At 60.7% G+C, this 57115-nt stretch carries 53 protein-coding genes (2 of these 53 only partly in view); 38 read left to right on the forward strand and 15 right to left on the reverse strand.

Going from position 1 to position 57115, the window contains the following annotated elements; genetic code table 11:
* The 3 genes from QM647_RS17520 to QM647_RS17530 form a co-directional block, all read left to right on the forward strand.
* Positions 1-449, forward strand: the 3' portion of a protein-coding gene (locus QM647_RS17520; protein ID WP_414996842.1) for a GNAT family N-acetyltransferase. The gene continues 79 nt to the left of window position 1, outside the view; 449 of the gene's 528 nt are visible here — the last part of the coding sequence; its start codon lies off the left edge, out of view; it ends in the stop codon at positions 447-449.
* The gene (locus tag QM647_RS17525) at positions 446-1063 is read left to right on the forward strand and encodes a pseudouridine synthase (RefSeq protein WP_414996843.1); all 618 of its coding nucleotides are present in this window, start codon (positions 446-448) and stop codon (positions 1061-1063) included. Before QM647_RS17520 ends, QM647_RS17525 begins: the two co-directional genes overlap by 4 nt.
* A gap of 73 nt (positions 1064-1136) precedes the next feature.
* Positions 1137-3182, forward strand: a complete 2046-nt coding sequence (locus tag QM647_RS17530) for a glycoside hydrolase family 2 TIM barrel-domain containing protein (RefSeq protein WP_414996844.1) — start codon at positions 1137-1139, stop codon at positions 3180-3182.
* 3 nt (positions 3183-3185) lie between these two features.
* Here the strand turns inward: QM647_RS17530 and QM647_RS17535 are convergent, their stop codons facing one another.
* The 4 genes from QM647_RS17535 to QM647_RS17550 form a co-directional block, all read right to left on the reverse strand.
* Positions 3186-4862, reverse strand: coding sequence for an alkaline phosphatase D family protein (locus tag QM647_RS17535; RefSeq protein WP_414996845.1), 1677 nt, complete (start codon positions 4860-4862; stop codon positions 3186-3188).
* 90 nt (positions 4863-4952) lie between these two features.
* Positions 4953-8099 (reverse strand): family 78 glycoside hydrolase catalytic domain, encoded by a 3147-nt coding sequence (locus QM647_RS17540; RefSeq protein ID WP_414996846.1) that lies wholly within the window; start codon positions 8097-8099, stop codon positions 4953-4955.
* A 73-nt stretch (positions 8100-8172) separates the two neighbouring features.
* Positions 8173-8523, reverse strand: coding sequence for an L-rhamnose mutarotase (locus tag QM647_RS17545; protein WP_414996847.1), 351 nt, complete (start codon positions 8521-8523; stop codon positions 8173-8175).
* Positions 8520-9542 carry a LacI family DNA-binding transcriptional regulator gene (locus tag QM647_RS17550; protein ID WP_414996848.1) on the reverse strand — a complete coding sequence of 341 codons (1023 nt, stop codon included), beginning with the start codon at positions 9540-9542 and terminating at the stop codon, positions 8520-8522. The genes QM647_RS17545 and QM647_RS17550 overlap by 4 nt, the downstream gene beginning before the upstream one ends.
* Positions 9543-9839: 297 nt before the next feature.
* On the opposite strand from QM647_RS17550, the gene QM647_RS17555 reads away from it, so the two are divergent.
* From QM647_RS17555 to QM647_RS17620, 14 genes are all read left to right on the forward strand, one after another.
* Complete coding sequence (locus QM647_RS17555) at positions 9840-11015, forward strand: aldose 1-epimerase family protein (protein WP_414996849.1); 1176 nt, start codon at positions 9840-9842, stop codon at positions 11013-11015.
* Position 11016: 1 nt separating this feature from the next.
* On the forward strand, positions 11017-11763 hold the full coding sequence (locus QM647_RS17560) for an SDR family NAD(P)-dependent oxidoreductase (RefSeq protein ID WP_414996850.1): 747 nt from the start codon (positions 11017-11019) through the stop codon (positions 11761-11763).
* A gap of 27 nt (positions 11764-11790) precedes the next feature.
* A complete protein-coding gene (locus tag QM647_RS17565; protein ID WP_414996851.1) occupies positions 11791-12984 on the forward strand; it encodes a CaiB/BaiF CoA transferase family protein in 1194 nt (397 codons plus the stop codon).
* Positions 12977-14068, forward strand: a complete 1092-nt coding sequence (locus QM647_RS17570) for a carbohydrate ABC transporter substrate-binding protein (protein ID WP_414996852.1) — start codon at positions 12977-12979, stop codon at positions 14066-14068. Before QM647_RS17565 ends, QM647_RS17570 begins: the two co-directional genes overlap by 8 nt.
* Positions 14069-14073: 5 nt before the next feature.
* Positions 14074-14844: an enoyl-CoA hydratase/isomerase family protein gene (locus QM647_RS17575; RefSeq protein ID WP_414996853.1), complete on the forward strand. Its 771-nt coding sequence runs from the start codon at positions 14074-14076 to the stop codon at positions 14842-14844.
* 135 nt (positions 14845-14979) lie between these two features.
* Complete coding sequence (locus tag QM647_RS17580) at positions 14980-15951, forward strand: 2-hydroxyacid dehydrogenase (RefSeq protein ID WP_414996854.1); 972 nt, start codon at positions 14980-14982, stop codon at positions 15949-15951.
* Between the two features lie 139 nt (positions 15952-16090).
* Positions 16091-16726, forward strand: coding sequence for a kinase (locus tag QM647_RS17585; protein ID WP_414996855.1), 636 nt, complete (start codon positions 16091-16093; stop codon positions 16724-16726).
* Entirely contained in the window at positions 16723-17853 is a 1131-nt protein-coding gene (lldD, locus tag QM647_RS17590; RefSeq protein WP_414996856.1) for an FMN-dependent L-lactate dehydrogenase LldD, read from the forward strand. The genes QM647_RS17585 and lldD overlap by 4 nt, the downstream gene beginning before the upstream one ends.
* A gap of 50 nt (positions 17854-17903) precedes the next feature.
* Positions 17904-18257 carry an Hpt domain-containing protein gene (locus tag QM647_RS17595; protein ID WP_414996857.1) on the forward strand — a complete coding sequence of 118 codons (354 nt, stop codon included), beginning with the start codon at positions 17904-17906 and terminating at the stop codon, positions 18255-18257.
* Positions 18258-18335: 78 nt separating this feature from the next.
* Positions 18336-18665, forward strand: a complete 330-nt coding sequence (locus QM647_RS17600) for a 2Fe-2S iron-sulfur cluster-binding protein (RefSeq protein ID WP_414996858.1) — start codon at positions 18336-18338, stop codon at positions 18663-18665.
* Between the two features lie 48 nt (positions 18666-18713).
* Complete coding sequence (locus QM647_RS17605; protein WP_414996859.1) at positions 18714-19739, forward strand: hypothetical protein; 1026 nt, start codon at positions 18714-18716, stop codon at positions 19737-19739.
* Positions 19726-20178 carry an NUDIX domain-containing protein gene (locus QM647_RS17610; protein ID WP_414996860.1) on the forward strand — a complete coding sequence of 151 codons (453 nt, stop codon included), beginning with the start codon at positions 19726-19728 and terminating at the stop codon, positions 20176-20178. Before QM647_RS17605 ends, QM647_RS17610 begins: the two co-directional genes overlap by 14 nt.
* Positions 20179-20278: 100 nt before the next feature.
* Positions 20279-21277 carry a YeiH family protein gene (locus QM647_RS17615; protein WP_414996861.1) on the forward strand — a complete coding sequence of 333 codons (999 nt, stop codon included), beginning with the start codon at positions 20279-20281 and terminating at the stop codon, positions 21275-21277.
* A gap of 8 nt (positions 21278-21285) precedes the next feature.
* Positions 21286-22158, forward strand: a complete 873-nt coding sequence (locus QM647_RS17620; protein WP_414996862.1) for a LysR substrate-binding domain-containing protein — start codon at positions 21286-21288, stop codon at positions 22156-22158.
* Here the strand turns inward: QM647_RS17620 and QM647_RS17625 are convergent.
* Together QM647_RS17625 and QM647_RS17630 are read right to left on the reverse strand one after the other, a co-directional pair.
* Positions 22155-22670 (reverse strand): GNAT family N-acetyltransferase, encoded by a 516-nt coding sequence (locus QM647_RS17625; protein ID WP_414996863.1) that lies wholly within the window; start codon positions 22668-22670, stop codon positions 22155-22157. The two genes, QM647_RS17620 and QM647_RS17625, sit on opposite strands and share 4 nt — an antisense overlap.
* 37 nt (positions 22671-22707) lie before the next feature.
* A complete protein-coding gene (locus QM647_RS17630) occupies positions 22708-23568 on the reverse strand; it encodes an SDR family oxidoreductase (RefSeq protein WP_414996864.1) in 861 nt (286 codons plus the stop codon).
* 100 nt (positions 23569-23668) lie between these two features.
* Here QM647_RS17630 and QM647_RS17635 point away from each other — a divergent pair, with 100 nt between their 5' ends.
* From QM647_RS17635 to QM647_RS17645, 3 genes are all read left to right on the forward strand, one after another.
* Positions 23669-24097, forward strand: a complete 429-nt coding sequence (locus QM647_RS17635) for a winged helix-turn-helix transcriptional regulator (protein ID WP_414996865.1) — start codon at positions 23669-23671, stop codon at positions 24095-24097.
* Between the two features lie 174 nt (positions 24098-24271).
* Complete coding sequence (locus QM647_RS17640) at positions 24272-26638, forward strand: membrane-bound PQQ-dependent dehydrogenase, glucose/quinate/shikimate family (protein WP_414996866.1); 2367 nt, start codon at positions 24272-24274, stop codon at positions 26636-26638.
* Positions 26639-26848: 210 nt separating this feature from the next.
* Positions 26849-28528, forward strand: coding sequence for a pilus assembly protein TadG-related protein (locus tag QM647_RS17645; protein WP_414996867.1), 1680 nt, complete (start codon positions 26849-26851; stop codon positions 28526-28528).
* A gap of 42 nt (positions 28529-28570) precedes the next feature.
* Here the strand turns inward: QM647_RS17645 and QM647_RS17650 are convergent, their stop codons facing one another.
* The 4 genes from QM647_RS17650 to dgoD all read right to left on the reverse strand — a co-directional run bounded on the left by QM647_RS17650 (position 28571) and on the right by dgoD (position 32527).
* Positions 28571-29209, reverse strand: coding sequence for a 2-dehydro-3-deoxy-6-phosphogalactonate aldolase (locus QM647_RS17650; RefSeq protein WP_414996868.1), 639 nt, complete (start codon positions 29207-29209; stop codon positions 28571-28573).
* Positions 29206-30123 (reverse strand): 2-dehydro-3-deoxygalactonokinase, encoded by a 918-nt coding sequence (locus QM647_RS17655; protein WP_414996869.1) that lies wholly within the window; start codon positions 30121-30123, stop codon positions 29206-29208. The genes QM647_RS17650 and QM647_RS17655 overlap by 4 nt, the downstream gene beginning before the upstream one ends.
* A 118-nt stretch (positions 30124-30241) precedes the next feature.
* Positions 30242-31102 (reverse strand): SMP-30/gluconolactonase/LRE family protein, encoded by an 861-nt coding sequence (locus QM647_RS17660; protein ID WP_414996870.1) that lies wholly within the window; start codon positions 31100-31102, stop codon positions 30242-30244.
* A gap of 243 nt (positions 31103-31345) precedes the next feature.
* Entirely contained in the window at positions 31346-32527 is a 1182-nt protein-coding gene (dgoD, locus tag QM647_RS17665; protein WP_414996871.1) for a galactonate dehydratase, read from the reverse strand.
* Positions 32528-32731: 204 nt separating this feature from the next.
* On the opposite strand from dgoD, the gene QM647_RS17670 reads away from it, so the two are divergent.
* The 3 genes from QM647_RS17670 to metC all read left to right on the forward strand — a co-directional run bounded on the left by QM647_RS17670 (position 32732) and on the right by metC (position 37510).
* Positions 32732-33949 (forward strand): acetyl-CoA C-acetyltransferase, encoded by a 1218-nt coding sequence (locus QM647_RS17670; RefSeq protein ID WP_414996872.1) that lies wholly within the window; start codon positions 32732-32734, stop codon positions 33947-33949.
* Positions 33950-33970: 21 nt separating this feature from the next.
* Positions 33971-36190: a 3-hydroxyacyl-CoA dehydrogenase NAD-binding domain-containing protein gene (locus QM647_RS17675; RefSeq protein ID WP_414996873.1), complete on the forward strand. Its 2220-nt coding sequence runs from the start codon at positions 33971-33973 to the stop codon at positions 36188-36190.
* Between the two features lie 141 nt (positions 36191-36331).
* Positions 36332-37510 (forward strand): cystathionine beta-lyase, encoded by a 1179-nt coding sequence (metC, locus tag QM647_RS17680; RefSeq protein WP_414996874.1) that lies wholly within the window; start codon positions 36332-36334, stop codon positions 37508-37510.
* Here metC and QM647_RS17685 read toward each other — a convergent pair.
* Together QM647_RS17685 and QM647_RS17690 are read right to left on the reverse strand one after the other, a co-directional pair.
* Entirely contained in the window at positions 37507-39294 is a 1788-nt protein-coding gene (locus QM647_RS17685) for a DUF885 domain-containing protein (protein WP_414996875.1), read from the reverse strand. The genes metC and QM647_RS17685 overlap by 4 nt on opposite strands.
* A 126-nt stretch (positions 39295-39420) precedes the next feature.
* A complete protein-coding gene (locus QM647_RS17690) occupies positions 39421-40377 on the reverse strand; it encodes an NAD(P)H-dependent flavin oxidoreductase (RefSeq protein ID WP_414996876.1) in 957 nt (318 codons plus the stop codon).
* 87 nt (positions 40378-40464) lie between these two features.
* Between QM647_RS17690 and queF the strand changes: the two genes are divergently transcribed.
* Both queF and QM647_RS17700 read left to right on the forward strand, forming a co-directional pair.
* Positions 40465-40926, forward strand: a complete 462-nt coding sequence (gene queF / locus QM647_RS17695) for a preQ(1) synthase (RefSeq protein WP_414996877.1) — start codon at positions 40465-40467, stop codon at positions 40924-40926.
* A 6-nt stretch (positions 40927-40932) separates the two neighbouring features.
* Complete coding sequence (locus QM647_RS17700; protein WP_414996878.1) at positions 40933-41385, forward strand: hypothetical protein; 453 nt, start codon at positions 40933-40935, stop codon at positions 41383-41385.
* On the opposite strand, the gene QM647_RS17705 is transcribed toward QM647_RS17700, so the two are convergent.
* A complete protein-coding gene (locus QM647_RS17705) occupies positions 41382-42002 on the reverse strand; it encodes a nitroreductase (RefSeq protein ID WP_414996879.1) in 621 nt (206 codons plus the stop codon). The two genes, QM647_RS17700 and QM647_RS17705, sit on opposite strands and share 4 nt — an antisense overlap.
* A 49-nt stretch (positions 42003-42051) precedes the next feature.
* On the opposite strand from QM647_RS17705, the gene QM647_RS17710 reads away from it, so the two are divergent.
* From QM647_RS17710 to QM647_RS17720, 3 genes are all read left to right on the forward strand, one after another.
* Positions 42052-42684: an NUDIX domain-containing protein gene (locus tag QM647_RS17710; protein WP_414996880.1), complete on the forward strand. Its 633-nt coding sequence runs from the start codon at positions 42052-42054 to the stop codon at positions 42682-42684.
* A 21-nt stretch (positions 42685-42705) separates the two neighbouring features.
* The gene (gene cysE / locus QM647_RS17715; protein ID WP_414996881.1) at positions 42706-43533 is read left to right on the forward strand and encodes a serine O-acetyltransferase; all 828 of its coding nucleotides are present in this window, start codon (positions 42706-42708) and stop codon (positions 43531-43533) included.
* Positions 43534-43733: 200 nt separating this feature from the next.
* Positions 43734-43934 carry a DUF3126 family protein gene (locus QM647_RS17720; protein ID WP_414996882.1) on the forward strand — a complete coding sequence of 67 codons (201 nt, stop codon included), beginning with the start codon at positions 43734-43736 and terminating at the stop codon, positions 43932-43934.
* Between the two features lie 56 nt (positions 43935-43990).
* Here QM647_RS17720 and QM647_RS17725 read toward each other — a convergent pair whose 3' ends face one another.
* Entirely contained in the window at positions 43991-44560 is a 570-nt protein-coding gene (locus QM647_RS17725) for a hypothetical protein (RefSeq protein WP_414996883.1), read from the reverse strand.
* A gap of 146 nt (positions 44561-44706) precedes the next feature.
* On the opposite strand from QM647_RS17725, the gene QM647_RS17730 reads away from it, so the two are divergent.
* Entirely contained in the window at positions 44707-44985 is a 279-nt protein-coding gene (locus tag QM647_RS17730; RefSeq protein ID WP_414996884.1) for a hypothetical protein, read from the forward strand.
* Here the strand turns inward: QM647_RS17730 and QM647_RS17735 are convergent.
* Positions 44982-46286 (reverse strand): aspartate aminotransferase family protein, encoded by a 1305-nt coding sequence (locus QM647_RS17735; protein WP_414996885.1) that lies wholly within the window; start codon positions 46284-46286, stop codon positions 44982-44984. The genes QM647_RS17730 and QM647_RS17735 overlap by 4 nt on opposite strands.
* A 150-nt stretch (positions 46287-46436) precedes the next feature.
* Between QM647_RS17735 and QM647_RS17740 the strand changes: the two genes are divergently transcribed.
* The 9 genes from QM647_RS17740 to QM647_RS17780 form a co-directional block, all read left to right on the forward strand.
* Positions 46437-47162, forward strand: coding sequence for a GntR family transcriptional regulator (locus QM647_RS17740; protein ID WP_414996886.1), 726 nt, complete (start codon positions 46437-46439; stop codon positions 47160-47162).
* Positions 47163-47313: 151 nt separating this feature from the next.
* Entirely contained in the window at positions 47314-48831 is a 1518-nt protein-coding gene (locus tag QM647_RS17745) for an aldehyde dehydrogenase (protein WP_414996887.1), read from the forward strand.
* 3 nt (positions 48832-48834) lie between these two features.
* Complete coding sequence (locus QM647_RS17750; protein WP_414996888.1) at positions 48835-50286, forward strand: NAD-dependent succinate-semialdehyde dehydrogenase; 1452 nt, start codon at positions 48835-48837, stop codon at positions 50284-50286.
* Positions 50283-51617: an aspartate aminotransferase family protein gene (locus QM647_RS17755; protein WP_414996889.1), complete on the forward strand. Its 1335-nt coding sequence runs from the start codon at positions 50283-50285 to the stop codon at positions 51615-51617. Before QM647_RS17750 ends, QM647_RS17755 begins: the two co-directional genes overlap by 4 nt.
* Complete coding sequence (locus QM647_RS17760; protein WP_414996890.1) at positions 51614-53056, forward strand: glutamine synthetase family protein; 1443 nt, start codon at positions 51614-51616, stop codon at positions 53054-53056. The genes QM647_RS17755 and QM647_RS17760 overlap by 4 nt, the downstream gene beginning before the upstream one ends.
* 238 nt (positions 53057-53294) lie before the next feature.
* A complete protein-coding gene (locus tag QM647_RS17765; RefSeq protein WP_414996891.1) occupies positions 53295-54410 on the forward strand; it encodes an ABC transporter substrate-binding protein in 1116 nt (371 codons plus the stop codon).
* A 58-nt stretch (positions 54411-54468) separates the two neighbouring features.
* Entirely contained in the window at positions 54469-55365 is an 897-nt protein-coding gene (locus QM647_RS17770; protein WP_414996892.1) for an ABC transporter permease, read from the forward strand.
* On the forward strand, positions 55365-56237 hold the full coding sequence (locus QM647_RS17775; RefSeq protein WP_414996893.1) for an ABC transporter permease: 873 nt from the start codon (positions 55365-55367) through the stop codon (positions 56235-56237). Before QM647_RS17770 ends, QM647_RS17775 begins: the two co-directional genes overlap by 1 nt.
* 8 nt (positions 56238-56245) lie before the next feature.
* On the forward strand, positions 56246-57115 hold the 5' portion of the coding sequence (locus QM647_RS17780) for an ABC transporter ATP-binding protein (protein WP_414996894.1). The gene runs 258 nt beyond the window's last position; only the first 870 of its 1128 coding nucleotides appear in the window; its start codon is at positions 56246-56248; the stop codon falls past the right edge of the window.

A 57115-nucleotide genomic window follows, 5' to 3' on the forward strand; every position in this document is an offset into this window, starting at 1 on the left:
GCGATTACAGTCTGGCCCAGCGTGAGGCGGCGCTCGGCACGGTCTTTGGCGTCGATACGCAATTGATCACCGATCAGACCTATTTGGTGATCGAAACCGAAGGCGAGATCGTCGCCTGTGGCGGCTGGAGTTTCCGCAAGACGCTTTATGGCGCCGATGCCCTGGCGGGGCGGGAGGATAACCGGCTTGATCCGGCGACGGACGCTGCCCGCATCCGGGCCTTTTTCGTCAAGCCTGGCTGGACGCGACGCGGCCTGGGCGGGCAGGTGCTGCACGCTTGCGAGGCCGCTGCCACGGCCGCCGGTTTCCGGCGCTTTGAACTGGGGGCGACCCTGACCGGCATTCCGCTTTATCGGGCCTATGGTTATACGCAGATCGAGACCGCCGAAGCCCAGATGGCCGGTGGCCTGAGCCTGGAAATTGTGCGCATGGGCAAGGCTGCCGGGTGACGGATATTCACTATATAGACGATCATATGCTGGTGGCGGAAAAGCCCGCCGGCCTTCTGAGCGTGCCAGGCCGCCTGCCGGAAAACAAGGATTGCCTGATCACGCGGTTGCAGGCCGATTATCCTGACGCCCTGACCGTGCACCGGCTGGATATGGCCACGTCCGGCCTGATGGTCTTCGCGCGCGGGGCCGAGGCGCATCGCACCCTGTCGAAAGCTTTCGCCGATCGCCATGTCTCGAAGTGCTATATTGCCGTGGTGGCGGGCGCTCTGGAGGGTGAGGGTGAGGTCGATTTGCCGCTCATCACCGACTGGCCCAACCGGCCGCGCCAGATGATTGATCATGAGATCGGCAAGCCTTCGCTAACACGCTGGCGTGCGCTGGAAAGCGGACAGGGGACCACACGGGTCGAACTGGAGCCGGTCACCGGCCGGTCGCACCAGTTGCGCGTGCATATGATGGCGATTGGCCATCCGATACTGGGAGACGTCTTTTATGCCCCGCCGGAAATCGAGTGTTTAAGCCCGCGTCTGCTGCTTCACGCCGAGCGCTTAAGTTTGCCGCATCCGGTTACGGGAGACAGGATGGATTTTCATTCAGAGGCGCCCTTTTAAATTCATCATACGAATTTCCTTGTCATGATACCGGTGTCAGAATAGGGTGGCGGCATAAACAGGAAACGCCATCATGAAACATCTTGCCCGCCTGATTTGGGTGTTCGCCGCCCTTTTCGCCTTACCGGCCATGGCCCGTGAGCAGATGTCTCTCAATGACAACTGGCTGTTCATGAAGGGCGATGTACCGGCAGCACAGGGCATCGATTTTCAGGCGACGGGCTGGCAAACCGTTACTCTGCCGCATACCTTCAATGCCGATGATGCCAACCAGGGCGGGGATAAATCCCGCGGAGAACTGGAGGGCGTCTATTATCGCGGACCGGGCTGGTACCGCCGACAGCTCGACATCACGCCCGTGGCGGGCCAGCGTTATGTTCTGCAATTCGACGGCGCGGCGCTTATCACGGATGTCTGGGTCAATGGACGGAATGTCGGGCATCACGAAGGCGGTTATGCGGCCTTCCGTTTCGATATCACCGAGGCGCTGAAAGCCGGCAATAACCTGATCGCGGTGCGGGTCGATAATAGTCGTGTGCCCCAGGTGGCGCCGCTCACGGGAGATTTTAACGTCTTTGGCGGGCTCTATCGCAATGTATCCCTGATCACCACCGGCGGGGTTCATATCGATCTGATGGATCATGGCGGGCCGGGTGTGTATGTAACCACTAAATCGATCAGCGCGGCAAAGGCCGATATCGGTGCGCGCATCCTGCTGAAAAATGACAGCGAACAGCTGGCGAAGACGACCGTCAGGACGCGTATTCTCGACGAAAACGGCCGGGCCGTGGCGTCCGGTTCGCAAGGCGTCTCACTAGCCGCTGGACAGGCCTTGCCGATTGAGCAGGCGCTCATCGTCAACCGTCCGCATTTGTGGAATGGTCGCAAGGACGCTTATCTCTATTCGGTAATGGTAGAGGCGGGAAATGATCGGATAAGCGTGCCACTGGGTATCCGGACTGTGGCGATCGATGCCGATAAGGGTTTCCTGCTCAATGGCCAGCCCTATCGCATCTACGGCGCCAATATGCAGCAGCCGGGCCGCAAGGACAAAGGCACGGCGGTCAGCGATGCCGATATAGATGAGGACATGCAGATCCTGGACGATATGGGTGTTACGGCCCTGCGTCTGGCCCATATGCAGCATCCGCAGCGCGTCTATGACGATGCCGACCGCATGGGCATGTTGCTGACCACCGAAGTGCCGCTGGTCGATGAGATCAGCGCCGGTCAGGCCTTTCAGGACAACGCCGTTCAGCAGATGCGCGAACTGATCGCGCAGAACTACAACCATCCGTCTGTGGCCTTGTGGGGGCTGGGCAATGAGATCCGCCACACCGATCCGGACCCCAATCTCGTCCTGGCCGCCTTGCAGAGCACGGCCAAGACCATGGACCCGACACGGCCCACGGTTTACGCCCATTGCTGCCTGGCCGACGACGATCCGGTGGCCGGGCACAGTGATGTCATTTCCTACAACCGCTATTTCGGCTGGTATGGAGACACCTTCGCCGACATGGGCAAGTGGGCCGATGCGCTGCACGCGAAATACCCAAAACGCATTTTTGGCGTATCGGAATATGGCGCCGGCGCCAGTATCCTTCAGCAGGAAGACGCACCCAAGGCCGTGGTGCCGCAGGCCTTCTGGCATCCGGAGCAATATCAGGCGCTTTATCATGAAGGCAATTGGCGCGAACTGAAGGCGCGGCCTTATCTGTGGTCGGACTTCATCTGGGTGGCGTTCGATTTTCCGTCCTTCCGCCGCAATGAAGGCGACCGTCCGGCGATCAATGACAAGGGACTGGTGACCGAAGACCGCCAGACGAAGAAGGATGCCTATTACTGGTATCAGGCCAACTGGTCGGACAAGGGCATGGTCCATATCACCAGCCCGCGCGATATCCGCAAGCGCATCCGCCATGTGAAGGTGAAAGTCTATTCCAATCAGGCCGAGGTCAGGCTGTCACTGAATGGCCAGCCGATTGGCGCGCAGCCGGCGGGCGATCACGTCGCCATCTGGGAGATTGACCTGAAGGACGGTGACAATGTCGTTGAGGCCTTCGCCGGCAAGGACCTGCATGATCGCGTGGTGTGGAATTACGAAGGGCCCAAACCGTAAAGTCTATGCCTTGAGCCAGAGCGGGCCGGCTTCCACCCTGGCCGAGAATTTCCGCTGAGGGAAGCAGGTGAACTGGCGCGAGGTAATGGTATTGACCGACATCCATTCGCCGACCATCTCGTCCGGCGTCAGGGTCAGGCGAACGAAACCGTTATAGGCGTCTTCGGCGGCCAGAACTTCACTGTTCTGGTCCGCCAGGGTTTCGGCCAGCTTCAGGTCGGGCAGCCAGGAATCGAGCCAGCGCGTCGGGCTGGTGATGGCGGTGACGCCCAGTTCGACAGCCACGGGCTGGCCAACACCGTCACAAAGCTGGTTGGCCCAGGCGCAATGACTGTCGCCGGAAACCACCACGGTCCGCGCGCCGGCGGTCTTGATCATGGCGTAGAGACGTTCGCGCTCGGCCGGATAACCGTCCCAGGCGTCGAGATTGAACGGTAGGGGATCGGCGCTATCGAAGAGGGCCACGAAGGTATCTAGCTGTTTGCGCACGCCTTCCGGCGACATGCCGCGCAGGCCCTTGACCGTATCCGGCCCCAGGCGTTTGACGATATCCGGGCCATTGACCCGCGCCATGACGACCTGATTGCCCAGCACCTGCCAGGTCACGCCATCACGCACCGACTGACTGAGGGTGTTCTGCAACCACTGCCGCTGATCGGCGCCCAGCAGTTCGCGCGCCGGATCATTCAGCCTGGCGCGGAAAGCGGCCTTGTCCGGCTTGCCGTCACTGAAGGTCAGGTCCTCGGCATAATCGAGCTGCTTGCTACGCGCCAGCAGCCGGCTTTCCAGCATGACCAGTTCGGCTAGCTTGCCGAAGCGGAAACTGCGATAAATGGCTTCGCGCAACTTGCCGGGCTCAGCGTCGCGGATCGGCATCCATTCGCTGTAGGCCTTGAGCGCCGCCGCCTTGCGCACGCCCCAGTCGCCTTCGTCCGGCTGGTGGTTTTCCGCACCGTCGCGCCAGGGGTTGTTGCAGATCTCGTGATCGTCAAAGACGCAGATCCAGGGCGCACGGGCATGGGCGGCCTGAAGGTCTGCATCGCGCTTGTACTGCGCATGACGCATCCGGTAGTCCGCCAGGGAAACGATCTCGTGCGCCGGTTCGGGGATACGCATCAGCATACGGCCATTGCCCATGCCGTAATCGGTCAGGCCCGCGCCATATTCGTAGATGTAGTCGCCAAGATGGACCACGGCATCGACGCGGGGCAGGTCGGCGATGGCGCGATAGGCGTTGAAATAGCCGTTCGGATGCAGGGAGCAGGAGGCCACTGCCAGCACCACCTTGTCCGTTTCCAGCGGCAGGGTGCGGGTGCGGCCTACGGGCGAAGCGATCGGGCCAGCCAGGAAGCGATAGACATAATCGGTATCCGGCGTCAGGCCGCGTATATCGACCTTGACCGTATAGTCGCGGCCGGCATCGGTATAGGTCTTGCCCTGGGCGATCAGTGTGGTGAAGCTATCGTCGTGCGCCACCTGCCAGGTAATATCGGCGCCGCGTTCCAGGCCGCTGATCCGTGTCCACAGGATCACCGCATCGGGCAGGGGATCGCCGGAAGCGACGCCATGTTCGAAGCGGACGGCGGAGGGCGTTTCGGGAAGCGCCGATGCGCCGAGCGCGGGCGCGGCGGCAATCGTGCCTGCGGCAAACAGGACTTTCCGGCGGCTGACCATCCCCATAAGGCTCCCGCTGTTTCCGATGGTTTCAGCGGATAGGGTGATTTGATGACAGCCGTTTTGCGGATATGTGACTGTTTTTGTGCTGAAAAGTTAACGTGACAAGAATCGGTATCGGCCGGAACCGATCTCCAGGCGGCTTTTTCCGTCTTCGATAGTGGTTTTGACCGGCTTGCCGCCTTCGCTGATCTGCGTACCGGGCAAGTGCAGGATGGCGCGGGCATTGGCCGGTACGGTAATATCCAGCGTAAAGCCCTGAGGCGTCTGCGTCCAGTCGGTTGAGATGCGGCCGAGCACGCTGTCGTAATCGCCGCCGCCGGTCTTGACGCGCGGATCGAGCACCGGATCGAAGGTGAAGGTTCTGAAGCCTGGCGCCGCGGGCGTAATCCCGGCGATTCGGCGGAAAACGAAGCCGTTCACCGCACCCAGCGCATAGTGATTGAAGGAATTCATCGATACGTCGCCGGTATCGGCATTCCAGCGTTCCCAGATGGTGGTGGCGCCCTTGGCGACCATATAGCCCCAACTGGGGAAGGTGGTGCGCAGCAGCAGGTTATAAACGATATCGTCATATCCGGCGTCGCTCAGCACATCGAGGCTTGAGGGCGTGCCGAGGAAGCCGGTCGAAAGCAGCATGCCGCGGCGTTTTATATCGGCCACCAGATGCGCGGCGGCGGTGGCCCGCAGGTCGTCGGGCACCAGACCGTATTTCAGCGCCAGTATGTAGCCGGTCTGAGATCCATTGCCGAGACTGCCATCGGGATGGACAAAGGCCTTGATGAAGGCGGTCCGGATGGCGCTGGCGGTTTCGGCGTAAGGGGCGGCATCGCGGCCGGTGGCCCTGGCCATTTCCGTCATCATGTCGGCGGACTGTTTCCACATCGCCGTGGCCACCAGATCCTTCGGTGTGGTGGGATCGCCGGGTTCCCTGGCGTCCAGCGCGAGCCAGTCGCCATAGTCGTGGCCGCGCTTGTTGGTCCAGATAAAGTCCGGATTGTTGGTTTTCAGGAAGGTCAGGTAGGCGGTCATCGCCGGCCAGTTCTGCTCGATGATGGCGGTGTCGCCGGCACGCTGCCACACGGTCCAGGGCAGGATAATGCCGGCATCGGCCCAGCCGGGCGAGGCGCCGTATGTGCCCCAGGCCGCGTCCCAGGTATTGGGGGCGAAGTCCGGGAAGGCGCCTTCCGGGCTTTGAGTATCGCGCACATCGCCCATGAAGCGCTGTGTAAAGGTGGTGACGTCCATGTTGAAGGCGGCGGCATCCCAGAAGACGCCGGCATCGCCCATCCAGCCGAGGCGCTCATCGCGTTGCGGGCAATCGGTCGGCAGGCCGACAAAGTTCGAGCGCTGGCTCCACAGGGCATTCTGCCACAGTTGCTGGATGATGGGGTTGCCAATGCGCAGATGGCCGGTTTCCGCCAGGTCGGAATGGATGACGATGCCGGTGATGTCGCTGGCGCCGGGTGTGCCGGGATAGCCTGACACCTCGACATAGCGGAAGCCATGATAGGTGAAATGCGGCTCGAAGGTCTCGCCTTTCGGGTCTCCCTTGAGGATATAGGTATCGGTGGCCTTTGCGGCGCGCAGGTTGGATTGATCGACATGACCATCGGCCAGCAGGACTTCGGCAAAGCGCAGGGTAACGGTATCGCCTGCTTTGCCCGCCACCTTCAACCGGGCCCAGCCGGCGAAGTTCTGACCGAAATCAAAGACGTAATTGCCGTTGTCCATCTTCTTGATGGATCTGGCGGTCAGGATCTGCGTCCGGCGGATCGGCGGTGAGCTTTGCGCCTTGAGTGCGCAGGGCGGTATGGGGGCGAGATGGACGGGTTGCCAATCCGTAGGGTTGCCCGGCTCGGACCAGCCGGGGATTTCTCGCCGGGCGTCATAGGTTTCGCCATTATAGATTTCGCTGGATGTGATCGGTGAAGGGGCAATCGACCAGTTTTCATCTGTAATGAGGCGCGATTGGGTGCCGTCGCTGTAGGTCATTTCAAGCTGGGCGATATAGCGCAGAGGGGGCGGGCCATAGGCGAAACGGCCGGCCGGCGCATTGTAACTGCCATACCAGCCATCGCCGACCAGAGCGCCGATAGTGTTCTCACCGTTTCGGATCATTTTCGTCACATCATAGACGCGATAAAGGGCGTGATCGCGGAAATCGCTGCTTTCGGGCGTCAGCAGGGCGTCGCCGACACGGGCGCCATTGATCCAGGTCTCGTAACCACCCAATGCACTGGCATAGAGGCGGGCGGAAACCACGGTTTTCGCTTCGAAGTCCCTGCGCAGCAGGAAGGCGCCTTTTCCGGGGAAGGCCGCCATCTGATAGGCGGCTTTGACTGCGGTCTGCCAGCCGCCGTCATTGAAGGTCGTTGTGGTCCAGCCTGCTGGCTCGCCCAAAGCGGTTTTCGTACCAACACTGGAAATGCGCTGCTCACCGGCACGGATCATGAGGCCGGCGGCAATCTCCGGCTGGTACATGGCAAGAAAGCCATCCGGATCGCGCACCTTCAGGGCGACGACGTGATCGCCGGCCGCCAGGTTTATCGGCGTTTCCACCAGCTCGGCCTTGCCGAAACGGGGCTCGCCGGTCGGTGGTAATGTAATGGTCTGTCCGTCGATAAAGAGGTCGTAATTGTTGTTGGCGATGGTGAGGACGGTGGTGTCCGTGGCTTGCAGCAGGGTGAATTTCAGGCGGAACAGGCGATGGCTCTTGTCCGGCGCGCGGCCACCGCTGACCCAGATCAGACCGGTTTCACGATCGGCGCGTTGTTCGGCGTCTTCGGCGGCGATCCAGCGGGCGGTCCAGTCAGCCGGATCGAGCAGAGCCATTTCCCAGTGTGCGGTCGGGCTGGTGGCATGATGACCGTGAGTGTCCGTAACGGTCACCTGCCAGAAGGCCTGTGCCCGGGACTCCAGCCGCTGGCCATGGTAGGCGATATCGAAGCTTTGATCGGATGAGACCTCACCGGAATCCCACAGATCGTATTGCCCCGCTTTCAAAGCGGCTGCTGTGGAAGCGACCTTGACCCGGTACGAGGCCTGCATCGTGTTTCGCTCGGTGGAAATAAGCTGCCACGACAGTCTTACGGCCTGATCGTCCAGCCCCATCGGATCGGTCAGCGCATTGGCCTTCAGCGCCATGACCTGCAAACTATTGCCTGCGGCCAGGGCAGGAAGGCTTGTGGCGGCCGGCATCAGGGCGGCGGCGGACAGCAGGCCGCGGCGAGAGAGCGTCATCTGGCATTTCCTCATTTATTATAATATGTATTATGTTTGCAGAAAATACGGCTCTGCGCAAGCCCGGCTGTGTTTAGGGTTGCTCAGCCAATGTGTAGATTCGCGCCATTTCCAGCCAGGTCGAGCCTTCCGGGCCGAAGGGCAGGGGCTTCTGGAAGGTGCGCATCAAGGCATCCCAGGCCTGGACATCGGGATTGGCGTCATCCCGCGCCGCCTTGGCGGCCGGATCGAAGTCCGGTCCCTGTTCCATGATCAATACCATGCGGTCGCCGACCAGATAGATTTCCAGTTCGCGAATATTGTCGGCCCGGATGGCATCGGTCACGGCCTGTGGTGGCCCGCCGGCCCGGTGCCAGGCCTTGTAAGCTTCAATGCCCTCGGCATGGATATCGACGGCAAAGACCTTCCGGATTGTATCGGTCATTCCGGAATATTCTCCTTGAAGATCGCCTGGACGCGGATCGGCAGATAGGATTTCACGGTCTCGCCGCGCAGGGTGCGGGCCAGCTGGTCGATCGCCTCGCGCGCCTCGACATAGGGGTTCTGGTCGATCACCGCGTCCATCACGCCATCCAGCAGGAACTTGCGGGTATGGTCGGTCAGTTCGTGTCCGATAAAGACGATCTTCTGGTCGCGGCCGGAGTCTTCCAGCGCCCTGGCAATGCCGCGATTACCGGCGCCGATATTGTAGATACCGGCCAGGTCCGGATATTGCTGGAGCAGGGTGCGGGCTTCGCGATAGGCGGCTTCGTCATCGTCGTGCACCTCGCGCAGTTCGACGACAGAGAGATTGGGGTAGGACTCGCGCAGGATATGGCGAAAGCCCATCTCGCGTTCTTCATGGCCGCGATAAGACAAGGAGCCGGCGAACAGGGCCAGCTTGGCCGGCGCCTTCGGCAACAGACGGCCGAGCAGATAGCCGCTCAGGCGGCCGGCGGCGCGATTGTCGATGCCGATATAGCTTTCACGCGGCACATTCGAGATGTCGGAAATCAGGGTAAAGACGAGCGTGCCGGAATTGCGCAACTGCCGCAGGGCTTCGCGTACGACAGGGTGATCCAGGGCGATCACGCCAACCGCCCTTGACTGACCTGAAAGCTTCAGCAGGGCATCGGCCAGGGCGTAGGGATCGAAGCCCTCAGTCAGGTGCAGGCGTAACTCAATATCGCCGCGGTCGGCGCTGATCTCTTCCAGAGATTTCGACAGGTTACGGATGAAGCTATTGGTGCCATTGGGCAGGATGAAATCCAGTGCCACCGGTGCACGGCTGATTGTGGCCTCTCCCGGCAAGGCGATATAGCCCAGGCGTGAGGCGGTCTGGAAAACAATCTCTCGCGTGCGTTCGCGTACGCCGGGGCGCTTGTTGAGCACGCGGTCGACGGTAGCGGTGGAAACGCCAGACTGTCTGGCGATATCGATCAGAGTGGCGCGGTTCACGGCCATGGGTGCGCTTCTCCCTGAATTCAGCCGCCTGGCGCGAGGGGCTGTCTTTGGCATCAAAATACATCGAATATGCCGGGGTGAGTCAAGCAAATTTCATGACATGCATACAGGTGCGAGCGGTGTCGTACGCGGGCTCTCAGAATCAATATACTGATTTTATTTTAAATTTCCAATTTATAGCGATGGCGAAAAAGAAATTACACATATGATGTATGATGATGTATTGACATCACTCTTGATCGGTATATGACTGGAGCGCATCAAAAAATAAATGTGTACAGGGATGCGATCTGGCCGATGGCGGAGCTTTTCAAACGAACCTACACGCGCCGTGAACTGTCGGCGCATACCGGGCAGTTGTCACAATTCGCCGGCGTGCGCCTGATGACGCTGGGGGATGGTGTGGAGCGTGGTGTGCGGATGCTGGAGTTTCGCACGGGTACGGGGCTTCGCTTCACGGTTCTGGTCGATCGGGCCATGGATATCGCCGATTGCGAGCACAATGGTCGCGCCGTGGGCTGGCATTCACCCTCCGGTTTTCGTCATCCGGGATTGCATGAATATGAAAGCGAGGGTGGCCTGGGTTGGTTCCGCTCCTTCTCTGGCCTGATGGTGACCTGCGGTCTCGATCATATCCTGTTCATGGATGACGATGATGCCAGTCAGTACGTCTATGGGCCGCGCCAGACAGTGAAGTCGTCCCTGCATGGCCGCATTGGCACCATTCCGGCGCGACTGACTGGCTATGGCGAACGCTGGGAGGGCGAGGATTGCATATTGTGGGCGGAGGGTGTGGTTCAGCAGTCCACCGTCTTTGGTGAGGATCTGCATCTGATCCGTCGTATCGAAGTGAAGGTCGGTTCCAACGACATCCATCTGCATGACCGCGTGGTTAATCACGGTTTCTATCGCACGCCGCACATGTACTGTTACCATATCAATGTGGGGCATCCGGTCCTGGCCGAGGGCTCGCGCTATGTGGCGCCAATCCGCGATGTGGTCTGGGCGGCTCATGCGGAAGATTACCAGAAGCAGGGGGTTGGTTATCGTACGCTGTCGGAGCCGAAACTGAACTTCCACGAGCAGGTCTGGCAGCACGATATGCAGGCCGATGCGGCGGGCAAGGTCAATGTCGCTTTGATCAATGAAAACATTGGTTTCGGCTTCGAAGTAGAGGTGCTGAAGGCGCAGTTCCCGGCCATGTATGAGTGGCAAAACCTCCAGGCTGGCCATTATGCCCTGGGAATTGAGCCGGCCTCCAACCATGTTTTCGGCAAGCCCTTTGCGAAAGAGCGTGGCGAACTGATCTGGCTCGAACATGGCGATGAGCGTCGTTACGACAGCGTCTTCCGCATCCTGCCGGACGCTGGCGCCGTGGCCGATGCTGTCAGCCGGATCGAAGCGGTTAGCCTTCAGCCGGCGGCAGACTATCCCGCGCCATCCGGTCATTTCCCGCCAATCGAGGGGCGCTGATATGCAGGGACGCACAATCCTCTACACGGGCGCGGCCGGTGGCCTGGGACTTCAGACCACGCTGAACTTTCTGGCGCGTGGCGCCACCGTCGTGGCGGTCGATCATGATGACACCAAGATCGCGGCGTTGACATCGGCGGCAGCCGACATTTCCACCGGCTGCCTGCTGGTAACACGCTCTGACATGTCCGATCTCGAAGGCTTCCGCGCCGATATCCGTGCCCGCCGGGAAGAGACGGGCGGTTATGATGTGGTCATCAACAACGCGGCCATCTATCCGTCTAAATCTTTTGAGGCATTTACGATCGAGGACCACCAGAAGGTCCAGTGCGTCAATGTTGATGCCGGTATTGTCGCTGTGCAGGAAGCCTTGCCCGGCATGAAGGCCAAGGGCTTCGGCCGCATTATCAATATCGCCTCGATCACCCTGTCCGGCGGCTGGCCGAATATATACCCTTACGTGGCCTCAAAGGGGGCCCTGATCGGCCTGACCCACGCCTGGGCGCGGGAGTTCGGCCCCTATGGCGTGACGGTCAATGCCATCTCGCCGGGCGCTTTCCCGACCGATGCCGAGGCGATCAATCCCGATCCGGAAGGCTATAACCGCCATGTTCTGGCCCAGCAGGCGGTCAAGCGCCGCGGCCATGTCGGCGATATCGCCAATGCTATCGCTTTTCTCGCTTCCGAAGACACAGGTTTCATCACCGGCCAGACGCTGAACGTCAATGGCGGTTGGGTGATGGATTAAAACAGACTTATAAGGACTTGATTTCACATGGGTATCTTAAGCGGCATTCGCGTTCTCGATTGCTCCATCGCCATGGCGGGGCCGTTCGCAGCGCAGCGCATGGGCGATATGGGTGCGGACGTCATCAAGGTGGAGCCGACCACCGGCGAATGGCAGCGCCATGCCCCGGCCGGTGGCGCCTGGGGCAATGAGATCAATGTCTCTTTCCTGTCGCTGAACCGCAACAAGCGTTCGCTGGCCGTCGATCTCAAATCGCCGGAAGGTAAGGCTCTGCTGCTCGATCTGGTCAAGTCGGCGGATGTCTTCCTGCAGAACTATCGGCCTGGTGTGGCGGCGCGTCTCGGCGTCGATTATGAGACCCTGTCGGCCATCAATCCGAAGCTCGTCTATGTGTCGATGTCGGGCTACGGCGAGGAGGGGCCTTACAAGAACTATCCCGGTCAGGACCTGCTGCTGCAATCCATGTCGGGCGCCATGATGTCGGCCGGATCGAAGGACACGCCGCCCTCGCCGGCGGGCCAGTACCTCGTCGATGCTATTACAGCGTACACGGCTTTCGAGGGGGCTCTGGCGGCGCTGTTCCACCGTGAACGCACGGGTGAGGGGCAGAAGGTAGAGGTCAATATGTTGGACGCCATCACCACCATCCAGATGCAGGAGCTGTCGGTCTTCACGGTCGGCAAAAAGCCGCAGACCCGTACGGTGGAGCCGCACGCCCATAGCTATATCCGTGCGCCTTACGGTGTCTTCAAGACGAAGGACAGCTACATCACCATCGCCATGGCCAATCTGAAAAAGCTGGGCGAACTGATCGGTGAGCCCTTCTTTGCTGATCTGGAGGACCAGACGGATTCGTGGACCTACCGCGATGAAATCTATGCCATGACGCGCATTAAACTGGAGGAAAAGACGACTCAGGAATGGCTCGATCTGTTCCGACCGGTCGATATCTGGTGCGGACCGGTTTATGGCTATGAACAGGTCGTCAACGATCCGCAGATCAAGCACAATGGCACTTTCGTTGAATATGATCATCCGACGGAAGGCCGTGTGAAAACACCGGGCTTCCCGATCAAGTTTTCCAAGACACCGTCAACCGTTGATCGAGGCGCCCCGCGCGTCGGTGAACATACGCGCGAAATCCTGGCGGCGGCTGGTAAGTCCGAAGCTGAGATCGATGCTCTGTTGGCCAGCGGTGCGGTGAAACAGGCCGATGTATAAGGGCCTGACCTGGGATCATCCGCGTGGCTTCAATGCGTTGGATGCGGCGGCAAAGGCCAATCCCGCGCTTGGCCTGTCATGGGATAAGCATTCGCTGGAGGGGTTTGAGACGCACCCCATCGCCGAACTATGCGAACAGTACGACCTGGTGGTGCTGGATCACCCGCATGTCGGCGAGGCGGTGGCCGGCGATTGCCTGCGGCCGCTGGAGGATATCTTCACGCCGGAAGAGATCGACGGTTGGACACGCGACTGCATCGGTCTGTCGCTGAAAAGCTACCAGTTTGCTGGTCGGCACTGGGCCTTGCCGCTCGATGCCGCCACGCAAGTGATGGCGTGTAAAAGTGGCCACAATATCCCGCAGACATGGGATGAGGTGCTAGCTTTCGATGGGCCTGTAGCGCTGTCACTGGCCGGACCGCACGCGGCGCTGAGTTTTCAGTCAATCTGCGCGGCGCTCGGTGAGCGCCCGGCGGTGAAAGACCCGGACCTGTTTGTCAGTGAAGCCGTCGGGCTGACCGCGCTCGATATCATGCAGCGCCTGACGGATAAGTCGCCACCCAGTGTGCGGGATAAGAACCCGATCGGCATTCTCCAGCATATGGTCGATCATGACGATGTAGCTTTATGTCCGCTGATCTATGGCTATGTGAACTATGCCAATGACCTCACCTTCGCCAATGCACCGCGCAGCGCCGGCGGAATCGGCTCGACCCTGGGCGGCACGGGTATCGGCATATCGAAGCGGTGTAATCTTACGCCTGAACTGCTCGATCATCTGCGCTGGCTGATGTCGCCGCCGGCGCAGATCGGCTTCATTCCGGCGCATGATGGCCAGCCGTCGCTGCGCGCTGCCTGGAGCGACGAGGGCGTCAATGACCGCTGGGGTAACTTCTATCGCAATACCGCAGATACGCTGGAAGCCGCCTATGTCCGGCCGCGTCATAACCGCGCCATCGCTTTTCAGACCGCGGCGTCGCAAGCCATCCGCGACACGCTTTATGCCCGGCTGCCGCATGGTCAACTATTGATTCAACTGCAAACCCTCTATGCCGGAACGCGGATTCCGGGATCGGAACGCTGACCCTCATGACTGAAGACCTCCTGTTTGAAGTGGATGGCCATGTCGCCGTCATCACCATCAATCGCCCGGCCAAGCTCAACTCGATGACGCCGGAAATGGCCTATTCACTGGAAGCCGCCGTGGCCGAATGCAATACATCCAATACTATCCGCTGCGTGATCGTCACCGGCGCCGGTGAACGCGCTTTCTGTGCTGGCTCGGATATCCGCACGCTCGACGACTACGCCACGCCGTGGGAATTCCGTAATCGCGGCGACTACTGCGACGCCATCCGCCTGTGCCTCAAGCCGACCATTGCGGCGGTCAATGGCTATGCCTTCGGTGGTGGATTAGAAACGGCTATGAGCTGCGATATCCGCATCGCCTCATCGAACGCCCAGTTCGCTGCGCCGGAGATCAAGCTCGGCTGGATTGGCGGCGGCGGTATGGCGGCGGGGCTGGTCCATTCTATCGGGGCCTCCAATGCCTCACTGATGATCCTGACCGGTGATGCCATATCCGCGCAAAAGGCCGAGCAATGGGGCCTGGTCAGCGAGGTGTGCGAACCCACCGATCTGATGGCTCGTGCCCGCGCGATCGCTGAAACCATCGCCAGCCGCGCGCCGATCGCGGCAGAAACCGGCAAGCTGAACCTGCGCGCCGCCCACACCATGCCTTATGAAAAGGCCGTGGAATACGAACGCGATTTGCAAACCATCTGCTTCGCCACCGAAGATGCGCTGGAAGGCCGCGCCGCCTTCAAGGAAAAACGTGCGCCGCTTTTCAAGCGGCGCTAATAGCAGATTGCGTAAGCGCAATCTGCTATTAGCTTTTTTGCTCAAGAGCGCGCAAACGTGCGCGGCGGGCAGTCGCCCTTGCCAAAGATGCAATGATTTGCATCTTTGGAGATGCTAAAAATTTGTGAGAAATCGATGACCCGTCCCAAGATCCTGATCACCCGTCCGTGGCCCGCCGGCGCGCAAGCCTATATGCAGGCGCATTACGACGCGACGGTCAATGAGACGGGTAAGCCCCTGACCCATGCCGAATTGCAGCAGGCGATGCTGGACTATGATTGCCTGTGTTCCTCCCTGGGGGACCCGATGGACGCGGCTGTTTTCGGTGTGCCGAATGCGCGGGTGAAGATGATCGGTCACTATGGCGCCGGCTATGAAAATATCGATGTTGCCGCCGCCAAAGCCGCCGGGATCACCGTTTCCAACACGCCTGACGTACTGACCGACGCCACCGCCGATATCGCCATAATGCTGATGCTGATGGCCTCGCGCCGCGCTTCTGAAGGTGAGCGCCAGTTGCGGGCCGGTCAATGGAAGGGCTGGGGCACCACGGCCCTGATGGGGCAATCGCTGGAAGGCAAGACGCTCGGACTGGTCGGTTTCGGGCGTATTGCCCAGGCGACCGCGCAAAAGGCCGCCAGCGCGCTTGGCATGAATATCGCCTATTACAGCCGTCGCCAGGCCGGCGCGGATGTCGAAGGGCCGCTTAAGGCGCGTTATGTGGCTTCGCTCGATCAACTGGCCGCGGAAGCCGATGTGCTCTCTTTGCATACGCCCGGCGGCGCAGAGACGAAGCACATGGTCGATGCCCGTCTGCTGAAACTGATGAAACCGACATCGATCCTGATAAATACGGCACGGGGCTCGGTGGTCAATGAAGCCGACCTGGCCGAGGCGCTGAAAGCACGCACCATCTGGGCGGCAGGGCTGGATGTCTATGAAGCTGAGCCGGTGGTGCATCCGGCCTTGCTGGACCTGTCGAACGCGGTTCTTCTCCCGCATCTCGGCAGCGCCACGGTCGAGACGCGCGAAGCCATGGGTATGCGGGCGGCTGCCAATGTCGATCTCTTCTTCGCGGGGGAGTCCGTGCGTGACCGGGTCGCTTGATCAGGTAGAATCTAAAGTCAGGACATGGCGGCAAGAAGCTGAAAAACCGCTTGTTTTGGGCCTCTGTGGCGCACAAGGGTCGGGCAAATCCACCCTGGCTCACGGGCTGGCTGGGCGCCTGGAAGCGCAGGGGATCACCGTGGCGCTTCTGTCGCTGGATGACCTCTACCTGGCGCCCGATCAGCGGCCGGTCGATATCTCGCCGTTGTTCGTTACGCGCGGTGTGCCCGGCACGCACGATGTGGCCCTGGGCGAGTGTGTGATCGACGCCCTGAAGACCGGCCAGCCGGTTCATTTGCCGCGCTTCGACAAGGCGACAGACGCGCCGAAGCCGGTGAGCGAATGGCCGGAAGTGACCGCTCCGGATATCATCCTCCTTGAGGGCTGGTGTGTCGGCGCGCGACCGCAGACCGAATCTGACCTCGCCGCGCCGGCAAACGAACTGGAACGCGAGCGTGATCCGCAAGGTGTCTGGCGGCGTTATGTCAATGCGCAACTGGCCGGCCCTTACCGGCAATTGTTTGCGCGAATCGACCGACTGGTGTTGCTGGCGGCGCCCGGATTCGAGGTCGTGGGGGCCTGGCGGACGCAGCAGGAGCACGATTTGTCCCGCATGTTGGAAAAGACCGGCCAGGCAGGCACAAAAGTGATGTCGGATGCGCAAATCGCGCAGTTTATCCAACACTATGAGCGCCTTACACGCTATATCCTCAGCGAGATGCCGCAGCGCGCCGACCTCGTGCTGCGGTTGGATGCCAACAGGACCCTGCTATGATCATTTCCGCCGCCACCGATTATCGCGAAGCCGCCAAACGCAAGCTGCCGCGCTTCCTGTTCGACTATCTCGACGGCGGCTCCTATGCCGAAATGACCCTGCGCAACAATGTCAGTGACCTGTCGTCCCTGGCTCTGCGCCAGCGGATACTGCGCAATGTCGCCGACCTGTCGCTGGAAACCGAGCTGTTCGGAGAAAAGATGGCCATGCCGGTGGCGCTGGCGCCGGTGGGGTTGGGCGGCATGTATGCCCGCCGCGGCGAGGTGCAGGTGGCGCGCGCCGCGAAGAAAGCGCGCATTCCCTACATTATTTCAACGGTTTCCTTGTGCCCTCTTGAGGAAATTGTTGAGAAGTCCGGTCATGATATCTGGTTCCAGCTTTATGTGCTGAAGGATCGTGGCTTTATGAAGCATGCGCTCGAACGGGCACAAGCGCTCGGTGTCACCAAACTGGTCTTTACCGTCGATATGCCGGTGCCGGGGGCGCGCTACCGCGACAGGCATTCTGGCATGAGCGGTGATTTCGGCCCGGTTCGCCGCATCGTCCAGGCCATGATGAAGCCGGGTTGGGCATGGGATGTCGGCGTCAATGGCCGGCCGCACGATCTCGGCAATGTGTCGAAATATCTCGGTAAGGCGACCGGTCTGGAAGACTATATCGGCTGGCTGGGCGCCAATTTCGATCCGAGCATTTCGTGGAAGGACCTGGAGTGGATCAGGGATTTCTGGAAGGGGCCGATGATCATCAAGGGTATTCTCGATCCGGAAGATGCGAAGGACGCGGTGAGGTTCGGCGCTGATGGCATCGTGGTCTCGAACCATGGCGGCCGCCAGCTCGATGGAGCGCTCTCGACCTGCAAGGCCCTGCCGGCGATCGCCGAGGCGGTAGGGAACGACCTGACCATCCTGGCCGATTCCGGTATTCGCACAGGGCTGGACGTGGTGCGGATGCTGGCCCTGGGCGCCAAGGGGGTGCTGCTTGGCCGCGCCTATATCTATGCCCTGGCCACCCACGGCGAAGCAGGCGTGGCCAATCTGCTGGGTCTGATCGAAAAGGAAATGCGCACGGCCATGGCCCTGACCGGGGTCAAGACCATTGCCGAGATCAACCGCAATCTGCTGGCATAGGTTCGCCTTGCATGTAAGCTCACTATCTGATTCCCTTTCAGGAGCCTGATATGGCCTTGCGTGACGTCACCGGAGCGGTCGATTTCGCCTATCTCGAATCCTATACCATGAACGATGCGGTGGTGATGGAGGAGGTGTTGCACCTGTTCCAGCAGCAGTGCGAGCTGTGGACACCGCTATTGACCACCAGCCATGATGGTTGGCGCGATGCGGCCCATACCATCAAGGGCGCGGCGGCCGGTATTGGCGCGGGCCTCCTGGCGGCGGCGGCGGAAATGGCGGAGCGCAGCGAGGCGGCTGGGGCGGAGCTGCGGCTAGAGAAGGTCAAGACAGCCATGAACGAAGCCCTGCACGATGTGGCGGCCTATCTGCACGAACTGCAGCTCCGGTCCCTGCGCGGCTAAGCGCTTTTTGGTTGGCTTTTGCCGGCCAAGCCGTTAAACGCTCACGCGAAAACCCGTCTGTTGTTTAAGAGAACCGGCATGAGCGACGAAGAGCTTCACATCATCTGCACCGACCGCGAAGGCGTGGCCCATACCTTGCCGGCGCTGGAAGGCTGGCGGATCATGGAGATCATTCGCGACAACGGCCTGCCGATCAAGGCGGAATGCGGCGGCGCTCTGGAATGCGCCACCTGTCACGTTTATGTCGCCGATACATGGCAGGACAAGCTGGTGCCGAAATCGGACGAGGAAGATGAAAAGCTCGACGAAGCTTTCATGGTGAAGCGGTCGTCGCGGCTATCGTGCCAGATACTGATGCGTGACGATTTGAACGGGCTGGAAGTCACCCTGGCACCGGAAACGGACTGAATTCAGGTTTAACAATCCGGGGCGTTGAAAGGGAAAAGGGGCATGAAAATGCGAATAAAGCTTCTTAGAGCGTCTCTTCTGGGAGCATCTCTTCTGGCGGGCGTCGCTGTCACCGGCGCGGCCTGGGGCTGGGGTTCGACCGGCCACCGTCTGGTGGGCGAGGAAGCGCTGCGGGCGCTGCCGGCCTATGCGCCGGCCTTCCTGCGCAGCCCGGCCGGTATCGCCGATGTTGGCGAATATGCCCGCGAGCCCGACCGCTGGCGCGGTAGCGGCAAGGTTCATGACAATGAGCGCGATCCGGCGCATTTCATCGACCTGGATGACGACGGCAAGACCCTGGGTGGCCTGTCGCTCGATGAGCTGCCGGCCACGCGCAGCGATTATGAAGCGGCCCTGCGCGCCAGGAGCATCGAGCCCGGCAAGGCGGGATACCTGCCGTATGCGACAGTCGATATGTGGCAGCAGGTCACCAAGGACATGGCCTACTGGCGCGTCCTGACCCTGATGGAAGGCCGCGAAACGGACGCGTCAAAAAAGGCCTGGTACCGTGCTGACCGGATTCGCCGCGAGGATCTGACCCTGCGCGATATTGGCATATTGGCGCACTATATGGGCGATGCCACCCAACCCCTGCACCTCAGCATCCACTATAATGGCTGGGGCGATTTCCCCAATCCGCAGGGCTTTACGACCGAAAAGGTCCACGTGCCACTGGAAGGGCCTTATGTCGGTGCCAATATCACCGCGGCTGACGTGCGTGCCCATGTCGGTGCCTATACGCCGTGCACAGACAAGATCGAGCTGTGCGTTACGGCGCGTCTGAAGCGCAGTTACCAGCAGGTGATCCCGATGTACCAGCTGGAAAAGGATGGCGGTTTCAAGGACGGCGATCCGCGCGGCAAGGCCTTCATGGCGGAGCGGTTGGGGCAGGGGGCCTCCGACCTGCGCGATGCCCTTCTGGACGCCTGGCGCGAGTCGAAGACGCAAGGGGTCGGTTATCCGGCCGCCTCCTATGACGACTTCGTCGCCGGCAAGGTGGCCGATCCGTGGGCGCTGCTCTATGGCAATGATTAATCAGTACGGCACGCAGCTTCCGGGCCTGGACTATGCGCCGCGCACCGGCGGCTATGGCATCCTGTCGATCAACGGCAGGATTGCCTGTTCGCGCATCGGCTATGGCCCCTATGAGTATGATTTCCCCGGCGGCGCGGCCGATCTGGGCGAAACCCCGGAACAGGCCGTGGTGCGTGAATTCGGCGAAGAGGTTGGGCTGGTCGTCGAGGTTGTCCGGCCGATCGCCGACCTGCGCCATTACTTCATCCATGAGGATGGCACGCCGTATAACAACCACAGCCACATCTTCGAGGTGCGGCTGGTCGGTGAAAATCCGGCGCTGAAAATCGAGGCGGACCACGAACTGGTCTGGCTCGATCCGCTCTTGGTCATCACCCACCTCAAGAACGAAGGCTATGCCTGGCCGCTGACCCTGTGGTTGCGCAATCAATCAATTTAATCGAACAATTTTAAAAATTTAATCCATTAGGTCGAATGAAGAGAACGGCCTAAGCAAGGTCTCATCAGACATACTGAGAGCTTTGCCCGGAGAGGCGTCTATGACCGATCTTGTTGCCCGCCGTGTTATCCGGCTGCCCAAACCTTTTCCGGGACTGATTCTGGCCGCGCTGATCGGGGGCCTGGGGTTTGCACTGCACGACCTGCCGCATATGGGCGCCTTCTCCCCAGCCATACTCGCGACGATTATCGGCATGATCCTGGGCCATGTGCTGATCATACCGGAAACGGCGGAGCCGGGGATTGCTGTGGCTTCCAAAACCCTGCTGCGTCTGGCGGTGGCTTTGTTGGGGCTACAGGTGAGTTTCGGGCAGATTGTATCGGTGGGATTGCCGGGTTTCCTGGTGGTCGCCGCGGGTCTGTTTGTCAGTTTCATCGTCATCCGTTTCGTGGGGGCGCGACTGGGGATTGCACCGAAGCTGGCCGAACTGATCGCCGCCGGCACCAGTATCTGTGGCGCCTCGGCCGTGGCGGCCACCAATACGGTCACCGAGGCGTCGGATGAGGACGTGGCCTACGCCATTGCGCTCGTCACCCTGTTCGGTACGGCGGCCATGCTGGTCCTGCCGCTGGCGGATCGGATCCTGTCCCTAGATGCCCGCCAGTACGGTCTGTGGGCCGGGGCGTCCATCCATGAGGTGGCGCAGGTGGTCGGCGCCACCACGCAGGTTGGCGAGGCAGCGACACAGACGGGCGCCATCGCCAAGCTGACGCGCATCATGTTGCTGGCGCCGCTGGTCATGGGGCTGCGTTTGCGTCGGCCGGCCGGCAGCGGAAAGGCCAGCGTCGGGGTGCCGCTGTTTGTGGTCGGTTTCGTGGCGCTGATGGGGCTGAACAGCCTGGTGGCCCTGCCGCATTTGGTGGCGCAGGTCGGTGGGCAGGTCTCCGGCTTTCTGCTGGCCATGGCGCTGGGAGCGATGGGGCTGAAGACCCATATCGGCGCCCTGAAGGCCAAGGGCTGGGCGCCACTGGCCCTGGGCGCCTTCGGTGCGCTGTTCATCTCGCTTTTTACGCTGGGCCTGATCCGCGCTTTCGCGTAAAAAACGGCATGACCCTTGAGCAGCTTCGCATTTTCATTGCCGTCGCCGAGCGTGAACATCTGACCCGTGCCTCGGAAACGCTTAATCTGACCCAGTCGGCGGTCAGCTCGGCGATCGCGGCGCTGGAGGCGCGGTACGGTACGAAACTGTTCGACCGGATCGGCCGGGGCATTGCCCTCACCGAAGCCGGGCGGTTGTTCCTGCCGGAAGCGCGCGCTGTATTGGCGCGGGCCTATGAAGCCGAACAGGCCCTGCATGAGGTCACGGGCGGACAGCGCGGGCATTTACGCATCGCCGCCAGCCAGACCGTGGGCAATTTCTGGCTGCCGGAGCGTCTGGCGCGCTTCCATGCGGTCTGGCCGGGACTGAGTTTAAGCCTGTCCATGGGCAATACCGAGGGCGTGGCGGCACGGGTTCTGGCGGGCGAGGCGGATATCGGCATCGTGGAGGGGTTGGTGGATGAGCCGCGTCTCAGCCGGATCGAACTGACCGGCGACAGATTGGTGCTGATCGCGCCCATGGCCCAGAGCCTGCCGGAGCCGTTGCAGCCCGCAGATTGGGCCGGCTTCCGCTTTATCGTGCGCGAACCCGGATCGGGCACACGGCATATTCTGGCCGATCATCTGGAGGCGATGGGGCTTAAGCTGGAGGCGGATAATATCGTCATGGAGCTGCCGTCGAACGAATCCGTACGCGGTGTGGTCGAGGCCGGGTTGGGCGTGTCGCTACAGTCCGAACTGGTGGCGCAGCGGGCGATCCGTGCGGGACTGCTGCAGGGCGTGGATGTCGGTCTGCCGCCGCGCGCCTTCTATCTGATCCGTTTGAAGGAACGGTCAGGTACACGGGCGGAAAAAGCATTCATGGATATTTGCCGGACTTAAAGCCGTCTGCACAGGATGAACTCGTCATCGAGGGTCTGGCCGACCGGAAACTGATATTCCCCGACCTTTTCAAAGCCTTGCGAAAGATAAAGCGCCTGGGCTTTGTGATTTTCGCTCCATACACCGATCCATTGCGGCGCCTGGCCGTAGGTTTCATCCAGCCAGCCAAGGGCAACGGCCATCAGCATCTTTCCCAGGCCTTTGCCCTGCTGGCTGCCCCGGACATAGAGGCGCTTCAGCTCGCCCATGCGCGTCGGATCGGCCTCGGCATGTGGCAGGCCGACCGGACCGCACTGCAGATAGGCCACGGCTTCATCACCTTCATAGACGATGCGCCAGAACTGTGCGGTGTCGGCGATCTCGACCGCCAGCTTTTCCGGTGCGTAAGACTTTTCCAGAAAGGCGGTCAGGTCTTCCGGTGGATAGAGATGGGCGAAGGTCTCGCTGAACGTATCCATCGCCAGTTGCGACAGGACTGGAATGTGAGCGGGTTCGACAGGAAGAATGCGCATGCCCGCTGTGATAGACGGGCATGCGTGGCTTCGCAAGTTAGAAGGCGGCCTTGCTGGTTTCGAAGAAGGCGCGCAAAGGCTCCGGCTTGCGGCCGGTCAGTTTTTCGACATCATCGGTCAGGATATCGAAGCCGCCTTCGCGGGTATTGGTGTCGAAGGAGACCAGCATGGGGATGATGGCTTCCGGCAGGCCCGCCGCCTTCATGCCGCCCGCCAGTTGTTCGTCGCTCAGATCGACCACGGCCAGCGGTTTGCCGACGATTTCCGACGCCAGGGCGGCGATCTGTTTTGTGGTTAGGAGTTCCGGACCGGTCAGGGTCAGGATCTCATTGGTCGACGGCTTGCTGAGCGCGGCGGCCGCCGAGCGCGCCACATCGGCATGGGAGACGTGCGATTGCCTGCCTTCGCCGGCGGAGGTGTAAAGCGTGCCGGAAGCAAAGGCGCCGGGCAGGTTCATCAGCAGGTTTTCCTGATACCAGGCGTCACGCAGGATCGTATAGGGGCGGCCGCTGGCGATCACCGCCTTTTCCGTGCCGGCGTGATCGGGCGCGAAGATGACGGCGGACGTATCGGGCTTGGGCATGGAGGTGTAGACGATCTCGGCGCCGGCATCGGCGGCGGCCTTGACCGCGGCCTGATGCTGCTTCAGTCGCTGGCCGGAACCGAGGGCGTCGGTCGAGATGATCAGCACGCGATCAACGCCCTTGAAGGCTTGGGTCAGCGAGGCGGCATCATCGAAATCGGCGGCGCGGGTTTCGGCGCCCTTGGTGGCCAGGTCGGCGATCTTCGAGGTGTCGCGCGAGGCGGCGATGATATGATCCTTGCCGGCTTCCAGAAGGAGCTGGACAACATGACGACCGAGCTTGCCGTTGGCGCCGGTGACGAGAAGATTGGACATGGTGGTTCCTTTATGATATGTGGTTACGAAATGAGACTATGTGTAAAATAGTAGCTTATGTCGGTCTGTAAAGACGGCAGGTTCACGGGAGATAGTTACCTTGAAGGAACCCATCATAACACCGGCGCTGCATCAGGCGATGAAAGCGGTCATGGTCGAAGTGGAAGGCAAGATCGACAGCAGTAAATGCCCGGTGCGCGATGTGCTCGATCATATCGGCGACAAGTGGTCGAGTCTGCTGATGGTGGCGCTGGGCACCCGGCCGCATCGCTTTGGCGAGCTGAAACGCGCCGTGCCGGATATCTCACAACGCATGCTGACCCAGACCCTGCGCGACCTGCAGCGCGACGGTCTGGTCAGCCGGCATGTCTTCCCGACTCAGCCGCCTTCGGTCGAATATCGCCTGACACGGCTGGGCGAATCGATGATGCCGCCGTTGATGGGGCTCATGGCGTGGGCCAGCGATCATCACGCTCAGATACGACTGGCGCGCCAGGCCTTTGCCGAAACGCAGCTGGAAACGGCCTGACTGTCGCAGCCTGCGACATAACCAACAGAAACATAAGGCCTCCACTGCAGAACTTAGTTACGCAAAGCGGTAACACTTTGAATCTTTATTTTTCGAATCCTATGCTGATCTAGTTTAATTTGAAACGAGTTTCGACCGCCCTCCGGACTGCCGAAACCGGCAGCGGAGGATGCGATGCCCAATTATTTTGCGCAAACGAAAGCAGGATGGGGGCAGAAGCTGCTCGGCATCGTGCTGGTCCTGATTGGTGTGATCCTGGTTATCGGCGGGGTGAAACTGGTCCTGCTGGGGGGCAGCTGGTACTATCTGCTGGCCGGCCTGGCCCTGGCGGTTTCCGGCGGCCTGACCTTTACCGGCCGGGTGCTCGGCAACTGGATATATATCACCACCTTTATTCTGACCGTCATCTGGGCCTTCTTTGAATCCGGCCTGAACGGCTGGGCGCTGGTGCCGCGCATCGTGGCGCCACTGGTCCTGCTGGTGTTCGTTATCGCCACCCTGCCGGATGATGGCGGTAAGGCGCGTCTGAAGGGCTTTGGCCTCACGGCGGCATTTGTAGTGCTGCTGGGTATTGCAGTCACTATCGCCGGGCGCACGGGCGTGCAGTCGCCGGTGCCGGACGCCGGCAATACCCTGGCCTTTGATAGTGCGGCCGCGGCCGGGCAGGAATGGCCGACCTATGGCGGTGGCTTAAGTGCCCAGCGCTATGCCGATCTCAACCAGATCAACCCGGATAATGTGAAGAATCTCAAGGTCGCCTGGACTTACCGGACCGGCAGCCTGCCTGACAAATGGGGCGCCGAGACCACGCCGATCAAGATCGGCAACACGCTTTACGCCTGTACCGGCATGAACGAGCTGTACGCGCTCGATGCCGCCACCGGCAAGAAGCTGTGGTCCTTCGATCCGAAAGTGCCGGATAACGCCATTCCCTATACGGCCGCGTGCCGTGGCGTCTCCTACTACAAGGTCCCGACCGCCGTTCAGGGCAGTACCTGCGCCGAGCGTATCTTCGAAGGCACGCTCGATGGCCGCATTATCGCGGTCGATGCGCGCAATGGTCAGCCTTGCCAGCACTTCGGCACAGGCGGACAGGTGAAGATCACCGACGGCATGGGTAAGGTCATTCCGTCGATGGTAGCCATTACCGCCGCACCGGCGATTGTCCACGGCATCGTCATCACCGGCCACCAGGTTCAGGACGGCCAGTATAAATGGGCGCCTTCGGGCGTGATCCAGGGCTATGACGCTGTCACCGGCCAGCTGCGCTTTGCCTGGGACATGGTGCATCCGGAACGCAATGGCGCGCCGCCGCCGGGAGAAACCTACACCACGGGCACGCCGAATATGTGGACGACCGCCACGGGCGATGAGGCCCTGGGTCAGGTTTACTTGCCAATGGGTAATGCTGCCGCCGACTATCTCACCGGCCAGCGTCGCCCGGAAGAGAAGATGTATTCCTCTGGCCTGGTGGCGCTGAATGTCGATACCGGCAAGCCCGCCTGGGTCTTCCATACCGCCATCAATGATGTCTGGGACTACGATCAGGGTAGCCAGGTGTCGCTGGTCAACTTCCCGGTCGATGGACAGATAGTGCCGGCGATTCTGCTGCCGACCAAGCAGGGCGATTTCTATGTGCTGGATCGCCGCACCGGCAAGCCGCTGACCGAGGTCGGCCAGATGCAGGCCGAGGTGGGCGGCGTCGAACCCCAGGAGCGAAGCCCGCTCCAGCCCTATTCGAAGTATCAGAATGTGCGCGAGAAGGACATGACCGAGGCTTCGATGTGGGGCATGTCGCCAATCGACCAGATGATCTGCCGCATCCAGTTCCGTGAGGCGAGCTACAAAGGCCCTTACACGGCGCCGCAGGTGGATCGTCCCTATATCCAGTATCCTGGCTATAATGGCGGTTCGGACTGGGGCAGCGCCGCCATCGATCCGCGCCGGGGCGTGGTCATTGCCAACTATAATCTGACGCCGAACTATGACCAGTTGCTGACCCGCAAGCAGGCCGATGACCGCAAGATCTTCGCGGTTGGCGATCCGCGCGCCACGGGCAAGGGCGGGGCAGAAGGCGCTGGACCGCAGGAAGGCGCGCCGTTTGCCATCAATGTCAATGCCGGCTGGCTGATGCCGGTGACCGGCATGCTGTGCAAGCAGCCACCCTATGGCGGTATCCGCGCCTTCGATCTGAAGACCGGCAAGACCCTGTGGGATCACGCCTTTGGCGATGCGCGCCGCAACGGCCCCTTCGGCCTGCCGTCACTGCTGCCGATCACCATCGGTACGCCCAATAATGGCGGCCCGGCGGTGACGTCGGGCGGGCTGATCTTTATCGCCGCCACCACGGATAACCAGTTCCGCGCCATCGATATCAGGACAGGCAAAACCCTGTGGCAAACCACCCTGCCGGCCGGCGGCCAGGCCAATCCGATGATCTATGAGCAGAACGGCAAGCAGTATGTGGTGATCATGGCCGGCGGGCATCATTTCATGAAAACGCCGGAAGGCGATTACCTGATCGCCTATGCCTTGCCGTAGGAAAGAATAAAACTGACCCTACAAAACCGGCGCTCTTTTCAAACAAGGGAGCGCCGGTTTTTCTTGTCCGATCAGGCTGACTCAGGGAGGCGAATGCGGGGCCTGCTCATGAGGCAACAATAAATCTTGTGTTTACCATCTCTGATTTTCGCTTGTTAAACATATGATGGCACAAAGATCGATGGGCGTATTTTGTCATGGGGCCTGTCGATGTCTGCTAAGAGCGGATTCTGGAATCGCTTTCGCGAGCATAAGGGCGGTAATGTCGCCATCATTTTTGGCCTGAGCGCACTGTTTCTGGTGATGATCACCGGCGGTGCCGTCGATTTTTCGCGCCTGAATGATGCGCGCAACAAGATGCAGGATGCGGCCGATGTGGCTGTCCTGCGTGGCGCACTGACAACCAGCCAGGGCGATACGGCGGCCAGCAGCGCCGCCAACGAGGCCTTTGCCGAAAATTTCAGCGATGATGATGTGACGATCACGACACGCAGTCTGGGCAAGACCGTAGTGGGTAATGTCTCCAAGCTGTCCTATTCGGCCACAGGTACGGTCAAGCCGATCTTTATCGGCTCCATAATTGGCGCAACCCAGACCATCACTGTCAATTCCGTGGCACAGTCCGAGGTCAATCCGTTTGAGCTGGCCCTCGTGCTAGACGTGACGGGTTCGATGAATTCCAGCAGCAAGCTGACCTACCTGAAATCGAGTGTGACTGCGGTGCTGAATTCCTTGCTGGATTCCAGCGGCAATAACAGTTCCAATGTCAAGGTCGGGGTTGTGCCCTTCAATACGCAGGTGCGTTTGACGCCCAGTTCAAGCTATAGTTATGTGGATTATAGCAAGTGCGCCGAGACCGAGTCGAATAATACTCATACGGCAGGCACCCCGTCGGGAGTCTACTATTCCTGCCTGGCTGCATATAAGGTGTACAATTCAATATGCGCCAGCGCCAGCAGTGCGAACCAGTCATCTTGCCTGTCCCTCGCGGCTGCGAAGATGTTTTACAAGGTCAATACAAGCACAGGCGTATATTCGGCCACAGCCATAACCTATGTAAGTTCGGTGACTTATACAAATTCGGCGACGGCGACGGTTAATGCGACGACGGGCACGGTCACATATAGTGTTGGCACGCCTACGGCCACGACTTACGTGGCAACCACAACAACTACCACGTCAGGCAGAAAAACAACAACTACAACAACTAGTGCAGCCGATAATGCCAAGGCAGCCTATACGAGCTATAGCCCAAGCGGTTACACAGCATTTGCCAGCACGCCTATTTTCTCAACCTATGCCAGTACCTGGGCAGGCAGTTCAGGAGGATGTGTAATGGATCGCGGGCAATCATATGATGTTTCTGCCACGGCCTACACTGCGGGTGTTCTGGATAGCGCATATCAGGCTACGGATTGCGATAATTCTACCCTTTCAGCCATACAAGATCTGACAACCAGCATCAGTACCACCAAGACCTATGTCAACAATCTGGTGGCCGCAGGCAATACCAATATTACCATTGGCGTTCAGATGGGCATGGAAGTGCTTTCACCTGATGCACCTTACACGCAAGGCGTGGCCTGGGGTGATGAGGACATGGACAAGTACATGATCATTGTCACTGACGGGGATAACACGGCAAATCGCTGGACCCCCAGTAGCGCCAGTAGTTCCCTCATCGATGCCCGCACGGCCTTGGCCTGTCAGGCGGCAAAGGACAAGGGGATTACGATCTTCGTTGTCCGTGTGATGGATGGTAACAGCGATATGCTAAAGGCCTGTGCCACTAAGACAATCTACTACTACGATCTCAGCTCGGCGTCGCAGCTCACCACGGCCATGGCGGATATCTTCCAGCGCATCGGCAAGCTCAGGCTGGTGCAGTAGAGCAAACAAAAAACGCCGGAAGTGAAAGCTTCCGGCGTTTTCTTATTTCTGGATGGCCTGCCAGCCTTCGACAAAGGCGCGGGCTTTTTTATAGACCTCGTCCGGCGTGTCGCCCGGCTTGAAGACGGCCGAGCCGATGCCGAAACCGGCCGCGCCGGCCGCGATGAAATCTGTCATATTGTCCGGATTGACGCCGCCGACCGGGAAGACCGGAACGGTCTTCGGTAACACGGCTTTCATGGCCTTCAGGCCGGTCGTGCCTGCCAGTTCGGCCGGGAACAGCTTGATGGCATCGGCGCCGGCATCAATGGCCGAAAAGGCCTCGGTCGGGGTGAAGAAGGCCGGGAAGGAGATCATGCCGAGCGCCTTGGCGCGGCGGATGACATCCGGATTGGCATTAGGCGAGATGCAGATCTGGCCGCCGACCGCATGCAGGGTCTCGACATCGGCCACGTTCAGTACCGTGCCGGCACCGACAATGGCGCGCGAACCCAGGGCCTGAACCAGCCTCTTGATCGAGTCAAACGGCTCTGGCGAATTGAGCGGCACTTCGACGATACGGAACCCGGCCTCGACCAGCTTTTCACCGACGGCGACAGCTTCATCGGGGCGCAGGCCGCGCAGGATGGCGACGAGCGGCAGGGTTTTCAGCGTATCCTGCCATTGCTGCATAAGGGTCATAGAACCAGTTTTCCTTTTTGCGCGATCGCCCAAAGACCCGCGGCGGCGGCTTCGTCGCCATCATGGATGGTGACGTCGGTAAAGCCGGTGTGGGCGAGGGCGCGCTTATAGAGTTTGGACAGACTGCCGTCGCCGACAATGCCGACCGGACGGATGCCGTGGCGGATGCTTTCGGCGCGGATTTCCGAACCGATCAACAGGCCGGAGAGATAGGAGGACAGGCTTTCCGGCGCGATGTGACCGAACAAACCTTCGGTGCGCACCGAAAAGACCAGCGACAGGAAGGACTTGTCGGCCATGGCGCGATCGACGCCCAGCTTGAAGGCGTCCTCATCGTCCTTGTCATTGTCCATCAGATCGCCGAGGATTGAATTGCGCTTCAGGACCTGGAACATTTCGCCGGTCATGTAGGAGCTGAAGCCCTCGATGACGCCATTTTCCAGCTTGGCCCACTTGGAATGGGTGCCGGGCAGGACGAACACGCCGTCACCAAGGCCAAAGAGCTGGGTTTCTTCGCCACGCATGACATTGAGCAGGCCTTCGTGATCGGCGGCGGCGCTCAGGCCGGGCACGATCCTGACCTTCAGCTTTTCAGACGGCGCGGTGACCAGGCCGTTGGTGATCTCCGTCAGGCTGGCGGGGCAGGGCACGTAGGGGGCCTCGGCCCAGCCGGTGCGCGAACCGACCATGCCGGACAGCAGGACCGGCAGGTCCGGGCGGTCGAAATCGCCCTTCATGACCGACAGCAGGGCCTGTTCGAAGGTCAGGACACCGAGGTTTTTCAGGCCGATATTCGCCGTGTGCTTGGCGATGACCTGGCCATCGGTGCCGAAAAGGAACAGGCGGAAATTGGTGGTGCCCCAGTCGGCGGCGAGCAGGGCGGGCGGCGCATAGGTCATTTCGGTCGTCTTCATGATAGCGATGTTTTACGCGGCGGGTTTAGCATCACCGCAAAACCGTCGCTAGCTGAGTTTTGCGAAGCCTTGGCGCCTGTGTTCAGAAGGTGTTGCAATCCGTTTCCGATGGTAACGCTCAGCCCTTGAATTGTTGCGGCTCCAGCCCGGTATGGCCGCGCAACAGCGGTGCCGGGATTTCGAACAGGGTGCCGCCTTCGCGGTCCTCCGGCAGGTTTTCCGCCGCCGAGGTGACGAAGACGCGGTCGAGCGCGTCACCGGCGAAGCACAGGCTGGTGATCTGTTTCGCCGGGAGCTCGATATGGAAGTCCTCCGTGGCATCCGGATTAAAGCGGGTCACACGGCCGATACCCCAGTGCGCGATCCAGATGCCGCCCTGCGCATCGGTCGTCATGCCATCCGGGCCGCCCCAGTGTTCCGGGAAGGTCAGCCACAGGGTCTTGTTGGCCAGTTCGCCATCGATGATATCGAAGACGTATATCTCGGATTTGCCGGTATCGGTGTGATAGACCTTGGCATGGTCCGGCGAGAAGGTCGGGCCATTGGCGATCTTGTAGGGGCCGTCGACCTCTTGCCAGGACAGGTCGGTATTGAGGCGGTAGAAGGCGCCGGAAACCTTGGTGATCGGCTTGTGCATCGAGCCTGCCCAGATGCGGCCGAGGTCATCGGCCTTGGCATCGTTCATGCGGTTTTCCGGCTCGTGCGGATAGGGGGAGGCAATATGCTTTATAGCGAACGGTTCGAGCGTCACCTCGGCGAAACCCGACATCAAGCCGGCGATAAAGCCGCCTTGCGCGCGTTCGATCACCCAGCCGATCGGTTCGGGGAAGTGCCAGGTCTTGCTTTCGCCGCTCAGATAATAGGCGTGCAGGTTGTGCGACAGGATATCGACCCAGTAGATGCACTGATCGCGCTTGGACCACAGAGGGCCCTCACCGAGAATGGCGCCGGGAGCGGAGCGGCGGAGAATGGCGGTCATGGTTTCCTGAGTCCTGTATTGTCTGAGTTTAGGCGTTTTAGGATAAGCGGCTGAAAAAGAAAAGCAAGAAACCCCACCACCACATCTGAGCGCCTGCGACGCTTCGTGCGGTCCCCCTCCCCAAAACGCAAGAGCGTTTCAGGGGGGTATTAAGAAGCGTGTTCCTTGTACCTCCCTGAATTTCGCAGAAATTGGGGGGCGCCGATTTATCGGCGTGGTGGTGGGGTTTCTGACTTCCTTATCCTACCACTCGCGCACGTAGCCATCCGGGCCGCGCCAGGCCGGATTGCGCCAGGGCGGGCAGTCCTTCGCCATTTCGCGCACCTTGTCCTCGTCGATCTCGACGCCGAGGCCCGGGCCGGTCAGGGCTTCGACATTGCCGTCCTTCACATCGAACACTTCCGGGTTCTTCATATAGAACAGCAGGTCGTGGCCATTGGTGTTGTAATGGATGCCCAGCGACATTTCCTGAATGACGTGGTTCGGCGTGGAAAGCCCGATCTGCAGGCAGGCGGCCATGGCCAGCGGGCCCAGCGGGCAATGCGGCGCGATGGCGACATCATAGGCTTCCGCCATCGCGGCGATGCGGCGGACTTCGGAAATACCGCCGGCGTGGCTGAGGTCGGGCTGGATGATATCTACGCAGGCGCGCTCGAAGAACGGCTTGAAATCCCAGCGGCTGTAGAGGCGCTCACCCAGGGCTACCGGCGTGGAGGTCATGTTGGCGAATTGTTCGATGGCTTCCGGGTGTTCGGAGAGCAGGGGCTCTTCGATGAACAGTGGACGCAGCGGCTCCAGGGCGTGTGCGATCTGTTTGGCCATCGGCTTGTGAACGCGGCCGTGGAAATCGAGGCCGACATCGAGGCCCAGGGCCTGCACCGAGGTCAGGCGCTCGACCACGCCGTCGATGACCTTGGGCGAATCGAGCCAGCCGATGTCTTCCGAGGCGTTCATCTTGACGGCCTTGAAACCCTGCTCAAGGCGGGCCTTGCCGGCATCGACCACATCCGACGGACGGTCGCCGCCGATCCAGGCATAGACCGGCACGCGGTCACGCACCCGGCCGCCGAGCAACTGCCACACCGGCACGCCGAGGCGGCGCGCTTTCAGATCCCACAGGGCCTGGTCGAAACCGGAAAGCGCCGACATCAGCACTGGGCCACCGCGATAAAAGCCCAAGCGGTAAAACACCTGCCACATGTCTTCGATACGATCAGCGTCATGGCCCAGAAAGCGTTCGCGAATCTCCGCGAAGGTGGCCTGAGTCGCTTCAGTATGCCCTTCGAGCGAGGCTTCCCCCCAGCCGACGGCGCCATCCTCGGTCTCAACGCGAACAAACAGCCAGCGTGGCGGCACGGCGAAGGTTTCTATCTTGCGCAAGGCTGTCTGGGCTGTAACAGTCGAAAGCGGAGCGGCGGTATCCATGAGGCGGTTCCTGTAATTATCGTATAATTGGCGTACCCCCTGGTGAGCCGGGGGTCAAGCAAATTGTATTATAATTAAAGATGCGCCCCGATGATTTTTCCGCCGGATAGAACGGGATTATTTTTTCGGCTTATCTTGACGTTCGCGTAAAGTAAGCGCATCTATTCACCACCAAAAAATGCCCAAAAGCAGAGGAGCCTATCTATGCCCAGCCCTGAAAATTCGGCCTATATCTATGATCATGTGCGGTCGCCGCGCGGCAAGGGCAAGAAGGACGGCTCGCTCCATCAGATCACCGCGCTAGACCTGTCGGCGCAGGTGCTGCGCAATCTGGCGGATCGCAGCGGGCTGGATACGTCCCTGGTCGATGATGTCTCCTGGGGCTGCGTGACGCCGGTGGGCGAGCAGGGCGGGGATATCGCCCGCGCGGCCGTTCTGGCGGCCAAATATGCCGAGACCACGGCCGGCGCTCAGGTCAATCGTTTCTGCGCTTCGGGCTTGGAAGCCGTCAATATCGCCGCCGCCAAGGTGGTGTCTGGTGAGGCGACCATGGCTATCGGTGGCGGGGTCGAGTGCATGAGCCGCGTGCCGATGGGCTCCGACGGCGGCGCCTGGGCGATCGACGTGGCCGCGGCCTTCCCGACCCATTTTGTGCCGCAGGGCGTTTCGGCCGACATGATCGCCTCGAAGTGGGGCTTCTCGCGCACCGATGTCGATGCCTATTCGGTCGAGAGCCACAAGCGTGCGGCGCAGTCCTGGGCCGAGGGGCGCTTCAAGAACGCCATCGTGCCGATCAAGGACCAGATGGGCGTGATCGCGCTGGCGCATGACGAGACCATCCGTCCCGGCACCGACATGCAGACCCTCGGCGGCCTGAACCCCTCCTTCGCCGCCTTTGGTGAAATGGCCTTCGATTCTGTTATCCAGCAGCGCTATCCGGAAGTCGAACGCGTCAACCATGTCCATACGCCGGGCAATTCGTCCTCGATCGTCGATGGCGCGGCGGCGGTACTGGTCGGCTCGCAAGAGGCCGGCAGGATCACCGGTATGAAGCCGAAGGCCCGCATTCTGGGCACCGCCTCGATCGGCTCTGAGCCGTCGATCATGCTTACCGGCCCGTCCTACGTCACTGAGAAGCTGCTCAAGAAGCTCGGCATGAAGACGACCGATATCGATCTTTACGAACTGAACGAAGCCTTCGCGGCCGTCGTTCTGCGTTACATGCAGGTATTGGATATTCCGCATGACAAGATGAATGTCTGCGGCGGCGCCATCGCCATGGGCCACCCGCTGGGCGCCACCGGCGCCATGATCCTCGGCACGCTGGCCGATGAACTGGAACGGTCCGGCAAGTCAACCGGGCTGGCGGTCCTTTGTGTCGGCGGCGGCATGGCCACGGCCACCGTGATCGAGCGCGTTTAAGAAGAGCAGGGAGAAACACAGATGGAAACCTTCAAGACTGAACTCGACGCCGACGGCATCCTGCTCTGCACCTTCGATGTGCCCGGCAAGTCGATGAATACCTTCACCAAGCAGGCCCTGACCGATCTGGCGGCCATTGCCGAACAGGCCAAAAGCGACGCCGCGGTTAAGGGCGTGGTCCTGACCTCGGGCAAGACCACCGGCTTCTGCGCTGGCGCCGATCTGGAAGAAATGCTCAGTGGCGCCTGGGAAGCTAAGAACGTGGCGCAGGACGAGCAGTCGATCCTGAAAGCCAATTTCGATGCCGCTTTCGAGATGAACCGCGTCTATCGCCTGCTGGAAACCTGCGGCAAGCCGGTGGCCGTGGCTATCAATGGCCTAGCCCTCGGTGGCGGTCTGGAAGTCTCGCTCGCCTGTCACTACCGCGTGCTGTCGAATGGGCCGAAGGTTCAGGTGGGGCTGCCGGAAGTCAAAATCGGTCTGTTCCCCGGCGGCGGCGGCTCACAGCGCCTGCCGCGCCTGATCGGCGTGCAGGCCGCGCTGATGGCTATGTCGGAAGGCAAGTCGTTCAAGCCCGCCGAAGCCCTGGCTGCCGGTATCGTTGACGAAGTGGTCGATGACGACAAGGTGGTGGAAGCTGCCAAAGCCTGGATCAAGACGAAAGGCGATCCGGTCGCGCGCTGGGACAAGAAGGACTTCAAGATCCCCGGTGGCGGGCCTTACCATCCGGCCGGTGCGCAGATATTCATCATGGGCAATGCTCTGATCCGCAAGCAGTCCTATGGCAACTATCCGGCCGTGCTTAACCTGATGCACTCGGTTTATGAAGGCCTGCAAGTGCCTTTCGATACCGCCATCAAGATCGAAAGCCGCTTCTTCTGCAAGACGCTGGCGACACCGCAGGCCAAGGCGATGATCCGCACCTTCTTCATGTCGATGCAGGCCATCGGCAAGGGTTCCGGTCGCCCGGCTGGCGTGCCCAAGACGGACGTGACCCAGGTGGCCGTCATCGGCGCCGGCATGATGGGGGCGGGCATCGCCTATGTCAGCGCACTGGCCGGTATCAGGACCATCCTGCTCGATCGCGACCAGGCCGCCGCCGACAAGGGCAAGGCGCACTGCGAGGACCTGCTGAAGAAGTCGGTCTCGCGCGGCAAGATGACAAGTGAAAAGGCGCAAGGCGTGCTCGATCTGATCACCGCTACGCCGGACTACGCCGCCATTACCGGTTCCGACCTGGTGGTCGAGGCCGTGTTCGAGAACACCGACCTCAAGGAACAGGTGACCAAACAGGCCGAGGCGCCGCTCTATGCCAACGGCAAAGACGCGCCGATCTTCGGCACCAATACCTCGACCATCCCGATCTCGTTGCTGGCCGGCGCCTCGTCGCATGCCGAAAACTATATCGGCATCCATTTCTTCTCGCCGGTTGACAAGATGATGCTGGTCGAGATCATTCGCGGCGAAAAGACCTCGGACGCCACAGTGGCCAAGGCCATCGATTACGCGCTCAAGATCCGGAAGACCCCGGTGGTGGTCAACGACTCGCGTTTCTTCTTCGCCAACCGCTGCTTTATCCCCTTCACCGCCGAAGGCATGATCATGTGGTCGGAAGGCGTGGCCCCGGCGCTGATCGACAATGCCGGCCGCATGACCGGCATGCCGCGCGGTCCGCTGGAAATGATGGACGATGTGGCGCTCGATCTGCTGACCAAGATCACCTCGGAAACCGCCAAGGCGATGGGGGATGCCTATCAGCCGATCCCCGGTGAAAAAGAAGTGGCCCAGATGGTCGCCGATGGCCGCCTCGGCCGTAAGAACGGCAAAGGTTTCTACGACTATCCGGAAGCCAAGGGCGCGCCCAAGACCCTGTGGCAGGGCACGCTCGATGCGTTCCCGGTTACCCAGTCGGAGGCCAATCCAGCCGAGGTCGAGGAACTGAAGAAGCGCCTGCTCTATGTGCAGGCGGTGACGGCGGCGCGCTGCTTCGAGGAGGGCGTTATCACCAACCCGCGCGAGGCCGATGTCGGCTCGATCCTCGGTTGGGGCTTCGCACCGTGGTCCGGCGGGATTATCTCGCTGATGGATTCGATCGGCCTGCCGAAGTTCGTCGAGGAACTGGACCGCATGACCAAGCTCTACGGCGACCGCTTTGCCCCGCCGCAACTGCTGCGTGATATGGCCGCCAAGGGGGAAACCTTCTATGGCCGGTTCGACACCAAGGCGGCGAAAGCGGCTTAAATCAAATCCCCGCCGGCTACCGGCGGGGATTTTTTCTATTCAGCGCAACTGACTGATTTCCTCAGTTCTTATGGCTTGCGCCGGACGGCGTTTCGCGGTTGAAGAAGATCGTATACGCCGCTGCCTTTTCGAGTGCCTGACATGCCGAACCCGCCTAAAGAGACTACCCGCCTGACCAGCGCCACCCTTGGCCGCGCCAACAGCCGCCGCGCTGTCAATACGGCCGTGGAGCGCGGCTCGACCGTGTTGTTCGAGAATGCGGAGATGCTCTATAACGATGATGTCAAGCCGACCTATGGCACGGACGGCCTCTCCACGCAGAACGAGCTGTGCCGGCTGATCGCCGAGCTGGAAGGCGCGCAGGAAGCCTTTATCCTGCCGTCGGGACTGGCGGCCCTGACGCTGCCGATGTTTGCCTTCCTGGCCGCCGACGATGAAATCCTGGTCGCCAATTCGTGTTACCGACCGGTGCGCCGCTTCCTGGAAACCCAGATGAAGCGTTTCGGCGTCATCACACGCTATTACGAGCCGCGCCTGACGCCGGAAGAGGTGCTGGCCCTGGCCACACCTCAGACGAAGATGATCTATGTCGAAAGCCCCGGTTCGCTGACCTTCGATATCCAGGACATTCCCGGCATTGCGAAGCTGGCCAGGGCGCGCGGTATCCTGACCCTGTGCGACAATACCTATGGTGCCGGCGTGTTGTTCAAGCCGCTGGCCCATGGCATCGACCTTTCCATGCAGGCCCTGACCAAATATGTCGGCGGCCATTCGGACGTATTGATCGGTTCCGTGTCGGTCAATGATCCCCAACTGGCCAAGGGGCTGCACGACGCCATCAAGGCCTGGGGCTTCTTCACCTCGGCCGATGAAAGTTATCTGGCCTCGCGCGGCATCCGCTCGCTGCATCTGCGCTTGAAGCAATCTGGCGACAGTGCACTTGAAGTTGCCAAATGGCTGGAAGGTCGCCCGGAAGTGCTGAAGGTGGTGCATCCGGCACTGGAAAGCCATCCGGGCCACGAGATTTTCAAACGCGATTTCACCGGCGCCAACGGCTTGTTCATGGCCCTGTTCAAGGGCAATGGCGATAAGGATTCGCAGGCCTTTCTCAATAAGCTCAAGCTGTTTGGCCTGGGTTTCAGCTGGGGCGGCTATGAAAGCCTGGCCACCAATTCCGAACCCCAGATCCGCGGCCGCGCGCGCCTGAGCGATGAGCCCGACCCCTATCTGCAGGGCTCGGCTGTGCGCTTCTATGTCGGACTGGAAGACCCGGAGGACCTGATCGCGGATATCGAACAGGCCCTCTCGGTCTTCAATTAAGCCGCCGGATCGGTTTTGATCGCGGCCTTTTGTGTGGCGATGAAGGCGTTCATCTCCTCTTCCAGGGTGGGCAGAGGCACTGATCCGAGTTCGAGGATCTTGTCATGGAAGGGGCGCGGATCGAAGTGCGTGCCCAGCGCAACCTGCGCCTTGGCGCGCAGGTTGCGGATCGACAATTCACCCAGCTTGTAGGCCAGGGCCTGGCCCGGCCAGGCGATATAGCGGTCGACCTCGTTGACGATGTCGTCATGCGCCAGGGCCGTGTTTTCCGTCAGGTAGTCGATGGCTTGCTGGCGGCTCCAGCCATAGTGGTGGATGCCGGTATCGATGACCAGGCGTGCCGCCCGCCACATTTCGAAGGTTTCGCGGCCGAATTCCTCATAGGGCGTATCGTACATCTGCATGACCGTACCCAGCCATTCACAGTACAGCGCCCAGCCTTCGCCATAGGCCGAGAAGCCGGCGGTGCGGCGGAATGCCGGACGCTCGGGGGCTTCCAGGGCCAGAGCCGCCTGGAAGCTGTGACCGGGGATGCACTCGTGCAGGGTCAGGGCTGTCAGGTTATAGAGCGGGCGTGACGGCAGGTTGTAAGTATTCATCAGGCAGCTGTCGAGGCCGCCCCGGCCGGAGGTATAGATCGGCGCGATATTGTCCGGCACGGGCAGGATGGTGAAGCGGTAGCGCGGCAGCAGGTTGAACTGGTCCTTGAGCTTGCCGTCCACGCGCTTGGCGACATAGGCGGAAAAGGCCAGCAGTTCGTGCGGCGTCTTGGGATAGAACTGCGGATCGGTGCGCAGGAAGACAAGAAATTCGGGGAAGGTGCCCTTGAAACCGGAAGCCTTCATCGTCGCTTCCATGTCGGCGCGGATGCGGGCCACTTCCTTCAGGCCGATCTCGTGGATCTGTTCTGGCGTATAGTCGGTGGTCGTGTATTCGCGGATGCGCGACTGATAGTAGGCCTTGCCGTCCGGCAGGGATTCGGCGGCGATATTGTCGCGCGCATTTGGCTGGTAGTCCTTCACGAAGAAGGTGTGGAACCTGACATAGGCGGGGGGCGCCACATCGTGGATGACCGTCTTGGCCTCGGCCTGTATCTGGGCCTGATCGGCGGCGGAGATGCTGTCCGGCATCCTGGCGAAGACATCATAGAGCGGGTTACTGGTATCGCCCGCCATGTAGGGCTCCAGCGTCTTTTCGCGGCCGAGGGTCGAGACCTTCGGCACGGTGTATCCGCGCTTGAGCCCGGCCTTCATATTGGCCGTCTGCTCGTCGAAATAACGCGGAATGTCTTTCAGGCGATTGAGGTAGTGGCGGTATTCCTCGGCAGTCTTGAAAGGGGCGCGCGGGTTCAGCGTCCAGAAGAAGGTGTCGCTGTTGATGGGGGCTTCGTAGGTCTTGAAGCGGGCATCGTCAGCGAAGGCCGAGACCTGGGCGCGAAAAACCTCGGCATTAACGCGCTCTGTGTCCGACAGCTGATCGAAGGACACCTTGGCCAGATCGGCCAGCGCCTTGTCCCAATAGGCCAGCCGGCGGGCATAGGTTTCCGGGGTCACGCTCGGCAGGGTGTCGGAATTCATGCCGCGGAAGGTGCCGTCGGCGGAAAGGCCCAGCTCCTTGCGGCGCCAGTCCCATTCGGCGCTGTAAATAGCAATGACGCGCTGATCGGCTGTCTGGTTCTGGGAAGCTGCCGGTGCAGCGGGGGCGGTCTGCGCCAGCGCGGGCACGCCGCACGCCAGGGCCACTCCCATACAAATGCCAGATATCAATCCGATCCGCTTAGCCATGATCTACACCCTATATGTATACCTATAAACCGTCCTGTTGATGATAACGGTCAATTGGTATACGATATACAAGCGCTGTCAATGCATAGATGGCGTCGGTTGAGGCATATATGCACCGGTGCCTGGTTACAGGGGATAAGCCTGGCGCCTGTCATCGAAAGACGCAACGGCGGCGGCAAATTCGGTGCGTAGCCTTTGCGATAATGCAGAAACCGGCAGCACTTCATGGATAGAGCCGACGCCCTGGCCGGCGGACCAGATGGTCTTCCACGCCTTGGCTTCGGTATTCAGTTCTTCGGCCATGTCGATCTTGTGATGCGGGTCCTTGGCGGCGGCCGGATCGAGGCCATTGGCAATCAGCGACGGCGTCAGGAAGTTGGCATTGATGCCGGAAATGGCGTCAGTATAGGTTATGTCCTTGGCCGTACTGTCGATCAGCATCTCCTTGTAGCCTTCAACCGCCTGCGCTTCCTCGGTGGCGATAAAGCGCGTGCCCATATAGGCGAGATCGGCGCCGGCCATCAGGGCGGCCGCCAAATCGCCGCCGGTTGATATGGAACCGGAAAGCAGGATGGTGCCGCTGAAGAACTGGCGGATTTCATTGATCAGGGCAAAGGGATGCTGGGTGCCGGCATGGCCGCCGGCGCCGGCCGCGACCAGAATCAGGCCGTCAACCCCGGCGTCTGCCGCCTTTTTGGCGTGGCGGGCATTGATGACATCGTGAAACACCACGCCGCCATAGGCATGGACACCATCGACAATGTCCTTGACCGCACCCAGTGAGGTAATGACCAGCGGCACCTTGTGCTGGGCGGTGACGGCGAGGTCTGCCATCAGTCGGGTATTGGTGTTGTGGACGATCAGGTTGACGCCATACTGGGCGTCATCGGGGCCGAGCGCGGACTTGATGGTATCGAGCCATTCCGCATAGCCTTCTGTGGTGCGCTGGTTGAGCGCCGGAAAGGTGCCGATCATGCCGGACTTGCAGGTGGCGATGACCAGTTCGGGCCCGGAAACAAGAAACATCGGTGCGGCGACGACCGGAAGGCGCAGGTTCTTGGCGAGCAGGGCAGGAATGGCCATGATGTTTCCTCTGGTTTGAGGCAACTCATCACAAATTGACGTTCGCGTAAAGTTGAAACTGGGGGACTGGCGGTCTATATCCAGCGCATGAGCCATTACACCGATAACCTGACCCAACTGGGCGGCGATGCCCGTCCCGTCGATGATCCCGCCAAGGCCGTGCTGGAACGCGTGCCCAATCCGCATACTGATGTGAACTATGTGGCGCGCTTCACGGCACCGGAATTCACCTCCCTGTGCCCGGTCACCGGCCAGCCCGATTTCGCCCATCTGGTCATCGATTATGTGCCCGGCGAGTGGCTGGTCGAGTCGAAATCGCTGAAGCTGTTCCTGACCAGTTTCCGCAACCACGGCGCCTTCCATGAGGACTGCACGGTCTATATCGCCAAGCGTTTGAATGAACTGCTCGAACCGCGCTGGCTGCGTATCGGCGGCTTCTGGTATCCGCGCGGCGGCATCCCGATCGATGTCTTCTGGCAGACCGCCGAAGCGCCGAAGGGCGTCTATGTGCCGGAGTTTGGCGTGCCGACCTATCGCGGGCGGGGGTAGATACAGATGAGGGGGCTTTGGGGGAATTTCTGGTTCAGAACAACAATCGTCGCGGCCTTCGCTCTTATAATATCGAGCCTCTTGTCGGCATGGCCAATTCTTGCCTTTGTTCTTGCGCCTGGCTACGGCGTGCTCGACTTCGCGGGCGGGGCTGTCGTTTCCTGGACTCTGTTATTGCCGTGTCTGTGCTTGATACCTTTCTGGATAGCGGTTGAGGTCATCGCACGAAATCGTGGTCAGATCCTTCCATTGGTCAGCTATCTGATTTTTATCACTTTCTTTTTCTTGGGCATGACGCTTATTCCTCTAGGGGCGACTGGTTTTGTCACCCCAGGTGGGAACACTCTGCTGACGGTAGTGTGTGCCATCATTGCAGCCGCCATTGCGTATGCACCGGCGTGGTTATATGCGCGGCTCGTCTATCGAAAGCCGCGCAAAACAAGCCCGGATGTCTTCTAGCCTTGCCACCAGCTGACGCGGCTGTCGTAATCCGGGCGTTCGCGTTCCAGCGGCGCCTCGGTCGGGGTTCCGAGAAAAATCCAGCCGGCGACATTTTCGCCTTCGGTCAGGCCAAGCAATGCCGTGGCCTCGTCATCATAGGAATACCAGTCGGTGATCCAGTTGGCACCATAACCCAGGGCGCCGGCGGCGATCAGCAGATTCTGGCAGACCGCGGCGGCGGAAAGCTGCTGTTCCCAAAGCGGCTTTTTATACGGAAATACCGGGCTGGAAATCACCAGCAGGGCCTCAGGCGGGAGAGAAAGCTTCTGCAGGGCGCCCACGGCCTTGCGATCGTCACGGCTCTCGGCGAGGGTTTTCAGCTTTTCGACCAGCTTCGCTTTGCTCTCTGACGTGAAGCGCACGATCCGCCATGGGCCCAGCTTGCCGTGGTCCGGCACGCGAAAGCCGATTTTGATCAGCAGGTCCATTTCATCTTCCGAAGGGGCAGGCAGGCCAAGCGTCGGGGCCGGGGCGCTGCGGCGATGAAACAGCGCGTCCAGCACCTCGACTGACTTTTTTTGCGGAACGGGCTGGCCGAATTCGATAGGCGTCTGGTCAAAGGCGGGCAGGGTCATGCTATGGCTTTCGGATAAAGAATCTTCAAACCAACCATATAGGTGTCGCGTGCCGGATAAAACACCCAACCTGCCGCCCTGGGACAACGAAGCGCGTCTGGCGCGCCGTCCGCACTGGCAGAAACGGACGTCGCAGGTGGTTTTCGAAAATCCGTGGATACGGATTGAAAGCCATGACGTCACGGCCCCGACCGGACGACCGGCGCATTACGGCCTGGTGAAATTCGCCAATCGCGCCATAGCCGTCCTGCCGCTTCATGATGACGGCACGGTTTCACTGGTCGGACAGGCCCGTTTTGCGGTCGATGCCTATAGCTGGGAACTGCCGGAGGGAGGCGGGCCGCACGGGGAAGACCCTAGAGATGCGGCGATGCGCGAGCTTCGGGAAGAAACCGGCCTGGACGCGGCGGACTTGCGTGAAATCCTGTCCTTCGACATGTCCAATTCGGTGACCGACGAAGTGGCAGTCTGTTTCCTGGCCACGGGATTGAGCCAGAACGAGACGGCGCCCGACGAGACCGAAGCCTTCGAATATGCCCGCGTGCCCTTCAGGGATCTGCTCGATGCGGTGATAAAAGGTCAGGTTCGCGATGGTTTAACCGTTGTCAGTGTATTGCGGGTATACCATATGGCGGTGAGTGGCGATTTGCCGCCGCATTTGCGAGATGCTATACTCGGCTGAGTTTTTGAGGAGGCGCATGCCATGGCGCAGGTTTTTGAGGTCATCACCCCTGACGACAAGCCGATCTGGCTGTGCCTGCGTCAGGAGGCCGGCGACGCCATTGTCGAAGAGCCGGGCCTGGCCTCGATGCTGCACTCCACCATCCTGTCGCATGATGATCTGGCCAGCGCCCTGTCGTACCACATCGCTCGCAAGCTGGGCGACGACACCCTGCGCGGCATGACCCTGCGCGAGCTGGTAACCAAGGCCTACGCCGCCGATCCGTCGCTGGTCGACTATGCCCAGGCCGATCTGCAGGCCGTCTATGAACGCGATCCCGCGGCGCGGGGTTATCTGCAGGCCTTCATGTTCTTCAAGGGCTTCCTGAGCCTGCAAATCTATCGCGTGGCGCACCGCCTGTGGCAGGATGGCCGCCTGACCATGGCGCACTTCCTCCAGAGCCGGGTGTCGGAGCTGTTCCAGATCGACATCAATCCGGCGGCGCGTATCGGCAAGGGGGTCTTCCTTGACCATGGCACCGGCATTGTCATCGGCGAAACCGCCGTTGTGGGCGATGACTGTTCGATCCTGCAGGGTGTGACCCTGGGCGGCACCGGTGCCGAACGTGGCGACCGTCACCCCAAGGTCGGCAAGGGGGTGCTGTTGGGCGCCGGCGCCAATGTGCTCGGCAATATCACCATCGGCGACTATGCCAAGATTGCCTCGGGCTCCGTGGTGCTCAAGCCCGTGCCGGCGCACTGCACGGCGGCGGGCGTGCCGGCCAAGCTGGTCAATTGCAAGACCTGCGAAGATCCGGCCCGGCAGATGGACCACACCATGCCGGATATCGATCTCGACTATTCGATCTGAGTGCGTTGAACGGCCAGGCCTCAAATCAAGTCCTCAAATAATGGGGACAACAGGCCGTTTGCATTTGCGCGTCTTTGTCGCAGCCTTTAAAGCTGCCCACACACAAATTTTATCCTCATGCCCGGCGAATTGTGCTTAAGTTCGCGCCATGTCGGGCGCGAGGATTGCGCCACCCGAAATCAAATATCTGAGGCTGCCACATGACCCCCGCCGAAATCGCCAAGGTTCAGGACTATCTCTTCAAAACCTTCAAGACCAAGGGGCTTGAAATCAAGCCGCGCAAGCAGAAGGATTCCGCCGAGGTCTTTATCGACGAGGAATTTGTCGGCGTGGTCTATGTCGATGAGGACGAGGCCGGTTCCTACCTCTTCGAAATGGCCATCCTCAAGGAAGACCTGTAGGTCTTCGGCAACAGCCAGTAAAAAGGCCCGGTGGATATCCGCCGGGCCTTTTTGTTTTACATGTCCGCGTAGGGATCGTCGTTCTTCTTGCGGCGGCGCTTGACCACCGGCTCGACATCCGGCGGCGTGGGGTTGGCGGAGCGCTCGTATTCGGCGCGCGCCTTGCGCACCTTCGATTCGGCGCGGCGCACCTTGTGCAGCTTGAATTCCTCGCCCAGAGCGCTGACGATCTGCGAGAACATCGGCAGGTATTGCGGGAAGCGCGTGGCCATGAAACCGGCAACGATGGCGGCCACCGTGGCCAGGATCGGAGAGGTGCCCGACAGGCTGTCGATCAGGTTGGAAATACTGCCGACCGTCGATTTCGAGAAAGCCTCGTCGATCAGCGACTGGCGACGCTTTTCCTTGTTGTGCGGCAGGGCCTTGACGCCGAGATAGATAATGATCGGCAGCAGGAAGAGGCCGCCCAGGGCCAGCGGCCCCCACAGGTCGCCCAGCAGCTTTACCGCCAGGCTGAAGATGCCGATGCTGATCCAGATCAGGCCGATAATGGCACTGGCCAGAAGCAGGACAAGTCCGATCAGGGTGGATTTGAAGTTTTCGAGCTGATGGGAAAAATTGAACATGAGGCTTCCGGCTTTAGAGGTATCGAGGCGTCTGCTGCGCAAATTAACGGCACAAACATGTAAAAGGACAATATGAATAAAGCCTTCTTGGTGGCAAGCCGGATGGCGTGTTAGACACGATTTAATTCTGGGAAGCAGGAAGCGCGATGATTTTTCTTCGAGGGCTATGGCACTCCGCCAAGGTGATCAGCGCCGGGCTTTACTGGGTGCTGTCCCTGGCCTTCCTGTGGGGCGGCGTGGTGCAGTTGGGGCGCCAGCCAGCCGCCGGACAGGCCTGCATCGGCTTTGTCGTCTGCCTGTTCCTGCTGCGCTTTGTGCTGGTGAAGCGCTTCATCTCCACAGGTGTGTTCAATGTGGCGGCGACGGCGGCCTTCCTGGCCTTTATCGTTATTCTCGATGCTACAGGCCTGAGCGGACTGGCCTAGGCCGTTTCCTTCAGCGCCGCGCGGATGGTTTCGACCGTCTGGTCGATATGCGCCTTTTCCAGAATCAGCGGCGGAGAGAGGGCGATGATGTCGCCGGTTACGCGGATCAGCAGGCCCTTGTCGAAGCAGCGATCGAAGACCTCTATGGCGCGGGCGGTTGGCGCGCCGGGGCGCGAGTCCAGCTCGATCCCGCCGATCAGGCCGAGATTGCGGATGTCGATGACGTGCGGCGCATCTCGCAGGGAATGCACGGCCTCCTGCCAGTAGGGCGCCAGATCATTGGCGCGCTTGAACAGGTCTTCTTCGGCATAGACATCGAGCGTGGCGATACCGGCGGCGCAGGCCAGCGGATGGCCGGAATAGGTATAGCCGTGGAACAGCTCGATCGGCGCATCGGCCGTCTGCATGAAGGTGTCGTAGATGCGGTTGGAGACGGCCACGGCACCCATGGGCACGGCCGCATTGGTGATGCCCTTGGCCATGGTCAGTATATCGGGCGTGACGCCGAAATAATCGGCGCCGAAGGCCGCGCCCAGTCGGCCGAAACCGGTGATGACCTCATCGAAGATTAGCAGGATATCATGTTTGTCGCAGAGTGCGCGCAGGCGCTGGAGATAGCCCTTCGGCGGCACCAGAACCCCGGTGGACCCGGCCACGGGTTCGACGATGACGGCGGCGATGGTGCTGGCATCGTGCAGCGCCACCAGGCGCTCCAGGTTATCGGCCAGGTCGGCGCCATGTTCCGGGATGCCTTTTGAGAAGGCGTTGAGCTTCGGATCGTGGGTGTGCGGCAGATGGTCGACGCCGGTCAGCAGCGAGCCGAAGTACATGCGGTTGCGCACGATGCCGCCGACCGAAATGCCGCCAAAACCGACGCCATGATAGGCGCGCTCACGGCCGATCAGGCGGGTCTTTGAGGCATGGCCGCGGGTGCGCTGGTAAGCGATGGCGATCTTCAGGGCGGTATCGGCCGATTCCGAGCCGGAATTGGTATAGAAGACCTTCTTCAGGTCACCGGGCAGGATGCCTGCCAGCTTCTGTGCGAATTCAAAAGCGAGCGGGTGGCCCATGTTGAAGGTCGGGGCGAAATCCATCACCGCCGCCTGTTTCTGGATCGCCTCGGTGATTTTCGCGCGGCCGTGCCCGGCGTTGACGCACCACAGGCCGGAGGTAGCGTCCAGGATCTGGCGGCCATCGACATCGGTGTAATACATGTCCTTCGCGGCCGCCAACAGCTTGGGTTTGGCCTTGAAGGCGCGGTTGGGCGTGAAGGGCATCCAGAAGCTGTCGAGCGTGGTCATTGGGCGTGTCCGATGTGCACAGATATATGGAGCCGCGTCTGAGTTTCTTTGCGAATTCGGCGGGAACTGTGCTAGGCTGAAATATATGCGATGCAAGTGTGATCACAAAAGCGGGTCTCTTGCAATGGCACGCTGCAAGGTTTTGGTGGAATGGTCGTTGTCAGTCTGGAAAATGTATCCGGCGGAAGCCTGAACGAGGCGAAGATCCACGATCAGGTCTATGATGCCTTGTCCGAAGCCCTGATCCAGGGCAAGATTCCACCGCTCAAGCCGGTTTCCCTGCGCACCCTGGCCCACAATCTTGGTGTCTCGCCCATGCCGGTTCGCGAGGCGGTGCGCCGGTTGATTGCCGAAAAGGCGCTGGAGCTGCAGCCTTCCAACAAGCGCCTGCGTGTGCCCGACCTGACGGAAAAGCGCCTGACGCAACTGATGACGGCGCGTCAGTGGGTCGAGCCGGAACTGGCCCGGCTGGCCACGCCACATGTGACGAAAGACGTCGTCAGGCGCCTGCGTGAGGACGACGCCGCGGTGATGACCGCGCTCAGCAAAGGCGATGTGGCGGCCTATATGCAGGCCAACCAGGATTTCCATTTCTCGATCTATCGGCTGGCCGATGCCGATCTCTTCTATGACATGGCGCGGACCCTGTGGCTTCAGGTCGGTCCCTTCATGCGCGTCGTTTTCGGGCGCATGGGCACGGTGCATCTGCCGAAGGATCACCATCAGGACATGATCCGCGCTCTGGAAACTGGCGACGCCGAAACGGTCAGGGCCTCCATGGCGTCGGATATCGGCGAGGGCATGGAACTGATGCTGGAAGCCATCAAGGCGCAGCACGAGGCCGAACCGCCCAAGCGTCGCCGCCGGGGCGCCTGAACGTGAGCACTCCGCCGGATGACGATCGGCAATGAGCAAGTTGAAGGATTTCTCGCAGGAGAAATGGGTTGGTGACGAGCGGTTCAGGCCTTGACACCGGCTGTGGGAGGGGTGTCTAATTGTGATCACAAAATTGCTCTGAGGCCTTCCCATGCCGATTTCTGCTCCGCTCAGCCCTGCCGATACGCTGGAAGGCGTGCTGGCCTCGTTCAAGGCACTTCACCTGCCGGACAAGGCCGTGATCGATGGCGCGGAAGTGGCCTCGGAATCCGGCCGGACCTTCGATAACTATTCGTCGCGCGATGGCAAGCGGATCAACAAGATTGCCGCCTGTGACGCCGCCGATGTCGATTACGCGGTGAGCAGCGCGCGAACTGCCTTCGAGGATGGCCGTTGGCGCAACCTGGAGCCGAAGGTGCGCAAGAAGATTCTGCACAGACTGGCCGACCTGATGGCCGAGCACGCCGAGAATCTGGCCCTGCTGGAATGCCTCGACACCGGCAAACCGATCGCCAATACACGCGGCTTCGATATCGGCGCGGCCATAAACACCACGCGCTACTATGCCGAGGCGCTGGACAAGATCTATGGCGAGGTGGCCCCCACACCGGAAGATCGCCTGTCCTATGTCCTGCATGAGCCGCTGGGCGTGATCGGCGCCATCGTGCCATGGAACTTTCCCCTGCACATGGCGATGTGGAAGGTGGCGCCTGCACTCGCCATGGGCAATTCGATCGTGCTCAAACCGGCGGAAAATTCCTCGATGACGGCGCTCTATACGGCCCTGCTGGCGCTGGAAGCCGGCGTGCCGGCGGGCGTGTTCAATGTCATTCCGGGCCTCGGTGGCGAGGCGGGCAATGCGCTGGCCATGCACATGGATGTCGACATGATTGCCTTTACCGGCTCCGGCCCGGTAGGGCGGATGCTGATGCGCGCCTCGGCCGACAGCAATCTCAAGCGCGTGTCTCTCGAACTCGGCGGCAAGTCGCCGCAGATCGTCTTTGCCGATTGTGACGATCTCGATGGCGCCGCCGCGAATGCCGCCTGGGGTGTCTTCTATAACCAGGGGCAGGTCTGCACCGCGGCCTCGCGCCTGCTGGTCGAGGAATCGATCAAGGACGTGTTTGTCGAAAAGGTCATGGCGATTGCCAAGACCATCAAGGTGGGGGACCCGTTCGATCCGGCCACGCAGTTCGGCGCCATGATCTCGCCACGCCAGATGAACACGGCGCTGGACTATATCGAAAAAGGGCAGGCCGAGGGCGGCAAGCTGTTGCTGGGCGGCGAGCGCGCCCGCAGTGAAAGCGGCGGCGCCTATGTCGAGCCGACCGTACTCGATATCACGCCCACCAATATCCTGGCGCAGGAAGAGGTTTTCGGGCCGGTGCTCTCGGTGCTGACCTTTAAGGACGAGGCAGAAGCCTATCAGATCGCCAACGATACCATCTATGGCCTGGCCTCCGGTGTCTGGACCGCCAATATCAGCAAGGCGATGCGCGCCGCCAAGGCGCTGAAGGCCGGGCTGGTGTGGATCAATGGCTGGGATGCCTGCGACATTACATCGCCTTTTGGTGGTGTAAAACAGTCCGGTTTCGGTCGCGATCGCAGCCTGCACGCCCTATATAAATATGCCGACCTCAAGGCGGTTTCGATCAGTTTTAAGGCTTAAGAGATGAAGCTCAATGACACGCAACGCTCGCTGCTTGGCGGGCTGATTTTTGATACGGCCGCGCCAGATCGTTTCGCGGTGCTCAATCCGGCCGATGGCTCGACCCTCTGTTACGTGCAGGCGCACGGCGCGGCGGAAACGAAGACCGCCATCGATGCCGCCGACAAGGCCTTTCCGGCCTGGGCCGGCCTGACTGCCAAGGCGCGCTCGATCATCCTGAAGAAGTGGAACGATCTCGTCTTGGCCCACGCCGAGGATATGGCCATGCTGGTGACCCTGGAACAGGGGCGGCCGATCCGTGAAACGCGCGGCGAGGTCACCTATGGCGCCTCTTTCATCGAGTGGTTCGCCGAAGAGGCCAAGCGCGCCTATGGCCGCACCATTCCGGCCACCCTGCCGGGCAAGCATCTGCAAACCATCAAGCAACCGGTCGGGGTCTGCGCCGCCATCACGCCGTGGAACTTCCCGATTTCGATGATCACCCGCAAGGTGGCGCCGGCTCTGGCCGCAGGCTGTACCGTGGTGATCAAGCCTTCCGAGGAGACGCCGCTTTCGGCCTTGGCGCTTTATGCGCTGGCGAAGCAGGCGGGCCTGCCCGATGGCGTGATTAGCATCATCACTTCGGTCCATGCCAAGGAAGTGGGCGAGATGATGACCTCCGATACCCGCGTCAAGAAGCTGAGCTTCACGGGTTCCACGCCGGTCGGCAAGCTGCTCTATGCCGCCTGCGCCCCGACCATGAAGAAGGTCTCGATGGAACTGGGCGGCAATGCGCCGTTTATTGTGTTTGACGATGCCGAAATCGATGCCGCCATCGAAGGTGCGCTGGCTTCGAAATATCGCAATTCCGGCCAGACCTGCGTCTGCGCCAACCGTATCCTGGTACAGGCCGGCATCTATGACCGCTTCGCCAAGGCCCTGGCCGACAAGGTCAAGGCGATGAAACTGGAACCCGGCTGGCTGGAAGACTCGACTCTGGGACCGCTCATCAACCAGAAGGCCATCGATAAGGTGGAGCATCTGGTCAGTGACGCCGTGAAGCATGGCGCCAAGGTCGAGATCGGCGGCCATGTCGATGCGCAGGGGCCGCTGTTCTACCAGGGCACGGTGCTGACCAATGTCACCCGCGACATGGAGATTTTCGATGTTGAAATCTTCGGTCCTGTGGCGCCGCTGTTCAAATTCGAAACCGAGGAAGAGGCGATCAGGCTTGCCAATGACACGCCGTTCGGTCTGGCCGCTTATGCGTATACCCGTGATATCGGCCGTGCCATGCGCGTCGCCGCCAAGCTGCAATACGGCATGATCGGCATGAATGACGGGGTGATTTCGACCGAGGTGACGCCCTTCGGCGGCATCAAGGAATCCGGCATCGGCCGCGAAGGCGCCATCGAGGGCATGGAAGAGTATCTCAGCGTGAAGTACATCTCCTATGGCGGTCTGGGGGCGATTTGACGGCGGTTCAGGATTTTCTGGCCCGGCAACGTGAAATCTTCACTGCCGCGCATCCGAAATCGCTGGCGCTGGCCGCTCAGGCCACCGCCTGGCGCGGCGGTGTGCCCATGCACTGGATGCGTGACTGGGCGGCGCCATTTCCGATCTATGTCCAATCCGCTACGGGCGCGACCCTGACCGATGTTGATGGCCACGTTTACGATGATTTCTGCCTCGGTGACACGCCCTCCATGTTCGGCCATGCCCGTCCGGAACTGGCGGCGGCGATTGCGAAACAGGCCGGCGAAGGTGTCGGTTTCATGCTGCCGACCCGGCTGGCCAATGAGGTCGGGGACCTGCTCCGCCAGCGCTTTGGCATGGCGCAATGGCAGGTGGCGACCACCGCCTCGGATGCCAACCGCGCAGTGATCCGTTGGGCGCGCGCCATTACCAAACGTGACAAGATACTGGTCTTCGACGGCTGTTATCACGGCATGGTCGATGATTGCTTCGTGGCGCTTTATGACGGTCAGGCTGCCAACAAGAAGGGCCTGATCGGCCAGGTGCAGGATCAGACGCGCACCACGAAGGTCATCCCTTTCAATGATTTGCCGGCCTTGGCTCAGGCGCTATCCGAAGGCGATGTCGCCGCCGTACTGGCCGAGCCGGTGATGACCAACTGCGGCATGATTCAGCCGATTGACGGTTTTAACGAGCGCCTGCGCGAACTTTGTACCCAGTATGGATCAATATTGATTCTGGATGAGACCCATACCCTGTCCTCCGGGCTTTCGGGCTATACTGGCGCGCATGACCTGAAGCCGGATATGTTTGTCGTCGGCAAGGCAATCGCGGGTGGCATTCCGGCGGCGGTCTGGGGCGTGACGGCCGAAATCGCTGCACGCATGGATCAGGCACAGGCCGAAATCGGTCCCGGCCAGTCCGGCATCGGCACAACGCTCTCCGGCAATGCGCTGGTGATGGCGGCGATCAAGACCATGTTGACCGAGGTGATGACCGAGGAAGGCTACAAGCATATGCTGCGCGGCGCCGCCTATCTGGTGGCGGGCCTGCGCGATGTCATCAAGCGTCATGATCTGCCGTGGTCTGTGGTCCATGTCGGGGCTCGGGCGGAGCTGATCTTTGCGCGGCAAGCCCCGAAGAACGCAGAAGACATGCGCCGGCATCTCGACCATGATCTGCTCGAAGCTTTCCACCTCTATCTGATTAACAAAGGGGTGCTGATTGCGCCCTTCCACAATATGATGCTTATCTCTCCGCAGACCGGATTCGACGCCATCGACCGGCTGGTAACGGCGGTAGCCAGCTTTTCACAGGAACTGAACTCATGAGCACTTTCGGCAAGTCGAGCGCACCGGCCAAGGGAAAATCAGACCGCAGCCTGCCGTTGTCCGAGCGCGTGGGTACGGTTGAAGAGGCGAGGGCCTTTCTCGACGCCAACCCACATATCAATTATTTCGAGATCCTGTTCACTTCGATGACCGGCGTTCCGCGCGGCAAGCGCCTGCGTCGCCACGAACTGCTGCCTATTTATGAATACGGCCGCTTCCTGCCGGGCTCGATCTTGGTGGTCGATACGCTGGGCGCCGACTGCGAGGATACCGGCCTGGTCTGGGAAGACGGTGATGCTGATCGCGTGGCGCGGCCGGTGCCGGGCACTCTGGTGCCGGCGCCGTGGCTGGGTGATGATGTCGGCCAGGTCATGCTGTCGCTCTACGAACTGGACGGCACGCCCAATGACCTCGATCCGCGCCATGTTCTGCAAGGCGTGCTCGATCGCTATGCCAAGGATGGCCTGACGCCGGTTGTCGCCTGCGAGCTGGAATATTACCTCGTCGATATCGAGCGCGGCCATGACGGTCAGTTGATGCCGGCTACGGGCTTCAATACCGGCGAGAATCCGAAGGGAATCCAGGTCTACGGCCTGCCGGAAATAGAGGCCCACGGGGCTTTCTTCCGCCAGCTTTGGGAAACCGCCGATGCGCAGAATATTCCGCTGGAAGGGGCGATCTCGGAATTCGCGCCGGGCCAGGTCGAACTGACCCTCAAGCACAAGCCGGATGCCCTGCGCGCCGCCGATGACGCGGTGATGTACAAGCGTCTGGCCAAGGGCGTGGCCCTGTCGCTCGGCATCGAGGCCACATTCATGGCCAAGCCGTGGGCCGATCGCGCCGGTTCCGGCTTCCACGTTCATATTTCCGTGGCGGACAAGGACGGCAACAATCTCTGCGCCTCGGAAGATCCGCAAGGCTCCAAGCTGCTGCACAATATGATCGGCGGTATGAAGGACCATCTGGCCGATGTCATGGGCATACTGGCGCCGGGCGCCAACAGCTACAAGCGATTCAAGGCCAATTCCTATGCGCCGGTCGGCCTGACCTGGGGTGTCAATAACCGCACGGTCAGCTTACGCGTCACCGCCGGCCCCAGCCACACCCGCCATGTCGAGCACCGCGTGGCCGGTGCCGACGCCAATCCGTACCTCGTTCTGGCCGCAATCCTGGCCTGCGCGCACCATGGCATCAGCCACAAGACCAACCCCGGTCCTGCGGTGGTCGGCAATGGTTACGCCGTGGCGGCGGAAAGCGGCGCTACCCTGCCGACCAACTGGTTCGCGGCGGTGGATTATCTCGACAAATCCAAGGTCCTGCGCGACTATCTCGGTGATCGTTTCATCGACATGTACGTCAAGGTCAAGCGCACCGAACAGGCACGTTTCTTCGAAGAGATTACCGAACTGGATTACGACTGGTATCTGCGTAACGCCTGACGCCTGCCGTCCGGTTCTTCAGATGGAAACTGGCGAGTTTTCCCGCCGGTGTTCCGGGCTTATGCGGGCATCCATACCTCCAAGTCGGGCGTGAGTTGCGACGTTTGTGCGACGCAAACCTAATTATTAACAAAATGGCGACTTGTGATCACATTTTGGGATTGACAGGTTCGTAATCCCGTATTCACTCTTGGGTTCCGGGGCTTTTTTAGAAGACATCTTCACAGGAGACAGGCTTATGAGTTCGAAAACCTCCAGACGTTCGCTTTTGACCGCACTGGGCGCTGCCGCCGTGGGGATCAGCTTCGGCGCCGCCGGCTGTTCCAAGCCGGCCGGTAAGGCCGATGGTTCGGCGGCGGCTGAGCCGCCCACGCTGAACTTCTATAACTGGGACACCTATATCGGCGAAACCACCCTGGCGGACTTCAAGACGGCGTCGGGTATCGATGTCAACATGACCCTGTTCGCCACCAATGACGAACTGTTCGCCAAGATGAAGACCGGCAATTCCGGCTATGATGTCATCGTGCCGTCGAACGACTTCGTGACCCGCCTGGCGGATTCCGGCCTGCTGCTGCCGCTCGATCACTCCAAGCTGCCGAACCTCAAGAACATCGATCCGGCCTTCATGAATCCGGATTACGACCCGGGCCGCAAGTGGTCCGTGCCCTATACCTGGCTGGTGCTCGGCATCGGCTACCGCAAATCGAAGATGAAGGACATGGGCGGCGGCAACAAGATCCCCGACTCGTGGAAGTGGGTCTTCGATTCCGACCTCTACAAGGGCAAGATCGCCCTGCTGTCGGAAGCGGGTGACCTGATGCGTCTCGGCGCCAAGTATCTCGGCCACAGTGTCAACGACATCACGCCTGAAACCATTGCCCAGGTCGAGAAGATGCTGACCAAGCAGAAGCCGAACGTCCACGCCTTCCACAATGACGACGGTCAGGACATGCTGGTTTCCAAGGAAGTCGATATCGTTATCGAATACAATGGCGACATTGCTCAGGTCATGGCCGAGGACAAGGACCACGACATGGACTTCGTTATCCCGAAGGAAGGCAGCCAGCTCAATTCGGACACCTGGTGCATTCCGAAGGATTCGCCGCGTCCGGACAACGCCCACAAGTTCATCAACTATATGATGGACGCCCAGGCCGGCGCCGAAATCTACAAGACCATCATGTATCCGACGCCGAATGCTGCCGCCAAGGCCCTGATGCCGGACAGCTACAAGAACAACCCGGTCATCTTCCCGCCGGCGGATATCCTGGCCAAGTGCGAATACGCCAAGTTCAATCAGGAACTGGCATCACAGTTCGAGGAAGCCGTCACGCGCGTCCGCGCCAGTTAAGTATACAGCGCGCCCTGAGCGATCAGGGCGCGTTTTTTGTTCAGTGTAAGGGGATATCATGGAGCAAAGTTGGCGGCAGGCGAAAAGTATATTCGCGGCCATGATCAGCGCGCCGCTGTTCTGGCTCATCTTCTTTTTCTTCGTGCCTTTGGGTATTGTCTGGCTGTACAGCTTCGGTGAAAACCGCGGGCTGATCGACATCGCCTTTACCGGCACCTGGGCCAATTACGCTCATGCCCTCGATGCGCCTTATCCCGGCATTTTCTGGAAATCGGCCTGGATCGCGGGGTTGACTACCTTCCTCTGTCTGGTGGTGGGTTTCCCAGTGGCGCTGGCCATCACCTTCGCCCCGGAAAAAGCCAAGTCCTGGCTGCTGCTGGCGGTCATGCTGCCCTTCTGGACCAACCTGCTGATCCGCACCTATGCCCTGATCGCCGTCCTGCGGACCGAGGGCTATGTCAACATGACCTATCACTGGCTGTTCGACATGGCCAATAAGGTGCTGGGCGGATCGTTGGGTGACTTCACGCCCATGGCGCTTCTGCACAACAATTTCGCCGTTGTCTTCGGCCTGGTCTTTGTCAACCTGCCTTTCATGATCCTACCGCTCTATTCGACGCTTGACCGTATGGACCGCTCGCTGCTGGAGGCCTCGCTCGATCTCGGCGCCGGCCATATCAGCACCCTGTTCAATGTCGTGGTGCCGCTGGCAGGCGCGGGCATCATGTCGGGGGTGCTGATCACCTTCATTCCGGCGCTTGGCTCGTACCTGACGCCTGACCTGCTGGGCGGACCGGATTCGCAGATGATCGCCAATGTGATCGAAAGCCAGTTCAAGCGCGCCAATAACTGGCCGTTCGGCGCGGCGCTCAGCTTTATCCTGGTCTACCTGACCTTTATCGGCATCGCCCTCCAGGGGATCATTGAACGCAAGGACAAGGGGAGGGCCGCCTGATGAATACCGCCGTGGCAAAGGTGCGCAAAACCCCGCCGGGACCGCTGGAATATCTCAGCCGCTGGCCGCTGCAGCTGTGGCTGGTGCTTGTCGGGCTGTTCCTCTACATCCCGCTCCTGACCCTGATGATCTTCAGCTTCAACGACTCGAAGCGCAATATCGTCTGGCAGGGCTTCACCCTGAAATATTACGACAAGGCGCTGCATAACGACAGCCTGATCACCGCCTTCGGTAACTCCATGACCATCGCCCTGTGCTCGACGGTCATTTCGGTGATCATCGGCGCTATGGCGGCCATCGTGCTGTGGCGGTTCCGTTTCGTCGGCAAGACGGCCTTCAATGCCGGCCTGGCCATCCCGATCGTCGTGCCGGAAATCTGCATGGGCGTCGGCATGCTGGTCTTCTTCGCCAAGATACTGCCGTGGCCGCATGACCTGCCGTGGCCGCTCGATCTCGGCAATATCATCATCGCCCACGTCTCCTTCTCATTTCCGTTCGTCGCCGTGGTGGTGCGGGCGCGGCTGGGCTCGTTCAACCGCGAGCTGGAGGAGGCGGCCAAGGATCTGGGGGCTTCGGAGTTCCGCGCCCTGATGGATGTGGTCATTCCCCATATCCAGCCGTCGCTGGTCGCCGGTGGCCTGCTGGCCTTCACGCTCTCGCTCGATGACTTCGTCATCACCTTCTTCACTGCCGGGCCGGATACAGTCACCTTCCCGGTCAAGGTCTATTCCATGGTGCGTTTCTCGGTGACGCCGGAGGTCAATGCGGCCTCGACCATACTGATCGTGGTCACCGTCCTTCTCACCTTCCTCGCGCTCAAGTTCCAGGGCTCACAGGCGCTCACCGCCGGCCATGGCGCCGACGACAAATAGGGTTTCACATGTCCGGTAATCCGATCATCCAGTTCGAGAACATCACCAAGCGCTTCGGTAAGACGACGGCGGTGGACGATGTGTCCCTGACCATCAATGAGGGCGAGTTCTTCTCGCTGCTCGGGCCTTCGGGCTGCGGCAAGACGACCCTGCTGCGCATGCTGGCCGGTTTTGAAATGCCGACCGAGGGACGTATCCTGATCGATGGCAAGGATGTCTCCCTGACGCCGCCCAATCACCGTCCGGTCAATATGGTCTTCCAGTCCTATGCTGTTTTCCCGCACATGACCGTGCTCGATAACGTCGCCTATGGCCTCAAGATGGACGGGGTCGGCGCCTCCGAGCGCCGTGACCGCGCCGAAGAAGCACTGAACCTGGTGCAGCTGGGCGGCTATGGCGCTCGCAAGCCCGACCAGCTCTCTGGCGGTCAGCGCCAGCGTGTGGCGCTCGCCCGTGCTCTGGTGAAGAAGCCGCGCGTGCTGCTGCTCGATGAGCCGCTGTCGGCACTAGACGCCAAGCTGCGCGACGCCATGCGGTCGGAACTGACCAGCCTGCAGCAGAAGGTCGGCATCACCTTCATCATGGTGACCCACGATCAGGACGAGGCCCTGGCCATGGCCTCGCGCTGCGCCGTAATGAACCGCGGCCTCCTGCAGCAGGTGGCCACGCCTTCCGATCTCTACGAATTCCCCAATTCGCGCTTCGTGGCCGATTTCATCGGCAGCGTGAACATGTTCGAGGGCACGCTGGATGTCGATGGCAAGGACCACGCCATCATCAGCACCGCCGATATCGGTCCGATCTATCTCGACCACGGCGTCACCGGCCCCGAAAAGGGTACGGTCTGGGCGGCGGTACGCCCGGAAAAGATCGAGCTG

Source organism: Asticcacaulis sp., from assembly GCF_047605585.1.
In the GTDB taxonomy this organism is placed as follows: Bacteria; Pseudomonadota; Alphaproteobacteria; order Caulobacterales; family Caulobacteraceae; genus Asticcacaulis.

Excerpts from the sequence above, each read along its gene's own strand:
- QM647_RS17645 (WP_414996867.1), top strand. The coding sequence starts at position 26,849 with ATGTCTGCTAAGAGCGGATTCTGGAATCGCTTTCGCGAGCATAAGGGC.
- QM647_RS17545 (WP_414996847.1), bottom strand. The coding sequence starts at position 8,523 with ATGACCGATACAATCCGGAAGGTCTTTGCCGTCGATATCCATGCCGAG.
- QM647_RS17730 (WP_414996884.1), top strand. The coding sequence starts at position 44,707 with ATGATTTTTCTTCGAGGGCTATGGCACTCCGCCAAGGTGATCAGCGCC.
- QM647_RS17560 (WP_414996850.1), top strand. The coding sequence starts at position 11,017 with ATGCAGGGACGCACAATCCTCTACACGGGCGCGGCCGGTGGCCTGGGA.
- lldD (WP_414996856.1), top strand. The coding sequence starts at position 16,723 with ATGATCATTTCCGCCGCCACCGATTATCGCGAAGCCGCCAAACGCAAG.
- QM647_RS17610 (WP_414996860.1), top strand. The coding sequence starts at position 19,726 with ATGGCAATGATTAATCAGTACGGCACGCAGCTTCCGGGCCTGGACTAT.
- QM647_RS17670 (WP_414996872.1), top strand. The coding sequence starts at position 32,732 with ATGCCCAGCCCTGAAAATTCGGCCTATATCTATGATCATGTGCGGTCG.
- QM647_RS17615 (WP_414996861.1), top strand. The coding sequence starts at position 20,279 with ATGACCGATCTTGTTGCCCGCCGTGTTATCCGGCTGCCCAAACCTTTT.
- QM647_RS17720 (WP_414996882.1), top strand. The coding sequence starts at position 43,734 with ATGACCCCCGCCGAAATCGCCAAGGTTCAGGACTATCTCTTCAAAACC.
- QM647_RS17630 (WP_414996864.1), bottom strand. The coding sequence starts at position 23,568 with ATGTCCAATCTTCTCGTCACCGGCGCCAACGGCAAGCTCGGTCGTCAT.
- QM647_RS17605 (WP_414996859.1), top strand. The coding sequence starts at position 18,714 with ATGCGAATAAAGCTTCTTAGAGCGTCTCTTCTGGGAGCATCTCTTCTG.
- QM647_RS17735 (WP_414996885.1), bottom strand. The coding sequence starts at position 46,286 with ATGACCACGCTCGACAGCTTCTGGATGCCCTTCACGCCCAACCGCGCC.
- QM647_RS17620 (WP_414996862.1), top strand. The coding sequence starts at position 21,286 with ATGACCCTTGAGCAGCTTCGCATTTTCATTGCCGTCGCCGAGCGTGAA.
- QM647_RS17745 (WP_414996887.1), top strand. The coding sequence starts at position 47,314 with ATGCCGATTTCTGCTCCGCTCAGCCCTGCCGATACGCTGGAAGGCGTG.
- QM647_RS17650 (WP_414996868.1), bottom strand. The coding sequence starts at position 29,209 with ATGACCCTTATGCAGCAATGGCAGGATACGCTGAAAACCCTGCCGCTC.
- QM647_RS17530 (WP_414996844.1), top strand. The coding sequence starts at position 1,137 with ATGAAACATCTTGCCCGCCTGATTTGGGTGTTCGCCGCCCTTTTCGCC.
- QM647_RS17765 (WP_414996891.1), top strand. The coding sequence starts at position 53,295 with ATGAGTTCGAAAACCTCCAGACGTTCGCTTTTGACCGCACTGGGCGCT.
- QM647_RS17580 (WP_414996854.1), top strand. The coding sequence starts at position 14,980 with ATGACCCGTCCCAAGATCCTGATCACCCGTCCGTGGCCCGCCGGCGCG.
- QM647_RS17570 (WP_414996852.1), top strand. The coding sequence starts at position 12,977 with ATGTATAAGGGCCTGACCTGGGATCATCCGCGTGGCTTCAATGCGTTG.
- cysE (WP_414996881.1), top strand. The coding sequence starts at position 42,706 with ATGGCGCAGGTTTTTGAGGTCATCACCCCTGACGACAAGCCGATCTGG.
- dgoD (WP_414996871.1), bottom strand. The coding sequence starts at position 32,527 with ATGGATACCGCCGCTCCGCTTTCGACTGTTACAGCCCAGACAGCCTTG.
- QM647_RS17660 (WP_414996870.1), bottom strand. The coding sequence starts at position 31,102 with ATGACCGCCATTCTCCGCCGCTCCGCTCCCGGCGCCATTCTCGGTGAG.
- QM647_RS17705 (WP_414996879.1), bottom strand. The coding sequence starts at position 42,002 with ATGACCCTGCCCGCCTTTGACCAGACGCCTATCGAATTCGGCCAGCCC.
- QM647_RS17555 (WP_414996849.1), top strand. The coding sequence starts at position 9,840 with ATGGCGGAGCTTTTCAAACGAACCTACACGCGCCGTGAACTGTCGGCG.
- QM647_RS17750 (WP_414996888.1), top strand. The coding sequence starts at position 48,835 with ATGAAGCTCAATGACACGCAACGCTCGCTGCTTGGCGGGCTGATTTTT.
- QM647_RS17775 (WP_414996893.1), top strand. The coding sequence starts at position 55,365 with ATGAATACCGCCGTGGCAAAGGTGCGCAAAACCCCGCCGGGACCGCTG.
- QM647_RS17625 (WP_414996863.1), bottom strand. The coding sequence starts at position 22,670 with ATGCGCATTCTTCCTGTCGAACCCGCTCACATTCCAGTCCTGTCGCAA.
- QM647_RS17770 (WP_414996892.1), top strand. The coding sequence starts at position 54,469 with ATGGAGCAAAGTTGGCGGCAGGCGAAAAGTATATTCGCGGCCATGATC.
- QM647_RS17595 (WP_414996857.1), top strand. The coding sequence starts at position 17,904 with ATGGCCTTGCGTGACGTCACCGGAGCGGTCGATTTCGCCTATCTCGAA.
- QM647_RS17725 (WP_414996883.1), bottom strand. The coding sequence starts at position 44,560 with ATGTTCAATTTTTCCCATCAGCTCGAAAACTTCAAATCCACCCTGATC.
- QM647_RS17655 (WP_414996869.1), bottom strand. The coding sequence starts at position 30,123 with ATGAAGACGACCGAAATGACCTATGCGCCGCCCGCCCTGCTCGCCGCC.
- QM647_RS17565 (WP_414996851.1), top strand. The coding sequence starts at position 11,791 with ATGGGTATCTTAAGCGGCATTCGCGTTCTCGATTGCTCCATCGCCATG.
- QM647_RS17600 (WP_414996858.1), top strand. The coding sequence starts at position 18,336 with ATGAGCGACGAAGAGCTTCACATCATCTGCACCGACCGCGAAGGCGTG.
- metC (WP_414996874.1), top strand. The coding sequence starts at position 36,332 with ATGCCGAACCCGCCTAAAGAGACTACCCGCCTGACCAGCGCCACCCTT.
- queF (WP_414996877.1), top strand. The coding sequence starts at position 40,465 with ATGAGCCATTACACCGATAACCTGACCCAACTGGGCGGCGATGCCCGT.
- QM647_RS17640 (WP_414996866.1), top strand. The coding sequence starts at position 24,272 with ATGCCCAATTATTTTGCGCAAACGAAAGCAGGATGGGGGCAGAAGCTG.
- QM647_RS17690 (WP_414996876.1), bottom strand. The coding sequence starts at position 40,377 with ATGGCCATTCCTGCCCTGCTCGCCAAGAACCTGCGCCTTCCGGTCGTC.
- QM647_RS17675 (WP_414996873.1), top strand. The coding sequence starts at position 33,971 with ATGGAAACCTTCAAGACTGAACTCGACGCCGACGGCATCCTGCTCTGC.
- QM647_RS17550 (WP_414996848.1), bottom strand. The coding sequence starts at position 9,542 with ATGGCCGTGAACCGCGCCACTCTGATCGATATCGCCAGACAGTCTGGC.
- QM647_RS17535 (WP_414996845.1), bottom strand. The coding sequence starts at position 4,862 with ATGGGGATGGTCAGCCGCCGGAAAGTCCTGTTTGCCGCAGGCACGATT.
- QM647_RS17700 (WP_414996878.1), top strand. The coding sequence starts at position 40,933 with ATGAGGGGGCTTTGGGGGAATTTCTGGTTCAGAACAACAATCGTCGCG.
- QM647_RS17760 (WP_414996890.1), top strand. The coding sequence starts at position 51,614 with ATGAGCACTTTCGGCAAGTCGAGCGCACCGGCCAAGGGAAAATCAGAC.
- QM647_RS17740 (WP_414996886.1), top strand. The coding sequence starts at position 46,437 with ATGGTCGTTGTCAGTCTGGAAAATGTATCCGGCGGAAGCCTGAACGAG.
- QM647_RS17575 (WP_414996853.1), top strand. The coding sequence starts at position 14,074 with ATGACTGAAGACCTCCTGTTTGAAGTGGATGGCCATGTCGCCGTCATC.
- QM647_RS17685 (WP_414996875.1), bottom strand. The coding sequence starts at position 39,294 with ATGGCTAAGCGGATCGGATTGATATCTGGCATTTGTATGGGAGTGGCC.
- QM647_RS17540 (WP_414996846.1), bottom strand. The coding sequence starts at position 8,099 with ATGACGCTCTCTCGCCGCGGCCTGCTGTCCGCCGCCGCCCTGATGCCG.